Here is a 56,298-nt window from a genome sequence, read left to right as displayed (position 1 = left end):
TCCGGGGGACGGCACGGCGGCGCGGGCGGTCGAGTCCGTCCGGGTCGAGGGCGACGGCCGGCGGCTGGCCGTCACCTTCTGGGGCGGGGTGTGCAGCACCTACACCGTGAAGGCCGACGAGCAGCCGGACCGGGTGGTGGTGCGGATCATCGAGAAGTCCGACCCCGAGCGGGTCTGCATCATGATCGCCAAGGACTTCACGAAGACCGTGACGCTCAAGAGTCCGCTGGGCGACCGGCCCGTGGTCGACGCGGCGAGCGGGGAGGCGGTGCCGCGCCGCTGAGTCCGGCGGGGCATGCGTGAGGGCGGTGGCCCGGGATCACTCCCGGGCCACCGCCCTCATGCGTACGACCTGTGCGACCTACCTGTGCGACTTAGCTGAACGAGTCGCCGCAGGCGCAGGAACCCGTGGCGTTCGGGTTGTCGATGGTGAAGCCCTGCTTCTCGATGGTGTCGACGAAGTCGATCGAGGCGCCGCCCAGGTACGGGGCGCTCATGCGGTCGGTGACGACCTTGACGCCGTCGAAGTCCTTCACGACGTCGCCGTCGAGCGAACGCTCGTCGAAGAACAGCTGGTAACGCAGGCCGGAGCAGCCGCCGGGCTGAACGGCGACGCGCAGGGCCAGGTCCTCACGGCCTTCCTGGTCGAGGAGGGCCTTGACCTTGGCCGCGGCGGCGTCGGACAGGAGGATGCCGTCGCTGACAGTGGTCTTCTCGTCCGATACGGACATCTGCTTCTCTCCCGGTGTGTACGGAGACTGCTTGCCGACGGTTGCAACCGACGGTGCCCCGGATTCATTCCGGGCCGTGTGGGGTCTTTCTCTCTTCATGCTCGCACACCCTGTCCAGCGACGGGGACGACGAAGCCCAGGGGCGGGGACGGCGAAGTCCAGGGACGGCGACAGCGAATTCGTCACATCGACACTATGGACATCGTCAACGTGACGTGAAGCGGTTATGATAGATAGCGTCATTTCGACGAAAAGGTTCCCCGAAGAAAGGGTGCGTGACGTGACCACGGCCCAAGCCCGTCATGAACTCGACGTCCAGCCGTCGCCGCTCGCCCTGCTCCTGCTCGGTCGCGAGGCCGACCCGAAGAGCGAGCGCGGCGTGGAGTGCCCCGGCGATCTGCCGTCGCCCTCCGACCCCGACCTCGTGGAGCGCGCCCGCGCGGCCAAGGAGAAGCTCGGGGACAAGGTCTTCGTGCTCGGCCACCACTACCAGCGCGACGAGGTCATCCAGTTCGCCGACGTCACCGGTGACTCCTTCAAGCTCGCGCGCGACGCGGCGGCCAAGCCCTCGGCCGAGTACATCGTCTTCTGCGGTGTGCACTTCATGGCGGAGTCCGCCGACATCCTGACCGGTGACGAGCAGAAGGTCGTCCTGCCCGACCTCGCGGCCGGCTGCTCCATGGCCGACATGGCCACCGCCGAGCAGGTCGCCGAGTGCTGGGACGTGCTGACCGAGGCCGGCATCGCCGAGCAGGTCGTGCCCGTCTCGTACATGAACTCCTCGGCCGACATCAAGGCCTTCACCGGCAAGCACGGGGGCACGATCTGCACCTCGTCCAACGCCGAGCGGGCCCTGAACTGGGCCTTCGAGCAGGGGGAGAAGGTGCTGTTCCTGCCGGACCAGCACCTGGGCCGCAACACGGCCGTCCGCGACATGGGCATGTCCCTCGACGACTGCGTTCTGTACAACCCGCACAAGCCGAACGGCGGGTTGACCGTCGAGGAGCTGCGCGCCGCCAAGATGATCCTGTGGCGGGGTCACTGCTCGGTGCACGGCCGCTTCTCGCTGGACTCGGTGAACGACGTCCGCGAGCGCATCCCGGGGGTGAACGTGCTCGTCCACCCCGAGTGCCGGCACGAGGTCGTCGCCGCCGCGGACTACGTGGGCTCGACCGAGTACATCATCAACACCCTGGAGGCGGCCCCGGCCGGTTCCAAGTGGGCGATCGGCACGGAGCTGAACCTGGTCCGGCGGCTGGCGAACCGATTCGCCGACCAGGACAAGGAGATCGTCTTCCTCGACAAGACGGTCTGCTTCTGCTCGACCATGAACCGCATCGACCTGCCGCACCTGGTGTGGACCCTGGAGTCGCTGGCCGAGGGCAACCTCGTCAACCAGATCCAGGTCGACAAGGAGACGGAGAGCTTCGCGAAGCTCGCGCTGGAGCGGATGCTCGCTCTGCCGTAACGGTTCTGCCCGTACGGACGGTTCTCCGGTACGTACGCCGAAGGGGCGCCCCGCGTGATCGCGGGGCGCCCCTTCCTCGTGCCGTACGGATCAGACCGCGGCCGGCTCCTTGGCCTGCGGCGGGACCGGCGAGTCGCCGGCCGTCGCACCCTTCTTCGCCGCCTTCTTCTTCGCGCGACGCTCCTTGCGGAGCTCCACCATCGCGTAGAGCGTCGGGACGAGGAGCAGCGTCAGCAGCGTCGACGTGATCAGACCGCCGATCACGACCACGGCCAGCGGCTGGGCGATGAAGCCGCCCTCGCCCGTGATGCCGAGCGCCATCGGAAGCAGGGCGAAGATCGTCGCCAGGGCGGTCATCAGGATCGGGCGGAGCCGGTGCCGGCCACCCTCGATCACCGCTTCGACGACGCCCATGCCCTGGGCCCGGTACTGGTTGATCAGGTCGATCAGGACGATCGCGTTGGTGACGACGATGCCGATGAGCATCAGCATGCCGATCATCGCCGGGACGCCCATCGCGGTGTCGGTGATCACCAGGAGACCGATGGCGCCGGTCGCCGCGAACGGGATCGAGACCAGCAGGATCAGCGGCTGGATCAGCGACCGGAAGGTCGCGACGAGCAGCATGAAGACGATCGCGATGGCCGCGAGCATCGCCAGGAACAGGTTGGTGAAGGCCTCGCTCTGGTCCTCGGAGACGCCGCCGATGCTGGCGGTGGCGCCCTCGGGCAGGTCGAGCGCGTCGATCTTCTGCTGGAGGGTGGCGCTCACGGCGCCGGTGTTGTCGCCGACCGGCTTGGCCGTGATCGTCGCGGCACGGGCGCCGTCGATCCGGGTCATGGAGACCGGGCCGGGGACCAGCTCGACGGTGGCGATGTCGCCCAGCTTCACCGGGCCGAGGGGCAGCGCCCTGAGCCCGGCCAGGGTGGTGACCGGCTTCGCCGAGGTGATGAGGACGTCCCGCTCGCTGTCGTCGAGGACCGCCTTGGCGGCCGGGGTGCCCCGGACGGCCTGGCCGACGATCATGCCGAGCGAGGCGGAGTCGAATCCGGCGTCGGCCGCCGCGGGCTTCGCCTTGACCGAGATGCGCGGGACGGACTGCGAGAGGTCGCTCTGGACGTCGGTGACGTCCTTGATCCCGGCGATCGCGGCCCGGACCTGCTCGGAGGCCTTCTCCAGGACCTCGGCGTCGGCGGCCTTCACGACCACCCTCAGGTCCTGGCTGCCGAAGCCGTCACCGGCGGCGATCTTGGTGTCGCCGACGCCGTCGAGGGCGGCGAGGCCCTTCTCGATGGCGTCACGGGTCTTCTCGAAGGAAGCGGACTCCTCCAGGCTGACCTGGTAGGTGGCCTGGTTGCTGCCGGTGCCGCCGCCGAAGGCCGCCATGAAGCCGGACGAGCCGACGTTGACCTGGTAGTCCTTGACGCCCTCGGTGTCCGCGAGGAGCTTCTCGATCTTCTTCGCGGCCGCGTCGGAGGCGTCGAGGCCGGTGCCGGGCGCCAGCTCCTGCTGGATGCTGAGCACCTCCTGCTCGCCCTGGTCGAAGAAGTTCGTCTTCAGGAGCGGGGCCATGCCGAAGGTGACGATCAGGACGACGAGCGCGATGGCCAGGCTCATGAAGCGGCGCCGGGTCGCGAACCTCAGGACGGGCACGTACAGGCGCTGGAGGCGGCTCTTCTCCTCCTTCTCCTCGGCCAGCCTGCGGGCCTCCGCCAGGTCCTCCGAGGTGCCCTTGGGGGCGCGCAGGAACCAGTACGAGAGAACCGGGACCACGGTCAGGGAGACGAGCAGCGAGGCGAGCAGGGCCGCCGTGATCGTCAGCGAGAACGAGCCGAACAGCTCGCCGATCATGCCGCCGGTCAGACCGATCGGCAGGAAGACGGCGACGGTGGTGAGGGTGGAGGACGTCACGGCGCCCGCCACCTCGCGGACCGCGGTGAGGATCGCCGCCTGGCGCTCCTCGCCGTAGCCGAGGTGCCGCTTGATGTTCTCCAGGACCACGATCGAGTCGTCGACGACCCGGCCGATGGCGATGGTGAGCGCGCCGAGCGTCAGCATGTTGAGCGAGAGGTCACGGGTCCACAGCACGATGAGCGCGAGGACGACCGAGAGCGGGATGGAGACCGCGGTGACCAGGGTGGAGCGGATCGACGCGAGGAAGACCAGGATCACCAGGACGGCCATGACGAGGCCGAGCGCGCCCTCGGTGGTCAGTCCGGAGACGGCCTTGGCGACGGCCGGGCCCTGGTCGGAGACCACGGTCAGCTCGGCGCCCGCGCCGAGGTCGGCCCGCAGCTCGGGCAGCTTCTCCTTGACGGCGTCGGAGATCGCGACGGCGCTGCCGTCCTTGTCCATGGTGGCCATGACGGCGAGGCTGGGCTTGCCGTTCGTCCGGGTCAGGGAGACGCGCGGCGACTCCTGCTGGCGGACGGTGGCCACGTCACCGAGGCGGACCGCCTTGCCCTTGCCCGGGGTGGCCGAGGGGATGCGGAGGTCCTCGATCTGGCGCAGCGAGGTGTAGCCGCCGCCGACCTGGATGGTGCGGCTCTTGCCGGCCTCGGAGAAGGAGCCGGCCGGGAGCGTCCCGCCGCCGTTGCGGAGGGCCTCGCCGAGCTTCATGGCGTTGAGCCCCGCCGCGGCGAGCTTGCGGTCGTCCGGGGTGACGGAGACCTGGAGGTCCTGGACGCCGGTGACGGAGACCTGGCCGACGCCTTCGATGTCCTCCAGGGCGGGCACGACGGTCCGCTCCAGGAGGTCGGCGAGGGCCTGCGGGTCCTTGTCGGAGGCGGCGGCGAGGACGACGGTCGGGATGTCGTCCGTGGAGCCGGCCACGACCTGCGGGTCGACCGTGTCGGGCAGCTGGGCGCGGGCGCGGTTCACCGCCTGCTGGACGTCGGCGACGAGCTGCTTGGTGGATTCGTCGCCGTAGTCGAAGGAGGCCATGACGAGCGCCATGCCCTCGGAGGCCGTGGAGGTGACCGACTTCAGGCCGTCGACGGCCTTGAGGTTGTTCTCCAGGGGCTCGACGACCTGCTTCTCGACCACATCGGGAGAGGCACCCTGGTACGGGGCGAGGACCGAGACCATGGGCAGCTCGATCGAGGGGAACAACTGCTGCTTCAGCTGCGGAATCGCGATCGCCCCGAACACGATCGCGACAATGGACACGAGCCCGATCAGGGCCCGTTGCGCGAGGCTGAATCTCGACAGCCAGGACATGGGGTCTCTCTTCTGTGGCGTACTCGTCGGCAGGCGGGAGCAGCCCATACCCCGGCCCTGATCCGCTGGATCCGCCGGAAGCGCCCCCCGCCTATACGATCTGCCATCGGCCGCCGAAAGTCCTCGGCCCCCGGGTCCACATCCTTATCCCGCGCATACCGCGTCTGGAGTACGCCGGAGCCACCGGTCACTCCACCCGTGGACGTACCAGACCCGATTCGTAGGCCGTGACGACCAGCTGGGCACGGTCGCGGGCGCCGAGTTTGGCCATGGCCCGGTTGACGTGGGTCTTCACGGTGAGCGGGCTGACGTCGAGCCGCTCGGCGATCTCGTCGTTGGAGAGGCCGCCCGCGACGAGGACGAGGACCTCGCGCTCCCGGGCGGTGAGCGCGCCCAGCCGCTCGGTACGGCCCCGGCCGCCCTCCCCGACGGTCTCCGCGCCGGCGCCCTGGGCGAGGAACGTGGCGATCAGGCCCTTGGTGGCGGCCGGGGAGAGCAGGGCCTCGCCGGCGTGGGCGATCCGGATCGCGCCGAGCAGTTCCTCGGGCTCGGCTCCCTTGCCGAGGAAGCCGGAGGCCCCGGCTCGCAGCGACTGCACGACGTACTCGTCGACCTCGAAGGTGGTCAGCATGACGATCCGTACGGCGGAGAGCTCCGGGTCGGCGGTGATCATGCGGGTGGCGGCGAGGCCGTCCGTGCCCGGCATCCGGATGTCCATCAGGACGACGTCGGCCCGCTCCGAGCGGGCGAGGGCCACGGCCTGGGCGCCGTCGGCGGCCTCGCCGACGACCTCCATGTCCGGTTCGGAGTTCACCAGGACCTTGAAGGCGCTGCGGAGCAGGGCCTGGTCGTCGGCCAGCAGTACCCGGATCGTCATGTGTCCTCCCCCGTACGGGACGTCACGGGCAGTATCGCCTGCACCCGGAAGCCGCCGCCGTACCGGGGGGCCGCGGTGAGGGTGCCGCCGAACGCGCCGACCCGTTCGCGCATGCCGAGCAGGCCGTGGCCGCTGTTGGGCGCGGGGGCCGGTGCGCCGGGCGAGGTGCCGTTGTCGAGGACGGTGATCTCGACCGTACGGCCCACCCGGACGACGCTCACCTCGGCCTCGGCGTTCGGTCCCGCGTGCTTCTGCACATTGGTCAGCGCCTCCTGCACGATCCGGTACGCGGCCAGGTCGACGGTCGCGGGCAGCGGCCTGTCCCCGTCGGTACGGGCCAGGGCGACGGGAAGTCCCGCCTTGCGGAAGCTGTCGAGCAGCCCGTCGAGGACGGCGAGGCCCGGGGCGGGTTCGGTGGGGGCCTCCGGGTCGCCGGACTGGCGCAGCAGGCCGACGGTGGCCCGCAGCTCGTCGAGCGCGGAGCGGCTGGCCTCCCGCACATGGGCGAGGGCCTCCTTGGCCTGGTCGGGGCGCTTGTCCATGACGTGCGCCGCGACCCCGGCCTGGACGTTCACCAGGGCGATGTGGTGGGCGACGACGTCGTGGAGGTCGCGGGCGATCCGCAGCCGTTCCTCCGCGACCCGCCGGCCCGCCTCCTCCTCGCGGGTGCGTTCGGCCCGCTCGGCCCGCTCCCTGATGGCGTCGACGAAGGCCCGGCGGCTGCGGACGGCGTCACCCGCGGCCGCGGCCATGCCGGTCCAGGCGATGAGGCCGAGGTTCTCCTGCGCGTACCACTGGGTCGGGCCGAAGGCCATGGCCGCGGCCGTCATCAGCGCCATGGTGACGAGGCCGACCCGCCAGGTGGTGGGCCGGTCGGTGCGGGAGGCGACCGTGTAGAGCGCGACGACGGCGCTCATCGCGATGGTCGCGGGCCGGGTGTCGCTGACCAGCTCGAAGAGGCTGACCGCCACCGTGAAGCAGAGCACCCGGAAGGGGTAGCGCCGCCGCAGCACCAGGACGCTGGCCCCGGCCACCATGATCAGCACGCTCGCGACGGTGGGCACCCGGTCGCCGAAGGTCGGCCCGGTCCGGCTGCCGGGCGGGCCGGTGAGGGACCCGGCGATCATGCAGATGAGCACGCCGAACGCGAGCGTCGCGTCGAAGGCGAGCGGATGCGCGCGGAACCGGTCACGGAGACGGCCGAAGAGGGTGCCGGTTCCGGGGGCGGGGGCGGGTCCGGTGGGGGTCACGGGGAACAACGGTACGGGGCGGGGCGGCGGTGCCGGTACGGGACGGCGGCGGTGCGGCCGGAACGGGACGGCGGTGCGGCGGCACGGCCGGTCGTGCCCGCCCCCTGTCGGAGGCGGCCGGACGGGGAACGCACGACGGTCCCGCCACCTCGGGGGTGGCGGGACCGTTCGTACAGGGTCGTCAGCCGGGGATGAGGCCGTCGTCGGACAGCATCTCCCTGACCTCGTCCAGGCTCGCGTCCGAAGCGGGGAGGATCAGCTCCGAGGGTTCGAGCGCCTCGTCCGGCAGTGGCTCACCGAGCCGCCGGACCGCGTCCAGGAGGGCGTTCAGCGTGCGCCGAAAGCCTTCCTCGTCCCCCGATTCCATCTCTTCGAGCAGCTCGTCGTCGAGCCTGTTCAGCTCCACGGAGCGGCTGTCGGCCAGCTTCCACTGGCCCTCCCCCATGATCCGTACGATCATGACGCGTCCTGTCTGTTCGCGGGCTGTCGCCTACGTGTCGTCGCCTGCTTGCCGTCGCCTACTTCTCGAAGCGCGGGTGGGACTGCGGCTGCTGCGTGGAGTCCTGCGGCGCGGCCGCGCCGCCGCCCTCGATCGCCTGCTGCTGGGCCGACGGGCCGCCGGCCAGCTCCGCCTTCATCCGCTGGAGCTCCAGCTCGACGTCCGTACCGCCCGAGAGCCGGTCCAGCTCCGCCTGGATGTCGTCCTTCGCGAGCCCGGACTGGTCGTCCAGGGCGCCCGAGGCGAGCAGCTCGTCGATCGCGCCCGCGCGCGCCTGGAGCTGGGCGGTCTTGTCCTCGGCCCGCTGGATCGCGAGACCGACGTCGCTCATCTCCTCCGAGATTCCGGAGAAGGACTCGGCGATCCGGGTCTGCGCCTGGGCGGCCGTGTAGGTCGCCTTGATGGTCTCCTTCTTGGTGCGGAAGGCATCCACCTTGGCCTGGAGACGCTGGGCGGCGAGGGTGAGCTTCTCCTCCTCGCCCTGCAGCGTCTGGTGCTGCACCTCCAGGTCGCTGACCTGCTGCTGGAGCGCGGCACGGCGGGACAGCGCCTCGCGCGCCAGGTCCTCGCGGCCGAGCGCCAGCGCCTTGCGGCCCTGGTCCTCCAGCTTGGACGACTGGCCCTGCAGCTGGTTCAGCTGGAGTTCGAGCCGCTTGCGGGAGGTGGCGACGTCGGCGACGCCCCGTCGCACCTTCTGCAGCAGCTCCAGCTGCTTCTGGTAGGAGTAGTCGAGCGTCTCGCGCGGATCCTCGGCCCGGTCAAGGGCCTTGTTCGCCTTCGCGCGGAAGATCATCCCCATACGCTTCATGACACCGCTCATGGGCTTCGCGCGCCCCCTTCTGACGGACTTCGGCTCCAGCTCTTCGACAGGATCCACAGTACGGGCCCTGTCTCCATTACCGCACTGTTCGGAGCCTGATGCGCTCCTCCCCAAGGACGACTGCGCCCCGACTTCCCTCCCGCGCAGGGAGTAGATGGATCTAGGGGAAACCACGGCCGTCCTCCGTACGTACCGCCGTAGACGCAGTCCGTTAGCGGATCGTTCCCGCCCGGCATGGGGTTCATGCCCGCCACCCCGTACCCTTGGGTTTTGTGTTCCGTAGCCGTTCGAAGGACGAGAAGGCCCCCACCGACAAGGTGACGGCGGACCTCGCCAAGCAGCCCCGCGACCCCGAGGCCCCCAAGGGCCGCCCGACGCCGAAGCGGAGTGAGGCGCAGACCCAGCGCCGTCGCGCCGCGACGGTGCCGACCGACCGCAAGGAGGCATCCAAGCGCCAGCGCGAGGCACGCCGCTCGGACCTGGCCCGTCAGCGCGAAGCGCTGGCCAGTGGCGACGAGCGTTACCTGCCCGCCCGCGACAAGGGTCCGGTCCGCCGCTTCGTGCGCGACTTCGTCGACTCGCGGTTCGCGATCGCCGAGTTCTTCCTGCCGATGGCCGTGGTGATCCTCGTGCTGTCGCTGTTCGGCAACGCCAACCGGTCGCTGCAGAACATCTCCCTGCTGCTCTGGCTCGGTGTGATCATCCTGATCGTCATCGACTCGGTCGGCATCTGGATCCGGCTCCGGAAGCAGCTCAACGAGCGCTTCCCGAACGAGCCGAAGCGCGGCGCGATCGCCTACGGCCTGATGCGTACGCTCCAGATGCGCCGACTGCGACTGCCGAAGCCGCAGGTCAAGCGCGGAGAGCGGCCCTGAGCGCCGAAAGCTCGGAGCCCGTCGAGCGCGCCTTCGGTGCGGCGACGTCGGAGTCGGGCGGCCCCGTGCTGCCCGTCGTCGTGCACTGGCCCGCCGGTTCCGGCGGGCTGCGCGACACCATCCGGCAGGAGATCGTCGCCCGCCAGCTCGACGAGCAGATATCCGGCCGCTACCCGGTGGGACAGCGGCTCCGGATCCTCGACGCCGGCATGGGTCAGGGCACGCAGGCGCTGCGCCTCGCACGCGCGGGGCACACGGTGACCGGCCTCGAAGCCGATCCCGATCTTCTGAAGACGGCCCGTGAGTCGCTCGCGACCGAACCCGCCGGGATCCGCGAGCGGGTCCGGCTGATCGAGGGCGACGGGCGCGAGACCGGGGTGCACTTCCTCCCCGGCAGCTTCGACGTCGTCCTCTGCCACGGCGTCCTCATGTACGCGGACGAGCCCGACGCGCTGCTCGCGGGCCTGGCCCGGATGCTCGCCCCCGGCGGCCTCCTCTCCCTGGTCGTACGGAACGGCGAGGCGCTCGCCATGCGCCCCGGGCTCGCCGGTGACTGGTCCGGTGCGCTCACCGGCTTCGACTCGGACGTCTACACCGACGACAACGGCGTGAAGGTGCGCGCCGACCGCCTCGACGCGCTGACGGCGACGCTGGCGGGAATCGCGGCACCGCTGCACGCCTGGTACGGGGTGCGGGTCTTCACGGACGGCGTCCCCGCCGAGGCGGGCCTGCCGGCCGCCGAGGAACTGGATCGGCTGCTCGCCGCCGAGGACCGGGCGGGCCGGACGGAGCCGTACCGGCGGGTGGCGGCACTGCTGCACCTGTGCGGGGTACGGGGCTGACGAACCGTCGCCGTCCGCGCCCGGGGTCGCGCACCCCTGATCGGGTGCGCTCGCCGGGCCCCGGGACGGGGGCGAAACGGATACTCCGGACATGGACGTATCCCGTACCTATGTCCGTGCCCTCCGTCGGCTTCTCCCGCTGACCGCCGCGGCCTGTGCCGTCGCGCTCGTCGGCGGCTGCTCCTCCGGCGGGGCCACGCCCGCGCCGGAGCGGTCCACCCAGGCGGCGGCGCCGCTCGCCGCCAACGAGCTCCAGGACGACTACCAGGCCGTCATCAAGAACGTCCTGCCGTCGGTCGTCCAGATCGAGGCCTCCCAAAGCCTCGGCTCCGGGGTCGTCTACGACGACAAGGGCCACATCGTCACCAACGCGCACGTCGTCGGCCGGGATACGTCCTTCCAGGTCAGCGCCGCGACCGGCGGGCAGTCGGTGACCGCCCGGCTCGTCTCCGCCTACCCCGAGCAGGACCTCGCGGTGATCAAGCTGGCATCGCTGCCGCAAGGGCTGAAGCCGGCGAGGTTCGGCGATTCGGCGGCCGTCGACATGGGGCAGATCGTGCTGGCGATGGGCTCTCCGCTGGGCCTGTCCGGCAGCGTCACCCAGGGCATCGTCTCGGCGACCGGGCGCACGGTCAGCGAGGGGCAGAACGGCGGCGGCACGGGCGCGACCATCGCGAACATGGTGCAGACGTCGGCCGCGATCAACCCCGGCAACAGCGGGGGTGCGCTGGTGAACCTGGACAGCGAGGTCATCGGCATCCCGACGCTCGCGGCGATCGACCCGGAGATGGGCGGCGGCTCGGCGCCCGGCATCGGGTTCGCGATCCCCGCGTCGATGGTGCGGACGATCGCGGACCAGATCATCAAGGACGGCAAGGTGACGGACTCGGGCCGGGCGGCCCTGAACATCACCGGCCGCACGGTGCTCGACGACGACTACGAGCCGGCGGGCGTGGCGGTCGTCGAGGCGCCGGCGAACGGGGCGGCGGGCAAGGCGGGGCTCGAGCCGGGTGATGTGATCACGCGGCTCGGCGACACGGACATCACGACGATCACGTCGCTGTCGGAGGCGTTGGCCCCGCTTCAGCCGGGGGACGAGGTGACGGTGACGTATGTCCGGGGGACGGCGACAAAGAAGGCGCAGGTCACGCTGGGCGAGATATAGCCCCCGCCGCGCCCGGCTGTGCGGGCACCCTCGCCCACCGCCGTGTGGCCTCCGCCCCTTGAGCCTGGACCCGCACCACCAAGTGCGGCACACACGGGGTGCGGGTTCAGGCGCGGAAGCCCAGGCCCGGCAAGGGGCGCCGTCCGTCGTGCCCACCCGTTCCGCCCTTGGGGGTCCTGCCCACAACGTGGGTGGCGGGGGTGCCGGGTGTTCTGGGCCCGCACCCCCGCCCTTGGCCGCCGGGCGCTCTAGCCCTCCGCGTTCAGGGGCATCGGGCCGTAGATCTTCGTCCCGTCCTCCGAGAGCGTCACCTGGTCCGCACCGCCACCCAGGAGGTCACGCCAGTGTTCGCCGATCCAGCTCTCCGCGTCGCCCTGGGTGGTGAACTCCTCCGGAGTCACCACCGGCTCGACCTCCGTGCCGTCGGACTTCTCGAACCGCCACGTCCATGCCATGTCCGCCTCCTGGCGCTCACCGGATGATCGGTTTCCTGCCCGCAGAGTAGCCGGGCGCGCACGGCTCGCGGTGGCGCGGGAGGATCTGAGGGTGGAACTGACTCTGCTCGGCACCGGCGCCCCGCTCGGACTGCCCCGTCCCGACTGCCCCTGCGCCGTGTGCGCGCGCTCCCGTGGGCCACGGGTCCGCGCCGCGACGGCGCTGCTCGTCGACGGGGCCCTGCTGCTCGATCTGACCCCGGGCGCCGCCCTGGCGGCGGCCCGGTCCGGGCATTCGCTGGTGGGCGTCCGGCAGGTGCTGCTGACCCATCCGCACGACGGGCCCGCGGTGGACCTGCCCGCGGGACTGCCCACCGCCGGGCGGGTGCCGGACGGACGGGAGTTGACGCTGATCTCCGGGCACCGGGTGCGGGCGGTGCCGATGGACTCCCCCGGTACCGGGTACGAGGTGACCTCGGCGGACGGCGAGACGCTGCTCTATCTGCCGCCGGGCGGGTCCCCGGCGGGGCTTCCGGAGGACCACCGGGTGCCGTACGACCTGGTGGTCGCCGATGTGACGGGCCGGCCGGACGCGCTGGCCCGGCTGCGGGCGACCGGGGCCGTCGGGCCCTCGACCGACGTGGTCGCCGTCCACCTGGACCACGACGCGCCGACCGGGGCCGAGCTGGACCGGCGGCTCGCGGCGGCGGGCGCGCGGGCGGTGCCGGACGGGACGACGCTGTACGTGGGCGAGTACCACGAGGTGCCGGACGTGCCCCGGCGGACCCTGGTGACCGGCGGGGCCCGGTCGGGGAAGTCCGTGGAGGCCGAGCGGCGTCTCGAGACCTTCCCCGAGGTGCTGTACGTGGCGACGGGCGGGAGCCGGGAGGGTGACCCGGAGTGGGCGGAGCGGGTGGGCCTGCACCGGGAGCGGCGGCCGGGCTCCTGGCGTACCGCCGAGACCTGTGACCTCGTACCGCTGCTCGAAGAGGACGGGCCCGCGCTGCTCGTGGACTGTCTGTCGCTGTGGCTGACGGACGCCATGGACCGGGTGGGCGCATGGGACGACGCGACATGGGCGGCCGGCGGGCAGACGGCGCTGCGGGAGCGGACGGCGGAGCTGGTGGCGGCGGTGCGGGCGACCCGCCGTACGGTCGTCGCCGTGACGAACGAGGTCGGCTCGGGGGTGGTGCCGGCGACGGCGGCGGGGCGGCGCTTCCGGGACGAGCTGGGCCGGCTGAACGCGGCCTTCGCGGACGAGTGCGAGGAGGTCCTCCTCGTGGTCGCCGGACAGGCGCTCGTGCTGCGCGGGTAGGGTGCGAGCACCGATGGCCCTCGCTGATTCACAAGGCGGAAACCCGTGAACCTGGACGACTTCTCCGATCTGATCGAGCGCCCCGACGGGGGGATCCGGCGTGACGCCGAGGAGCGGCGTGAGCGGCTGACCGTGCCGCCGGGGGCGCTCGGCCGGCTCGACGAACTCGGCGAGTGGCTGTCGGCCGCGCAGGCCTCGGTCAAGGTGCGGGCCATCGAGCAGCCGAAGGTGGTGCTGTTCGCCGGTGACCACGGGGTGGCCTCGCTCGATGTGTCGGGGCGTCCGGCGGGCACCGCGCACGAGCTGGTGCGCGCGGTCCTGGACGGGGCGAGCCCGGTCGCGGTGCTCGCCCGGTCGACGGACGTGCCGGTACGGGTCGTGGACGCGGGTCTGGACTGCGACCCGGAGCTGCTGCCCGCCGAGGTGGTGCGCCACCGGGTGCGGCGCGGCAGCGGCCGGATCGACATCGAGAACGCGCTGACGGTCGAGGAGACCGAGGCGGCGGTCCGGCTCGGTATCGCGATCGCCGACGAGGAGGCGGACTCGGGCACCGATCTGGTGGTGCTCGGGGATCTGAGCGTCGGCGGGACGACGCCGGCCGCCACCCTGATCGCGGCCCTCTGCGGGACGGACGCGTCGGTGGTGACGGGCCGGGGCGGCGCCGGAATCGACGACCTGGCGTGGATGCGGAAGTGCGCGGCGATCCGGGACTCCCTGCGGCGGGCCCGGCCGGTCCTGGGTGATCAGCTGGAGCTGCTCGCGGCGGTCGGCGGGGCGGATCTGGCGGCGATGACCGGGTTCCTGCTGCAGGCGTCGGTGCGGCGGATGCCGGTGATCCTGGACGGTGTGGTGGGCGCGGCGTGCGCGCTGGTGGCGCAGCGGGCGGCGTTCCGTGCGCCGGACTGGTGGCTGGCGGGTCAGGTCAGCGGGGAGCCGGCGCAGGCGAAGGCGCTGGACCGGATGGCGCTCAACCCGTTGCTCGACCACGGCGTCCATGTGGGTGAGGGAACCGGGGCATTGCTCGCGCTTCCTCTCGTCCGGGCCGCGGCGGCGTTCGCCGCGGAGCTGCCCGAGCGTCCGGATCCGGCCACGCCGGACGACGAGGGCGTCGAGGGCGTCGACTCCGAGGTCTGACGGGCGGGAAGCGGGACGGACTCAGCGAGGCCGGAGGCGGCCGCACGCGCGGCGCACGACAGGTGCGGACGACGCGCGCGTGGCCGCCTCCGGCGTCGCCGCACGGCAAGCGGTGCCCCATATGATCGCTTTTCATGGGAGAGGTCCGTTTGTCCGCCGAAGGAGCGCCCCGGGGCACCACCCCGCGATCGCGGCGCAGCGCCGCGTTCGCCGTCTGGTACCTGCGCGTCGTCACGTTCATCAATTTCCTGAGTGCCGTCTGGGTCTCGTTCGGGCAGGACCTGCGCCGCCACAACGAGGACAACTACTTCACCCCGTACCTGCTCACCGCGGGTTTCGCCTCGGGGGTCTTCACCCTCTTCCTGGCGATCACCATGCGGCGCCGCAAGCGGGCCGCGTGGATCCTCAACCTGGTGCTCAGCGGTCTGTTCCTGCTGCTCTTCGCCCTGGTGATGTTCTTCCCGGAGATCCGCCAGCACGCCCAGAACTGGATCTCACTGGTCCTGACCGCCGCCTTCGTCGTCGCGCTCCTGCTGGGCCGCAAGGAGTTCTACGCGAAGGGCGACCGCTCCAACCCGTGGCTCGCCGCGATCGTGGCGGTCGGCGGACTGCTCGTCACCTCGCTGCTCGCGGCCGTCCTGGTCACCGTCACCAACACCTCCACCGCCCACTCCACCTTCCTGGAGCGCTGGCGGTACGGCGTGATGCGGCTGATCACCCTGGCCTCGGACGACTCGCGGTTCGCCGGGATCACCACCCCCGGCTGGGTCGACGTCACCATCAACGTCCTGTCCACACTGCTGCTCTTCGCGGTGCTGTTCGCCGCCTTCCGCTCCCGCCGGGCCACCGACCCGCTGACCGAGGAGGACGAGGAGAAGCTGCGCCTCCTGCTGGACAAGAACGGCGACCGGGACTCGCTCGGCTACTTCGCGCTGCGCCGCGAGAAGAGCGTCGTGTGGTCGCCCAGCGAGAAGGCCGCCGTCACCTACCGGGTGGTCGGCGGGGTCTCGCTCGCCTCCGGTGATCCGATCGGCGATCCCGAGGCCTGGCCCGGCGCCATCGAACCCTGGCTGGCCGAGGCGCGCGAGCACGGCTGGATCCCGGCCGTGATGGGCGCGAGCGAGGAGGCCGGTGTCATCTACGCCCGGCACGGTCTGGACGCCCTGGAGCTGGGCGACGAGGCGATCGTGGAGACCGATGAGTTCACCCTGGACGGGCGGGCCATGCGGACGGTCCGGCAGGCCTTCAACCGGGTCAAGCGCGCCGGGTACGAGGTCCGGATCCGGCGCCACGAGGACATCCCGGCCGAGGAGATGGCCGAGCTGCTGCGCAAGGCCGACGACTGGCGGGACGGGGCCACCGAGCGCGGCTTCTCGATGGCGCTCGGGCGGCTCGGCGATCCGCACGACGGGCGCTGCGTGATGCTGGAGTGCACCGATGGCGAGGGTGAGCTGCGGGCGGTGCTCTCCTTCGTCCCGTGGGGGCCGAAGGGGCTCTCCCTCGATCTGATGCGCCGCGACCGGGATTCCGAGAACGGCCTGATGGAGTTCATGGTCATCGAACTCCTGCAGCGCGCCAAGGAGATCGGGATCACTCAGGTCTCGCTCAACTTCGCGATGTTCCGATCCGTCTTCGAACGTGGCTCGAAGCTCGGGGCGGGACCCGTGCTGCGCATGTGGCGTTCACTGCTCAGCTTCTTCTCCCGCTGGTGGCAGATCGAGTCGTTGTATCGCGCCAACGCCAAGTACCGACCGATCTGGGAGCCCCGATTCATGCTCTTCGAGAAGAGTGCCGACCTCCTGCGCATCGGCCTCGCGGCCGGTCGCGCGGAGGGGTTCCTGGAGGCCCCCGGGCTGCCGAAGTGGATGCACCGCCGGCATCTGGAGAGCGGCCGTTGACCCGCGCCCTCCGGGAGTTCGCCCGCCGCGAGTGGGGCCCGCTGTTCTCCACCGTACGGACGGCGCTCCTCACGAAGAAGTGGCGCGCGGTCCCCATGACGCTCGCCGCCGTCTGTCTCACCGCTCTCTTCCAGTTGGTGCAGAACCAGGACTGGGGCTATCAGCCGGTCCAGAACATCGGCTCCGTACGGGCCGAGGACCCGTTCTGGCTGGCGCTGCTCCGGACCCCGCTCTCGCTGTTCGTGCCCGCGCTCGACCTGCCCGTGTGGGGCGCCCTCGCGCAGGTGCTGCTGGTCTTCGGGATCGCCGAGATCTGCCTGGGCCGGTGGCGCACCCTCGCCGTCGCCTATCTGGCGACCCTCTGCGGGACGCTGTACGCGCGGGTGGGCATCGCGCTCGGCCCGGACAACCCGTTCGGGCTGCCCGCCACCGACGCGCAGGTCCACGACACCGGGCCCTCGGCGGCCGTGGTCGGCCTCGCCGTCTACGTCTGCTGGCGGTACGGGGCCCGGTGGACGGGGACGCTCGTGGTCGTGGCGATGGTCGTCGAGGTGATCATCAAGCCGAACCTCGCGGGCAAGGAGCATCTGGCGGCCATCGCGGGCGTCCTCGCCCTGATCGGGGTCCAGGCCTGGCGCGAGCGCGGTCAGGAGGGCGTGGAGCCCCGCCCGGGAACCCGTTCCTGGAAGCCGCCGATCAGGTCCTGAGCGCGGCGCCGGATCTTGTTCCAGCGCCTGTCGTGGCGGTACGTGCGGATCCGGGAGCGGGCCCGTGCCTTGTATCGGCGCCGGTAGAAGCGCCGGGACCACCAGGAGCCGGGGCGGGCGAGCCGGACGGCGCCGATGATCGCCACGAACGGGACCAGGGTCCCGATCACGGCCATCCGGAACTTCCCCTTCACCAGGGCGATCAGGATGAAGAGGAAGTTGATCGCCAGGGTCAGGATGAAGGTGGCCCGGTCCTGGCGTTCGTCGGCGGTCATGTCGTCGACGCCGAGCGGCGAGAAGCCGCTCAGGGTCAGCCCGACGAGGGCCGCGGTCAGGACGACCACCTCGACGCTCTTGCGGCCCTCGTCGGTCCAGTACACGTCGTCGAGATGGAGGATCAGCGCGAACTCGTCCAGGACGAGCCCCGCGCCGATCCCGAAGACGACGGCGAAGACGGCCGCGCCGATCCCGTGCCGGTCACTGCCGACCGCACCGAAACCGCCGATGACGGTGAGGACCACGCCCGGGACGACGTGGTGGATGTGGAGCCCGCCCGAGGAGACGTTCCCGAAGGGCCCCTTCCCCGCCCGGATGAGACGGACGATGGTCCTCGTGACCAGGAACGTCACGATGAACGAGGTCAGCGCGAGGAGCATCGGGAGCTTGCCCGGCTCGACGATGTTGCGGGAGAACCAGTGACCCATGCCACCCCGTTCCGATTTGCGCGGTATGCGCAATCTACCGTCCGGAGGCGGCGATTACCCTGCCCGGATGGACGGCCTGCGTTTCGCCTTCGGCACCCTCACCGTGTTCCCCGCCCGCATCACCCGCTGGGACCGGGACGCGGCGCGCGCCGGCATGCTCGGCGCCCCGCTGGCCGGCCTGGTCGTGGGCCTCTTCGCCGCCGGGCTCGGCGCCGCGTTCCTGGCGCTCGGCTCGGGTCCGCTGCTCGCGGCCGTCGTCACCACCGCCGTGCCCGCCGTCCTCACCCGGGGACTCCATCTCGACGGCCTCGCCGACACCGCCGACGGCCTCGGCAGCGCCAAGCCCGCCGAGGACGCGCTGCGCATCATGAAGCAGTCGGACGTCGGCCCGTTCGGCGTCATCGTGCTGCTCCTCGTCCTGCTCGCCCAGGTCGCCGCGCTCTTCGAGCTGTACGGGGAGAGCTGGGCGCACGGCGCGGTCGGCGCCGCCCTCGCCGCGACCGTCGCCCGCCTCGCCCTCACCCACGCCTCCCGCCACGGCGTCCCGGCGGCCCGCCCCGAGGGCCTCGGAGCGATCGTCGCCGCGACGGTCCCGGTCCGGTCCGCGACCCTCGCGACGGCGGCGGTCCTGGTCCTCTGCGCCGCTTCCGGCCTGCTGTTCTCCCCGTACGACGCGGTCCACAACGTCCTGGCGGCGGGCGCGGCCCTGGGGGCGGCGGCGCTGCTCCTCCGCCGGTGCGTACGGCGGTTCGGCGGGGTGACGGGGGACGTGTTCGGGGCGGTGGAGGAGACGGCGGCGACGACGGCGCTCGTGGCACTCGCCCTGGGCTGACCTGTCCGCGCGGGCTCAGGACACCCTTCAGCAGGCCCGGCGCCACACCCCCAGTTCGTAGCGCTTCTGCATCGAGGAGAGGCCGAGCGCCCGGGCCTGCGGGCAGAATTCGCTCGCCTGGAGTTCGTACTCGACGTGGAAGACCGCCTTGCCCGCCGCCACGAACGGGGCGAGGCGGCCGCACTCGTCGTACTCCGCGCACTGTTCGTTGACCGCGAAGTCGAAGTCCGGGAGCAGGTGCGGGATCTGGTCCAGGTCGTTCTTGAGGCCCACCGCGAGGCCCCGTTCGTGGGCCAGACGGGCGATCAGCCGGTTGTAGCGGAGCTGGTCGGCGGCGGTGAGGGGGAAGCCCGTGCGGTTGCGGTAGCCGTCCATGTTGTCGGGTTCGACCGCGTCGAAGCCCTTGGTACGGCACATGTCGAGGCGCTCGGCCATCAGCGGGGCGAGGACCTCGGTGCGGCGGATGTCGAGCCAGCGCTCGCCCTTCCAGCCGTTGCCCTTGCCCAGGACGGACTTCGGGAACGCGGCCGCGTCCGGGCGGAAGTCCTCCCACGCGCCCGTGGACAGGTAGCAGATGACCTTGCGGCCCCGGCGGTGCAGGTCCGCGACCGTGGACGCCGGGTGGTCGAAGCCGTCGATGTCGTACACGGGGACGTCGACCGCCGGGTCGAGCCGGCCGCTGAGCTGCCACTGCCAGGCCAGTCCCGGCTTCGGCTGCCACCGCTCCCCCGTCGGCTTCGGGTCAGGGGCGGGCCGGTCCGGAGCCGACGTACACGCCGTGGCGAGCAGGAGCAGGCCCGCGAGCAGGGGCAGCATTCGTCTCATCGGGCGGGCTCCAGGAGGTGCGGAAGGGTGCCCCAGGGGTGAGCGCCCGTGCCGGGGACGGCGCAGTGCACCGGGGCCACCGGGAGGACGCCGGGCGGGGCGGCGTAGACGAGGTGGCAGTAGTGGGCGGCGACCGGCAGGTCGAGCTTCCGGTAGGTGTCCCAGGGGCCCTCGAAGGTGACGAGGAGGTCGGCGAACTCCTCGTAGCCCGGGTCCGGGTGGGCGCCGTGGTTGAGCACCAGGGTCTCGGCCCCGGCGGACCGGGCCGCGACCGCGACCCGGCGGTAGTGGGCGAGGGCGTCGGGCGCTGTGGAGACCTGGTCGAGGAAGGCGCCGTCGGTGCCGTACCAGTCGCGGTGGCGGAGGAGGTCGGTGACGACCTCGGCGTGCGGGCGGCGCCCGTAGGCGGTGTCCACATAACCGAGGAGGCGTACGTCGGCCTCCCGCAGCCGGTCGGCCGCCTCCGCGAACGCGGGGTCGGGGGCCTCGCCCGCGCCGCTCGCCGGGTTGACGACGACGCCGTACAGGCACGGCGCCGCGTCGACGAGGGCCGACCAGGCCTCGGGCCGGTCGGCCGGGTGCTCGTAGAACGGCACCAGGAGGAAACGATTCACGGGCCGAATCCCCTAGACGCGGTGAGCGGTCGGTCGTACCAGCAGAACACAGGCGAGGACGGCGAGCACCGCGGCCGCTCCTCCGGCCGCCACCGGCCCGGCCGCGGGTGCCGCGACCTCCGCCGCCGCCGCGAGCAGACAGACGGCGGCCGCGCTGAGCACCGCGCCGAAGGCCTGGAGCAGCAGCCCCAGCCAGAGCACCGTCCCGATCAGGAGCAGGGTGACAAGGCGTGGCAGAGCCGGCCAGGGCGCCCCGGGCCAGGCCACGTTCACGGCGAGGGTGAGCGCGACGAGGACGGTGAGGTAGCCGCCGAGACAGAGCACGAGGGTGCCGGTGACCGCGCGGCGGAACTCGCGCGCGGTGGCGAGGGTCCGCAGCCGGGCCAGGCTCTCGCCCCGGAAGCGGTGCAGCAGCCACTCGGCGGGCCCCATGGAGAGCGTGAGCGCTATGACGGCGCCCGCGCCGCCCACCAGGGTGTCGCCCACGCCCGCGTGGAGCACGAGCAGACCGCTGCCGAGACCGAAGAGGCCGTACGGGAGGGAGGCCGCGCGCGGGGGGCCGCCGCGTCCCGCCGCGCCACGCCGGGCGCCCGGCCGCAGGACGAGCCCGGCGAACGTGACGCTCGCGGTGAGGGCGGCGAGGAGGAGCGCGGCGCGCAGGACGTCGGGCAGGTCCCAGCGGAAGGCGGGGACGGCCCCGGCGAGCGGCACCAGGGCGCAGAGCAGGGCCCGTTCGCGGCCGAGGACCAGGAGCACGGTCGCGGCGGCGAGGTAGACCGACTGCCCGGCGGCGAACAGGGCCGCCGGGATCTCGCCGGGCGCGGCCGCCGCGAGGGCGACGGCCGTACCGGCGAGAGCGCCCGCCGGGGCGCCGATGAGCAGGGTGCGGGCGGCGGCGGCCCGGTCGCCGAGACCGAGCCAGGTGTACGCGCGGTGGGACAGGGCCTGGTTCCACACCCAGCCGGTGACGGCGCCCGCGAGCAGCGGAACCGTTCCGCCCGGGAGCCCGAACCGGCCCTGCTCCCCGGCCAGGAGGGGCGCGGCGAGGACGTACGCGAGGCCGGGCAGCGCGAAGACGAGCCCGCGCAGGAGACAGCCCGCGAGCCCGGTGTGCCAGGCGTCGGCGGGTGGCGCCTCGGGGGCGGGGTGGCGCCGCTCCACGCGCGCGTAGAGGTCCTCGGCGAGCTCGAAGGAGTCGGCGCGGCCATAGGTGAGCCGGATGTGGTCGTCGGTCATGCCGTCGGATTCGAGGATCGCGGCGATCTCGTCCGGGTGCACGGCGACGGCGACGAACGCCCCGATCCGCTCGGCGAGTTCGTCGAGGGGGTCGTCGGCGAGGGGCGTGTCGGCGAGGACGCCCGCGGCGGGGGGCGCGGCGTCCGGGCCCGGTCCACGGGACGCCGTCCCCGCGGCCCCGGTCGGGGCCGTCTCACGCCGCGGCCTGGGGATCTTCGGCAGCGGGGTCTCCGTCGCCGGTCGTTTCAGCCAGAGGGAGCCGCTCATGCCGGGGTTCCTCCCGCTACCAGGGTCGGGGTGATGCGGCGCGGGGCCGGGAGGCGGAGCGGCCAGGGCTTGGGGTGGGTGAGGGGCCGCGTGGGCCGGACCCGGTCGCCCGCCAGTTCGCGGTAGATCTGCCGGAAGCCGTCCACCGAGCGGTGCAGGGTGAACCGGTCGATGACCCGCTGCCGGGCGCGGCGGCCGAGTTCGGCGCGGCGGGCGCCGTCGCGGAGGAGTGCGGTGACGGCGGCGGCCATGACGGCCGGCTCGCGGGGCGGGACGACGATCCCGGTGTCGCCGACGGCCTCCCGTACCCCGCCGACGTCCGTGGAGACGGTGGCGCGGCCGCAGGACATGGCCTCGATGAGGGAGAAGGGGAAGCCCTCGCTGATGGAGGAGAGCATCACCACGCTGCCGGCGGCGTAGGCGCGCGGCACCTCGGAGACCCGGCCCTCGAAGGTGATCCCGTCGGTGACGCCGAGTTCGGCGGCGAGCTTCTCCAGGCGGGTCAGGTAGTCCTCGTTCCCGGCCGGGACCGGGCCGAACAAGCGCAGCCGCAGCGCCGGGAGTTCGGCGCGGCAGATCGCGTACGCCCTGATCAGGGTTTCGAGGTCCTTGATGGGGTCGACGCGTCCGCACCAGCTGAGGGTGGGGATCTCGGGTTCGGGTCCGGCCTCGGGGAAGAGGGCCGGGTCGACGCCGTTGTAGACCGTGCGGATGCGGTCGGCGGGGGCGCCGCCGCGCTCCTCCCAGCGCCGGTTGTACTGGTTGCACGGGGTGATGAGGTCGGCCTTGCGATAGCCGAGGGTGTTGAGCTCACGGTAGAAGCCGAGCATGAGGGCCTTGACGGGCCAGCGCTGCGCCTCGGTGCGGTAGCCGAGATAGCGCTCGCGGAGGTAGATGCCGTGTTCGGTGAGCAGGAAGGGCACCCCTTCGAAGTGCTGGGCGGCGAGCGCCGGCAGCGTGGCGAGACCGCTGGAGACGGCGTGCGCGACGCCGCCGTCGGCTATCCGGGCGGCGAGCGGCCGCAGGGCGTGTTCGAGGAGGTCGGTGGCGGTGAGCGCGTCGTGGACGGTGGGGCGGGCCGCGAGCGTCGGCAGATGCGGCATGGTCCAGATCCACATCAGGGAGCGCAGGGCGGCCTCGGAGCGCAGGGCGGTGGTCAGCCGTCCCTGCCGGGCGAGTTCGGCGAGTTCGTACAGGCTGGTGCCGAAGTCGCAGCCCGCCTCCGGGTCGAGGAGGGCGAGCAGCAGGCGCTCGTAGGCGTCGAGGAAGCGGCGGCGCGCACGCCCCCGCAGGGGCCGGCGCGCGCGGACGGGCGCGGCCGGCCCCTGCGGGAGTCCCCAGAGGGGGTACGCGGTGTGCCGGGTGACGTTGGACGGCAGCTCCCAGGTGACGGGTTCGCGGCCGCTGCCCGTGAGGGCGAGGATCTCGAAGTCGACCTCGGGCATGCCGCGGACGAGCTGGTCGCACCAGGTGCTGACGCCTCCGTGGACATGCGGGTAGGTGCCTTCGGTGAGCATGGTGACGTGACGGCCACTGCTCGGCATGTGCGTTCCCCCCAGAACGTGCTGGTCAGGCGGTCGGGAGCGTGAGTGTGACGCTGCTCTGGAGCAGTTCGGGCGCGGTCCAGGCGGAGCGGGTCCCGGCGTACGGCGTGCCGAAGGCCGTGGTGCCGAGGAGGGTCCGCTTGCGGGTGCCCTCGGGGGCGGTGACGGGCGCGACGAGGCCGGCGGGGGCCTTGACGGTGACCGCGGTGCCGATGCGGTAGGCGGTGACCTTTCCGGCGGCGAGGGCCTGGTCCCAGGCGGCGCGGCGGGTCAGTTCGGTGCCGACGTCCCGCTGGGCCGGGTTCACCAGCGGGGCGCTCGGGGCGAACAGGCCCCGGTAGTCGGCGAGTACCCGGTCGAGGACGGGGTAGAGGATCCGCTCCTCGGCGAGGTTCGACTGGTGCACGTAGTGCGGCCGGGGGTCGTTGCCCAGGACGTGGGAGAGGGCGGTGCGGGCTTCCTGCGGCACGATGTGGTCGGCGTAGCCGGTGGCCGTGGGGAGCGGGGCGGGCAGGCAGGTGGAGGCCGGGTTGGACTCGCAGATGCCGCTGCCGCCGTCGGCGCGGGAGGTGTAGATCCAGTTGTACTCGTCGGCCATCTCGGCCGCGGTGCCCACGTTGTAGTACACGTTCATGGGGTGGCGGGGCACGGTCTTCGCGGCGCCGGACGCGGTTCCGATCGAACGCTGCTGCGGCTCGCGGGAGTTGTCGCTGCCGGCCCACTTGACGCCGTTGTCGGCGAGGGCGCCGGCGAGGTTCGGGTTGTCGACGGGCTGCTGGGGCAGGGTCCTGAGGCCGGAGTGCTCGCCGGTGACGAGTTCGGAGCGGTCGACGGAGATGCCCTTGCCGACGGCCCAGTTGTGGTTGTTCCGGATCTGGCCGGAGAGCTCGGAGCGGCTGACCCAGAGGGTGGTGCCGGTGGTGTCCTTGGCGCACTGCCAGGGGACGACGCTGTTGTCCTGGACGCAGCCGAGGAAGGGGTGGGTGTACGTGTGGTTGATCCACCGGTACTGGGCACGGTCCGCGACGAGTTGGGTGGTCAGGGGGTCGGTGCCGCCGTGCTCGGTCTTCCACTGCTCGCCCTGGCCGCCGTTGTAGACCATGTCGAGGGTGAACCCGGAGGACTTCTGCCAGGCGGCCGCGTACTGGGCGTCGGCGACCGTCATCCGGATGGGGTCGGCACCTTCTCCGTCGTCGCCGACGCAGTCGAAGTCGCCGGGCGTGCAGTTGAGGGTGGTGTCCCAGCGGGCGTCCGGGGCGAAGACGTCGTCGACGTGGACGGAGAGGTAGTTGCGGCTCTGGCCCAGGTGGACGCCGTCGGTCAGCCATTCGACGATGCCGCGGGCGAGGGCGCGGAACTGGCGCTGGTACTGGTTGTAGGCGAAGGTGACGACCAGTTCGCGGCGCCCGTCGGCGGTGTACTCGCCGACGAGGCTGGCCCGGCCGCCGCCGGCCCCGCTCACGGGAACGTCGACGTAGCTGGTGTAGCCGGCGCGGGGGCGGCCCGCGTAGCCGTAGCTCTCGGCGATCGTGGGGTCGTTGTCCTCGAAGGTGAGTGCCCCGGCCAGATACCGGAAGGGGCCGGCCTTGCCGGCGGCGGTGACGCCCGCCGTGGTCCCGTCGAGGACGCCGGACCAGCCGCCCTCGTTGGTGTACTCGAGGCCGACGCCGGGGTGCGACCAGGTGTAGGCGTCGACCTGCGGGATCCCGAAGGTCCGTTCGTACGACTGGAGGGCGGTGTGCTCGGCCGAGTCGGGGCCGAAGGCGCTCTCGTGGGGCAGCACGACGCCCTGGTACTTGGCACGGGGACGGCCGTCGAGCGTGTCGCTGAGGAAGGCCGTGTCGAGGACCGGCCGGTTCGGGTCGTTCAGGTCGATCCGGCGGTACGGGACGCCGGAGCCCTTCAGCTCGGCGGTGATCGCCCCGACCGCGCTGCCGCCGTCGTCGACGACGAGGACGGTGAGGTCGATCCGGGGCGCGGGGGCCGCGAGGGCCTGCGCGGACGGCACGACGGTGGCGAGCAGCGCGGCGGCGGCGAGGGCCGCGACACGGGCACCGCGGGGTGCGACGCGGGCGGCGCGGCTCGTGCGGGGCGCGGTTCTGGGCGTACGGATTCGGCCGGAGTCCATCAGGTGGTGTCCCCCCTCGGCAGGTCCCCGCGCACCGGGGGCCGGGGCGGCGAACCTGTGGAGATGATGCAGATGATGCGAAGACGAGCGGGTCGTCCTTGCGTGACTGAGGCGAGTGTGAAGGAGCGCTCCGAGCCTGAACGGTAAACATGAAAGAGACACCACGGATGAGTGAATCAACGCCGCCGTGAGCGAACAGGGTGAGCGAGCGTAGGCTCGTTCTCGGCGCTCTCCGGGCCGAAATACGATGCGGCGGGCACGGTCGGCCCATCCCTCGACCGCCACAGAACTCAATGGAAGCGAGATTTCACCACCGTGACTGCTCTCACTCTCAGCACCGCCGGCGCGGCGACGCTCCGCGCCGACGCCCTCGTCGTCGGCGTCGCCAAGTCCGGGAAGACGCTCGTCGTCGCCCCGGGCGCCGAGGCCGTCGACAAGGCCTTCGACGGCCGGCTCGCCGCCGTCCTGGAGACGCTGGGTGCCTCCGGTGCCGAGGGTGAGGCGACCAAGCTGCCCGCCCCCGCCGGTCTCAAGGCCCCCGTCGTCCTGGCCGTCGGCCTGGGCTCCGCCCCCGAGGACGGTGAGTCCTACGGCGCGGAGACCCTGCGCCGGGCCGCCGGCGTCGCCGCCCGCACCCTGACCGGCGCGAAGAAGGCCGCGTTCGCGCTGCCGATCGCCGCCGCCGAGGACGCCGCCGCCATCGCGGAGGGCGCCCTGCTCGGCGCGTACGCCTTCACGGCGTACCAGGAGAACGGCAAGGACGCGAAGAAGCCGCTGGGCGAGGTCGCCCTGCTCGGCGCCAAGCCGCGCGACAAGGCCTTCAAGGTGGCCGCCGAGCGCGCCCAGGCCGTCGCCGAGGAGATCAACCGCGCCCGCGACCTGATCAACATGCCGCCGAACGACCTGACCCCGGCCGCCTTCGCCGCCGCGGCCCAGGCCGCCGGCAAGGAGCACGGCCTCAAGGTCCAGGTCCTCGACGAGAAGGCGCTCGCCAAGGGCGGCTTCGGCGGCATCCTCGGTGTCGGCGTCGGCTCGGAGAACCCGCCGCGCCTGGTCCGGATCGGCTACACCCACCCGAAGGCGGAGAAGACCCTCGCCCTGGTCGGCAAGGGCATCACCTACGACTCGGGCGGCATCTCCCTGAAGCCGGCCGGCCACAACGAGACGATGAAGTGCGACATGAGCGGCGCCGCCGCCGTGTTCTCCACCGTCGTCGCCGCGGCCCGCCTCGGCCTCGAGGTCAACGTCACGGGCTGGCTCGCCCTCGCCGAGAACATGCCGTCCGGCTCCGCCACCCGCCCGGGTGACGTGCTGCGCATGTACAGCGGCAAGACCGTCGAGGTCCTGAACACCGACGCCGAGGGCCGTCTCGTCCTCGCCGACGCGCTGACCAAGGCCTCCGAGGAGCACCCGGACGCGATCGTCGACGTGGCGACCCTGACCGGCGCGATGGTCCTGGCGCTGGGCAACCGCACCTTCGGCATCATGGCCAACGACGACGACTACCGCTCCGCGATCCACGAGATCGCGGAGGAGGTCGGCGAGGCGTCCTGGCCGATGCCGCTCCCCGCGGACCTGCGCAAGGGCATGGACTCCCCCACCGCCGACATCGCCAACATGGGTGAGCGGATGGGCGGCGGCCTGGTCGCCGGTCTCTTCCTCCAGGAGTTCGTGGGCGAGGGCATCACCTGGGCCCACCTGGACATCGCGGGCCCGGCCTTCCACGAGGGCGCCCCGTACGGCTACACCCCCAAGGGCGGCACCGGCTCCTCGGTCCGCACCCTGGTGAAGCTGGCCGAGAACACCGCGGCCGGTCTGCTCTGACCGGTCGGTGACGGCCCCGGGTCCGTACGGGACCCGGGGCCGTCGCTGTTCGCTCGCGACGAAATCCGTAGCTTCGTACGCTCTGGTCGGCCCCCCGTACGGACGATCGGCCGTCTCAGAGCCCGGCCCCGCGTCCCGCCATCCGTCAACAAGTGCGAAGATGGGTTCTCGGCAGGACAGGGCCCCCACCACAGGGCCGAAAATAAGCGGCCGAACACCAGCCGCCGCCCGGTCACTGAGGACCGGCGACGAGCGCACATGCATGGAGGACGTGACGTGGCGAACGACGCCAGCACCGTTTTCGACCTAGTGATCCTCGGCGGCGGTAGCGGCGGTTACGCCGCGGCGCTGCGCGGAGCGCAGCTGGGCCTGGACGTCGCACTGATCGAGAAGAACAAGCTCGGCGGCACCTGCCTGCACAACGGCTGCATCCCGACGAAGGCCCTGCTCCACGCCGGCGAGGTCGCCGACCAGACCCGCGAGGCGGAGCAGTTCGGTGTCAAGGCCTCTTTCGAGGGCATCGACATCAAGGCCGTGCACAAGTACAAGGACGACGTGATCTCGGGCCTGTACAAGGGTCTGCAGGGTCTCGTCGCCTCCCGCAAGGTGACCTACATCGAGGGCACCGGCCACCTGTCCTCCCCGACCTCCGTCGACGTCGACGGTCGTCGCGTCGAGGGCCGTCACGTCCTCCTGGCCACCGGTTCCGTGCCGAAGTCCCTCCCCGGCCTGGAGATCGACGGCAACCGGATCATCTCCTCGGACCACGCGCTGACCCTGGACCGCGTCCCGGAGTCCGCGATCATCCTGGGCGGCGGCGTCATCGGCGTCGAGTTCGCCTCGGCGTGGAAGTCCTTCGGCACCGACGTCACGGTGATCGAGGGCCTGAAGCACCTGGTCCCGGTCGAGGACGAGAACAGCTCGAAGCTTCTTGAGCGCGCGTTCCGCAAGCGCGGCATCAAGTTCAACCTCGGCACCTTCTTCCAGTCCGCCGAGTACACCGACAACGGCGTCAAGGTCACCCTGGCCGACGGCAAGACCTTCGAGGCCGAGGTGCTTCTGGTCGCCATCGGCCGCGGTCCGGTCTCCGCCGGTCTCGGTTACGAGGAGCAGGGCGTCGCGATGGACCGCGGCTACGTCCTGGTCGACGAGTACATGCGCACCAACGTGCCGACGATCTCGGCCGTGGGCGACCTCGTCCCGACGCTCCAGCTCGCGCACGTCGGCTTCGCCGAGGGCATCCTCGTCGCGGAGCGCCTGGCCGGTCTGAAGGCCGTCCCGATCGACTACGACGGCGTGCCCCGGGTGACGTACTGCCACCCCGAGGTCGCCTCCGTCGGCATCACCGAGGCCAAGGCCAAGGAGATCTACGGCGCGGACAAGGTCGTCGCCCTGAAGTACAACCTCGCGGGCAACGGCAAGAGCAAGATCCTCAAGACCGCGGGCGAGATCAAGCTCGTCCAGGTCAAGGACGGTGCCGTGGTCGGCGTCCACATGGTCGGTGACCGCATGGGCGAGCAGGTCGGCGAAGCGCAGCTGATCTACAACTGGGAGGCGCTGCCGGCCGAGGTCGCGCAGCTCATCCACGCTCACCCGACGCAGAACGAGGCGCTCGGCGAGGCCCACCTGGCCCTGGCCGGCAAGCCCCTGCACTCCCACGACTGACGCTCACGTCATCACAGGGCGCGACGACCACTTCCCGCAATTCGTTAGGAGCAACTGAAACCATGTCGGTTTCCGTAACCCTGCCGGCGCTCGGCGAGAGCGTCACCGAGGGCACCGTCACCCGCTGGCTCAAGGCCGAGGGTGAGCGTGTCGAGGCCGACGAGCCGTTGCTCGAGGTCTCGACCGACAAGGTCGACACCGAGATCCCCGCCCCCGCCTCGGGCATCCTGGCCTCCATCAAGGTCGCCGAGGACGAGACGGTCGAGGTCGGCGCCGAGCTGGCCATCATCGACGACGGCACGGGCGCCCCGGCCGCCGCTCCGGCTCCGGCCGCCGAGCCCGTCGCGGCCCCGGCCGCCCCGGCGCCGGTCGCCGAGGCCCCGGCCGCTCCGGCCCCCGTGGCCGAGGCCCCGGCCGCCCCGGCCGGCGGTGCCACCGGCACCGACGTCGTGCTGCCCGCGCTCGGCGAGTCCGTCACCGAGGGCACCGTGACCCGCTGGCTGAAGTCGGTCGGCGAGACCGTCGAGGCCGACGAGCCGCTGCTCGAGGTCTCCACGGACAAGGTCGACACCGAGATCCCGGCCCCGGTCTCGGGTGTCCTCCTGGAGATCGTCGTCGCCGAGGACGAGTCCGCCGAGGTCGGCGCCAAGCTCGCCGTCATCGGTGCCGCGGGTGCGGCTCCGGCCGCCGCCCCGGCCCCGGCTCCGGCCGCGCCGGTCGCCGCTCCGGCCCCGGTCGCCGCCCCGGCTCCGGCCGCTCCGGCCCCCGCGCCGGTCGCCCCGGCTGCCCCGGTCGCCGCTCCGGCTCCGGTCGCCCAGGCCCCGTCGATCGCTCCGGCCGTCGTCACCCCGGTTCCGGCGACCCCCGCGGCCGCTCCCGCCGAGGACGGCGCGTACGTGACCCCGCTGGTCCGCAAGCTCGCCACCGAGAACGGTGTCGACCTGGCGGCCGTCAAGGGCTCGGGCGTCGGTGGCCGCATCCGCAAGCAGGACGTCCTCGCGGCCGCCGAGGCCAAGAAGGCCGCCGCCGCTGCCCCCGCCGCGGCTGCCGGTGGCCATGCCGCCGCCAAGGCTCCGGCCCTGGAGGTCTCCCCGCTGCGCGGTCAGACCGTCAAGATGACCCGCATGCGCAAGGTCATCGGCGACAACATGATGAAGGCGCTGCACGGCCAGGCCCAGCTGACCTCGGTCGTCGAGGTCGACATCACCAAGCTGATGAAGCTGCGCGGCCGCGCGAAGGACGCCTTCGCCGCCCGTGAGGGCGTCAAGCTGTCCCCGATGCCGTTCTTCGTGAAGGCGGCGGCCCAGGCGCTGAAGGCCCACCCGGTCATCAACGCCCGGATCAACGAGGACGAGGGCACGATCACCTACTTCGACACCGAGAACATCGGTATCGCGGTGGACTCCGAGAAGGGTCTGATGACCCCGGTCATCAAGGGTGCGGGCGACCTCAACATCGCCGGTATCTCGAAGAAGACCGCGGAGCTGGCCGGCGCCGTGCGCGCCAGCAAGATCACCCCGGACGACCTGGCCGGTGCGACCTTCACCATCTCCAACACCGGTTCGCGCGGCGCGCTGTTCGACACGATCATCGTGCCCCCGAACCAGGTCGCCATCCTGGGCATCGGCGCCACCGTGCGCCGTCCGGTCGTCATCAACCACCCGGACCTGGGTGAGACGATCGCGATCCGCGACATGACGTACGTCGCGCTGTCCTACGACCACCGTCTGGTGGACGGCGCCGACGCCGCCCGCTACCTGACCTCGGTCAAGGCGATCCTCGAGGCCGGCGAGTTCGAGAACGACCTCGGCCTGTAGGGCTCCCGCCGAAAGGCAACGTAACGAGCCTCACCTGCGGCGCCCCCGTCCGGAAGTGTTTCCGGACGGGGGCGCCGCCGTATTGTCTTTAGAGTCAACACTCCCCGAGGAGCCGCTTCATGACCGTCCCCGTCGTCCACTCGCTGCGCGAGCAGATCCGCGAGCACATCGTGGAGGGGATCGTCAGCGGCCGCTGGAAGCCGGGCGAGCGGATCGTGGAGCGCCGGATCGCGACCGAGCTGGAGGTCAGCCAGACCCCGGTGCGCGAGGCGCTGCGCGAGCTGGAGTCGCTGCGGCTGATCGAGTCGGCGCCGAACAAGGGCGTCCGGGTCCGCAATCTGACCGCCGCCGACCTGGAGGAGAGCTACCCCGTCCGGGCCGGTCTGGAGCAGATCGCGGCCGAGCTGGCGGCCGGCCGGCTCGCGACGGACTGCTCGGCCCTGGAGCCGCACGTGGCGGCCCTGTACGAGGCGGACGCGACCTCCGACGGGACCGCGCAGGTGCGGCACACGGTGGCCTTCCACCGGGAGCTGGTGAAGGCCGCGGGGAACGCCGTCCTGCTGCACACCTGGGAGACACTCGGCATCGAGGTCTTCACGGCCCTGTCGATCCGCTGGCTGGGCACGGTCCAGAAGTCGTACGCGGAGGAGCACCAGGAGCTGGTGGAGGCCTTCCGCCGGGGCGACCCGAACATCGGCGCGCTGGTGAAGGCGCACGTGCTGGGCTGCGCGCCGCGCGCCTGAAGCCTCACTCCTCGCTCTCGCGTCTCACTCATTCCTCACTTCGCGATAACGGAACGTAGCGGGTCCACCCCTCTGGGTGGGCCCGCTCATTCGTGCGAGCACCCCCTCAGAAAGCGGCTCCCACCTGCGAAAACAAGGCACCGGGTGCCCTGTTTCGCGGCACCCTGTGCCGACTTTCTCGATACGGAGAGGTTTTCCCCTTCAACCCTTTGATCGATCATCGATCGTCGGTTTACAGTCTTCGGCGGGCCGCTACCCGGCCCTTCGCCCTGTCCTGCCAGACAAGGCACCCCTTCTCCACCCCCATCTGTCCGGAAGGCGGCGATCATGACCGATCCCGTAGGCAAGATTCCGAGTGAGCTCGACCAGCTCCCGGACCGTGACACCGAGGAGACCGCCGAGTGGGCGGCCTCCCTGGACGCCGTCACCAAGGCCGCCGGGCCCCACCGGGCCGCCTACCTGATGCGCCGCACGCTCCAGCACGCCGAGGGCGCGGGCCTGGCCCTGCCCAAGCTGCTGGAGACGGACTACGTCAACACCATCCCGACCTCCGCCGAGCCGACGGGCGCCGCCTTCGACGGCGACGAGGCCATGGAGCGCCGGATCACCGCCTGGAACCGCTGGAACGCGGCCGCGATGGTCACCCGCGGCTCGAAGTACGGCGTCGGCGGTCACATCGCCACGTTCGCGTCGGCCGCCTGGCTGTACGAGACCGGCTTCAACCACTTCTTCAAGGGCAAGGAAGCCGACGGTTCCGGCGACCAGCTCTACATCCAGGGTCACGCCGCCCCCGGCATCTACGCCCGCGCGTTCCTGGACGGCCGCCTGAACGAGGCGCAGCTCGACAACTTCCGGCAGGAGTCCGGTGGCAACGGTCTGCCCTCCTACCCGCACCCGCGCCGCCTCCCCTGGCTGTGGGAGTTCCCGACCGTCTCCATGGGTCTGGGCCCGCTCTCCGCGATCTACCAGGCGCGCTTCAACCGCTACCTGACCAACCGCGCCATCAAGGACGTCTCCGCCTCGCACGTGTGGGCGTTCCTCGGTGACGGCGAGATGGACGAGCCCGAGTCGACCGCGGCCCTCGCCCTGGCCGCCCGCGAGGGTCTGGACAACCTGACCTTCGTCATCAACTGCAACCTGCAGCGCCTCGACGGCCCGGTCCGCGCCAACTTCAAGATCGTGCAGGAGCTGGAGGCGCAGTTCCGCGGCGCCGGCTGGAACGTCGTGAAGTCGCTGTGGGGCAACGCCTGGGACGAGCTGTTCGCGCTCGACACCACCGGCGCCCTCGTCCGCCGCCTCCGCGAGGTGCCGGACGCGCAGGTCCAGACGTACCAGACCCGCGACGCCGCCTACATCCGCCAGGACTTCTTCGGCAAGGACCCGGCGCTCGTCGCGATGGCGCAGCTGCTGAGCGACGACAAGATCCTGGAGTGCTTCCACCTCTCCCGCGGTGGCCACGAGCCGCGCAAGGTGTACGCCGCGTACAAGGCCGCCGTGGAGTTCAAGGGCGCGCCGACGGTCATCCTCGCGCAGACCGTCAAGGGCTTCACCCTCGGTGAGGGCTTCGCGTCGAAGAACGCGAACCACCAGATGAAGAAGCTCTCGAACGACGAGTTCAAGAACATGCGTGACCTTCTTGAGCTGCCCATCTCGGACGCGCAGTTCGCCGACGGCCAGGTGCCTTACGGCCACCCCGGCGCCGACTCCCCCGAGGTCCGCTACCTCCAGGAGCGCCGCGCGGCCCTCGGCGGCCCGGCCCCGGCCCGCCGTACCCACGCGATCGCCCCGCTGCCGGCCCCGGCCGAGAAGGCCTTCACCGCCTTCGACAAGGGCTCCGGCACGCAGTCGATGGCGACCACGATGGCGTTCGTCCGTCTGATCAAGGACCTGATCCGCGACAAGGAGACCGGCAAGCGCTGGGTCCCGATCGTCCCGGACGAGGCCCGTACCTTCGGTATGGAGTCGCTGTTCCCGTCGCTCGGCATCTACTCGCCGAAGGGCCAGACGTACGAGCCGGTCGACCGCGACCAGCTGATGTACTACAAGGAGGCCGTCAACGGCCAGATCCTCAACGAGGGGATCACCGAGGCCGGTTCGATGGCCGACTTCATCGCCGCGTCCACCGCGTACTCCACGCACGGCGAAGCGATGATCCCGTTCTACATCTTCTACTCGATGTTCGGCTGGCAGCGCACCGCCGACCAGATGTGGCAGCTCGGCGACCAGCTCGGCCGCGGCTTCCTCGTCGGCGCCACCGCGGGCCGTACGACCCTGACCGGTGAGGGCCTCCAGCACGCCGACGGCCACTCGCCGGTGATCGCGGCCACCAACCCGGCCGCCCTGACGTACGACCCGGCGTTCGCCTACGAGGTCGCGACCATCGTCAAGGAGGGTCTGCGCCGGATGTACGGCGAGGCCGCCGAGGGCGAGGACCAGAACGTCTTCTACTACCTCACCGTCTACAACGAGCCGATGCCGCAGCCGGCCAAGCTGGCCGGCATCGACGAGGGCATCGTCAAGGGCCTCTACCGCTTCAACACGGCGGAGTCGGCCGGTCTCGACCTCCCCGCGAACGCCTCGCGCATCCAGCTCCTCTCCTCCGGTACGGCCATCCACTGGGCCCTGGAGGCGCAGAAGCTGCTCGCCGCCGAGTGGGGTGTGGGCGCCGACGTGTGGTCCGCGACCTCCTGGACGGAGCTGCGGCGCGACGCCCTGGAGGCCGACGCGGCGCTGCTGCGCGGCGAGGAGCAGGTGCCGTACATCCGCAAGGCGCTCGAAGGCGTCGAGTCCCCGGTCCTCGCGGTCTCCGACTACATGCGCCAGGTCCCGGACCAGATCGCGCAGTGGGTCGAGCAGGACTGGTCCTCGCTGGGCGCCGACGGCTTCGGCCTCTCGGACACCCGTGACGCGGCCCGCCGCCACTTCGGCGTCGACGCCCAGTCGATCGTCGTCGCGGCCCTCGCGCAGCTCGCCCGCCGCGGCGAGGTCCCGGCCTCGGCCGTGAAGGAGGCGCGCGAGCGCTACGGCCTGTAGTCCGGCCGCCTGATCGGTTCCGAGGGGCCGCGTCCGTACTCCGGTACGGGCGCGGCCCCTCGGGCGTTCCGGCGTCAGGCCCGGGTCAGGGGCCGTCGTGGGGGCATCCCGGGTTCAGATGTCCGGCCACTCCTCGGGAAGCGCCTGCCGGGCGTCGGCGCGCTCCTGCGCCGGTACGGCCCGGCCGGTCAGCTTGGCCAGCATCCCGCGGACCTGGATCAGCTGCGCGTTGATCGAGTCCCGGCGGGTCGTCAGAGCGGCCAGCTCGCGCTCCGAATCGGAGCGGATACGGTCGGCCTCGGCGTTCGCTTCGGCCACGATGCCCTCGCCCTGGCGCTGTGCCGTCTCCACGGTCAGCCTGGCCCGACGCTCCGCGTCCACCCGCAGCTTCTCCGCCTCCAGGCGCAGTTCCTCGGCACGCTGCTCGATCTCCCCGAGCCGCTTCGACGCCCTGGCCTGGCGCTCCTCCAGGTCACGCTCCGACTGCAGGCGCCGCTGGGCCAGGTTCTTCTCGAAGTCCGCCGCGGCCTGGGCGGCCTTGCTGCGGGTCTCCTCGAAGAGGGCGTCCGCCGCCGCGCGCTTGGCCCGCGCCTCGCGATCGGCCTCGGCGAGGACACGGGCCCGCTCGTCGTCCACGTCCCCCGCGGCGGCGAACACCACCGGCGGGGCGGGAGCGGGTGCGGTCAGCTCTCCGAGCCGGGCGAGGACCGTCGCCGCCGAGTCCGGCCGGCGGGCCGGTTCGCGGGCGAGCAGTTCCATGACGAGCGCGCTCAGCCCGGCCGGGATGCCGGGTTCGTGGTGGTGCGGCGGGACCTCCGTGCCGTGCAGCTTCTGGTTGATCAGGCCAAGCATGTTGTCGGAGGCGAAGGGCGCGCGGCCGGTGAGGGCGAAGTAGAGCACACAGCCCAGGGAGTAGAGATCGGTGCGGTGGTCGACGGACCGTTCGCCGAGCGCCTGCTCCGGCGACATGTAGAGCAGCGTGCCGATGGCGACACCGGTGCCGGTGAGCCCGCCGACCCTGAGGGTGTCCCCGAGGAACTTGGCGATGCCGAAGTCGAGGATCCTGAGGTCGCCGTCCTCCGCGAACATCACGTTGTCCGGCTTGATGTCCCGGTGGACGATCCGGCGTGAGTGGGCCGCGTCGAGGGCGGTGGCCAGCTGTCGGGCCCAGTCGACGGCGACCTGCCAGTGCGGCCGTTCCTCGTGGACGGCCCGGGTGAGGGTGCGGCCGGTCAGCCGCTCCATGACCAGGTACAGGGCCCGCTCGCCGTCGATCTCGGTCGCGCCGCAGTCGTGCGCGGTGACCGTGTGACGGCCGGGCAGGCTCGCCGCCGAGCGGATCTCGCGGCGGAACCGCAGAAAGGTCTCCTCCTCGCCCATCTCCGGCAGCGCGGTGACGAGTTTGACCGCCACGTCCCGCTGCATCCGCCGGTCGAGGGCGCTCCATACCTGGCCCATCCCGCCTCGGCCGAGCCGGGTTTCCAGCTCGTACCGCCCGTCCAGCACCGTCCCCCGCATCGTGCCCCTCCCCGGTGGTCCCCGCAGGCTCCACGCCCCCAGGGCCACAGTATGGATGGCAGGGTGGGGGCATGCGCGCCGCCCGGCTGATCAAGATGGTCCTTCTCCTCCAGTCCCGTCCTTCGATGACGGCGGCCGAACTCGCCGCCGAGCTGGAGGTGTCGGAGCGCACCATCACCCGCGATGCCCTCGCCCTCTCGGAGGCGGGGGTTCCGGTGTACGCGGACCGGGGCAGGGCCGGCGGGTACCGGCTCGTCGGCGGCTACCGCACGCGTCTTACGGGCCTGGCGCGCGGCGAGGCCGAGGCGCTGTTCCTGTCCGGACTGCCCGGCGCGCTGCGGGACATGGGTCTGGAGGACACTGCGTCGGCGGCCCGGCTGAAGGTGTCCGCGGCGCTGCTGCCGTCGCTGCGGGACGCCCCGGACTCGGTGGCGCAGCGCTTTCTGCTCGACGCGCCCGGCTGGTACCAGGAGCCGGAGACTCCGGAGCTGCTGCCGCCGATCGCGGAGGCGGTCTGGGACGACCGGATGGTCTCGGCCCGCTACCGGCGCGGTGACCGCGAGGTGGAGCGCGAGCTCGCCCCGTACGGCCTCGTCCTGAAGGCGGGCGTCTGGTACCTGTGCGCGCGGTCCGGTACGGCGTTCCGTACCTACCGGGTGGACCGCTTCACCTCCGTCGCCCTCACCGTGGAGCGCTTCGACCGGGACGAGACCTTCGGCCTGTCCGCCTTCTGGGCCGAGCGCGCGGCCGAGTTCGCCCGGTCGATCCTGCGCGCCGAGGTCGTCGTACGGCTCACGGAGGCGGGGGCCCACCGGCTGCCGTACGTCACGGACCGCGCGGCCGCCGAGGAGGCGCTGGCGGCGGCGGTCGCCGAGGACGGCGGGCTCCGGGTGGTGCTCCCGGTGGAGAGCGAGGAGGTCGCGTTCTCCCAGCTGCTCACGCTCGGCCCTGAGGCCGAGGTGCTTGCCCCGGCCTCCTTGCGCGAGCGCTTCGGTGCGGCCGCCCGCGCGATGGCCTCGCGGTACGCGTGAGGGTCACCGGTAGTCGTTCACGTCCGGGCTGCCCTGCTCGTCGGCGAGCATGAAGCCCCAGGCGTCCGGCCGTGAGCCGTCCGCGTCGGTGAAGCCGTACTCCCCCGCGAGCTGACCGCTCGACAGCGACCGGCCGTTCCAGCGGTGCCGGTCGGGATCGGCGGCGAGCGCGGCGATCGCCCTCCCCACGTACACCGGGGACTCGGCGATCGCGAAGCCGGGGATCTTCTCGACGGCGTCGCGCCAGTTCTCCTCGGTGACGCCGAACGCGGTGAGCATCTGCTCGGACCTGAGCCAGCCGGGGGTGACGGAGACCGCCGTGCCGCCGTACTCCTCCAGTTCCTTGCCGAGGCCGAAGGCCATCCGGATCGGGGCGTTCTTGGCGAGGTCGTAGAAGAGGTTCTCGCGGAAGCGGGTGCCGTTGTACTCGGACGTGCCGTCGGTGACCTCGACGACGAGCCCGCCCCGGTTCCGGATGAGCAGCGGGATGGCCGTGTGTGAGGTGATGGCGTGCGTCCGCACCCCGAGTTCGAGCATCCGGAGGCCGCCGGTGAGGTCGTTCTCCCAGGTTCTCCTGCCGAAGACGAGGAGGTGCTCGCCGCCCCACACGTCGTTGACGAGGACGTCGAGCCGCCCCTGCTCCCGGTCGATCCGGTCGACCAGCGCGCGGACCTGCTCGACGTCCAGATGGTCGGTGGGGACGGCGATGCCCTCGCCGCCGGCCGCCGTCACCAGTTCGGCGGTCTCCTCGATGGTCTCGGTGGCCCGGCCGACCTCGCTGAGCTTCTCGCGCGTGGTCCGCCCGGTGACGTACACCGTGGCTCCGGCCGCGCCGAGCTGGACGGCGATGCCCCGTCCGGCGCCCCGGGTGGCTCCGGCGACCAGGCAGATCCGTCCGCGCAGGCTCTTCGTCTGGTTCGTCTCGTTCGTCTCCGTCGTCATGCGCACCAGACTCGCAGGAAAGTACGACACCTTCTGTCCGGATTCATTTCGGGCTTTCCGGGTGCGTCGCACCCCCCGAACCACGATGCTGGTCCCGTGATGGACGAGACCGAGTTCTGGGAGATCATCGACGCCAGCCGCGAGGACGCCGAGGGCGACCCCGAGGAACAGGCCGACCTGCTCGTGGAACGGCTGACCCGGCTGGACCCCGACTCCGTGCTCGACTACGCACGCCATTTCGAGGCCCGCTACAACCGCGCGTTCCTCTGGGATCTGTGGGGCGCGGCGGCGGTGCTCTTCGACGGGGCCGGCGACGAGACCTTCGATTCGTTCCGCTGCTGGCTCATCGGCCAGGGCCGGGAGGTGTACGAGGGTGCGGTGCACGATCCCGACGCGCTCGCGGAGCTGCTCGGCGAGTTCGACGTGGAGATCGACGGGGACGGCGAGGAGATCGGTTTCGCGGCGGACGAGGCCTACGAGCAGCTGACCGGCGCGGAGACCCCGGACCTGGGCATTCCGATGCCGGGCGGGGAGCCGCTGGGAGCCCCGTTCGACCTGGAGGACGACAAGGTCCTCGCGGTCCGCTTCCCCCGGCTGTGGGAGCGCTTCGGGACGGTCTAGCGCGGGTCCCGGATCCCGCGGGGCAGGCCCACGGGATCCGATCCCGATCGGCGGCCCGCCGCCGATCGGGGGCACCTTCGCCGCTCGGAGTGCGGCGCCCGGAGTTCGGCTCTCAGAAGTGCGTGCCGCCGTCGACGCGGACCTCGGTGCCGGTGATGAACTTTCCGTCCTCACTGGCCAGCATCGCGACGACGCCGGCGACGGTCTCGGGGCCGGCGAAGCCCTGGCCGAGGGCCGGGGCGAGCTTCGCGAAGAGGGACCAGTCGGCGTCCTCGGGGATGCCGGGGCCGACGCTCTGGCGGCTGGCGCCGGTGCCGTCGGTCATGCCGGAGGAGATGGAGCCGGGCTGGACGGCGGTGAAGCGGATGCCCTGCTTGGCGTACTCGGAGGCGAGCGCGTGGGTCATGGACTGGATGCCGCCCTTGCTGGCCGCGTAGGCCGCCATGTAGGGGTGGGCGAACATCGCCGAGGTGGAGGAGAAGTTCACGACGGCGGAGCCGTCGCCCTCCAGGAGGGCGGGGATCGCCTCGCGGATCATCAGGAACGTGCCGGTGAGGTTGATCCGTATGACCTGCTCGAACGAGTCGAGGCTCGTCTCGTGGGTGTGCGAGGAGCGCAGGATGCCGGCCGCGTTGACCAGGACGTCCAGGCCGCCGAGCGCCGCTACGGCGGCGGCGACTCCGGCGCGTACGGAGGCCTCGTCGGCGACGTCCAGGACGACCGTGGTGAGGCGGTCGGCGGCGTCGCCGGCCTTGGCGACGGTGTCCTTGAGGCCGTCCTCGCTGATGTCGGCGGCGACGACCCGGCCGCCCTCGGCGAGCACGCGCAGGACGGTGGCCTGGCCGATGCCGGAGCCGCCGCCGGTGATGAGGGCGCGGCGTCCTTCGTAACGGGTCAGCTGGTTCATGGCGGCAACCTCTCGATGTCGGTCTTCCGACCGGGATCTTCCGGGGGAGGCTGCCACCGTACGCCCAAGTGGCACGTTTTGCCATAGTTGCACTCCGTGCACATCGTGCACGTCTGACAGGCCCCGGGCGTACGCTTCGTACGGTGAGCACCAAGCCCGAGGGCGCCACGCCCCCCACCCGGACGCTGACGGAGCGCCGCAAGGCCGCCACCCAGCTGGACATCGCGCGCGCCGCCGCCGAGCTCTTCACGGAGCACGGCCCCGACGGCACCACGGCCGAGGACATCGCCCTGCGGGCCGGGGTCGCCCTGCGCACCTTCTACCGGTACTTCCGCTCCAAGCAGGACGCCGTGGCCCCGCTCCTCGCGGGCGGCGGCGACCGCTGGCGCGAACTCCTCGCCGCGACGGCCACGACGGCGACGACGGCGACGACGGAACCGGGCGCGGGACTTCCCGAGGCCCTCGAGCGCTCGATCGCCGCGTCGCTGACCCCCGGGGACGCGGCCGCGGAGGAGGGGCTGCGCTGGACGCGCGGGCTGCTGCGCGCGGCTGCCGAGGACCCGGCGCTGCGGGCCGTCTGGTACCGGGTCAACCAGGAGTCGGAGGAGCGGCTGCGGGAGGTCGTCGCCGGGCTCGCGGGACCGGGCGCGGACCCGCTGGAGGTACGGCTCGCGGCGGCGGCGGCCACGGACGCCATCCGGATCGCCCTGGAGTCCTGGGCGGAGACGGATGCACCGGTACGCGGCGAGGGCGCCCCGGCGGAGCTCGCGGTCCGGTGCCTGCGGGAACTGATGGGCGGGATGCGGCTGTTGAACCCGGGTTCAGCGGGTGGCGAGTGACCGGCCCATGAGGACGTCGTCCACGTACGCCCCGGCCAGGAAGAGCTCCCCCGGCAGGACGCCCTCGACCGCGAAGCCCTCGGAGGCGTAGAGCGCGCGGGCCGGGGCGTTGTGACCGAGCACCCGGAGCGTCATCCGCACGGCGCCGTCCGCCCGCGCCTTGTCCATCGCGGCCCGCAGCAGCGTTCGGGCCACACCGAGCCCCCGCGCGGACTCGGCGACCACGAGGCCCTGGATCTGCCGGACGTGGGCGGTGGCGGCGAGCGGGGTCGGCGGCACCACCCGGATGTAGCCGACGATCACGCCCTCGCGCACGGCGAGGAGGTAGTCCCCGGGCAGATGGCGGTCGTCGAAGAAGGGCCCGTACGGCGGGACCGGGGCGGGCAGCACCGCGTGCAGGGTCGACCAGGCGGCCCGGTCGAGCTCGGCGAGGGCGGCGTCGTCCGCGGGTCCGGCGGGGCGTATCAGCGTCTCCGGCACGATCATGGCGGCCACTGTGCCACGTGCCGGCCGGGGAGGGCAGGATGGTGCCCATGCAGCGTTCCGCCACTCGCAAGCGTGTCGCCGTCACCGGCGCCTCCGGGCTCATCGGCACCGCCCTCGTCCGCTCCCTGCGCGCCGACGGCCATGACGTCGTCCGGCTCGTGCGCCGGCCCGCCAGGACCGCCGACGAGGTCGAGTGGGACCCGAAGCGGCTGTACGTCGACGCCGCCGGGCTGGTCGGCGTGGACTCGGTCGTACACCTGGCGGGCGCCGGGGTCGGCGAGCGCCGCTGGAACGAGGCGTACAAGCAGGAGATCCGGGACAGCCGGGTGCTCGGCACGACGGCGATCGCCCAGGCCCTCGCCTCGCTCGCGGAGCCGCCGGAGAGCCTGGTCTGCGGCACGGCGCTCGGCTGGTACGGGGACACCGGCAGCCGCGCGGTGGACGAGAGCGCCCCGGCGGGCACGGGCTTCCTGCCCTCGGTCTGCGTGGAGTGGGAGGCCGCCGCGGCCCCCGCCGAGGAGGCCGGCATCCGCGTCACCTACGCCCGTACGGGCCTGGTCGTGGCGCGCGAGGGCGGGGCCTGGGGGCGGCTGTTCCCGCTGTTCCGCGCCGGGCTCGGCGGGCGGATGGGCGACGGCCGTCAGTACTGGTCGTACATCTCCCTCCACGACGAGGTGGCCGCCCTGCGCCATCTCGTCGACACCCCGTCGCTCTCGGGCCCGGTGAACCTGACCGCCCCCGAGCCGGTCACCAACCGCGAGGTGACCGCGGCGATGGGCCGCGTCCTGCGCCGGCCGACCCTCTTCACGGTGCCCGCGCCCGCCCTGAAGGTGGTGCTCGGGGACTTCGCGCAGGACGTGCTGGGCAGTCAGCGGGTGCTGCCGGGACGGCTGTTGGAGACCGGTTTCGAGTTCGCGTTCCCGACGATCGACGACTCGATCAGGGCGGCGGCGCGCTGAACGGCGCACGACTCCCGCCCTTCCCGCCCCCTCCTCCGCCCCCTCCTCCCGCCCCCTCTGCGCTCCCCCGTGCCGCACGCACCCCGGTGCGCGCGGCTGGCACCCGTGGGAGCGCTGCCTAGGCTCGACATGAACGGCGAACTCGGGCATTCCGGAGGCTTGTTGGGGGCATAGGCCTCCCACCGGCCGCGCCGACCTGGGGAGGGGCACGTGCTCAACAGCGCAGACAGCGCAAGGACCGCACAGCGTACGGACGTCGACGTCGCGCAGACCGTCGACGTCGTGATCGTGGGAGCCGGGGTCGCGGGACTCGCCGCCGCCCGCCGGCTGACCGACGCCGGGCTCTCCGTCGCCGTCCTGGAGGCGGAACCCCGGCTCGGGGGCCGGATGGCGACCGAGGCCGTCGACGGCTTCCTGCTCGACCGGGTCGGGCCGCTGCTCACCGTGTCGTACGAGGAGCTGCGGGCGGTCCCGGGGCTCGACGGCCTGGTCCTGCGGCCGTTCGCCCCGGGGGTGCTCGTGCACAGCGACGGCCGGTACGCGCGGTGGGGCGCCCCGCACCCGCGCCGGGCGGCCGTGGGGCACCGGAGTGCGGGGCACCGGAGCGTGGGGGGAGCGTTCAGCGTGGCGCGCGCCCTCGCGAGCGCCCCCCGGCATCCGGCCGCCTCGCTCGACCAGGCGCGGCTCGGCGCCTCCCTCGTCCGGCTCGCGGCGACCCCGACGCAGCGGATCCTGGCCCGCCCCGAACGGACCGCGCGCGAGGCACTGACCGCCCGGCTGCCCGCCAGGACCGTGCAGGGCGTGCTGCGGCCGCTGCTCGCGGCGCTCCTCGGCGACCCGGACCTGGGCACGTCGAGCCGCCGCGCGGACCTCGCGCTGCGCGCCTTCGCCCGGGGCAGGCTGGCCACCCCCGAAGGCGGGTCGGCGGCGCTCCCGGAGCGGCTCGCGGCGGCACTTCCGCCGGGCACGGTCCATACCGGAGTCCGGGTCACGGAGGCGTCGATCTCGCGGGTCACGACGGCGGAGCACGGGGTGTTCCGCTGCCGGTCGGTCGTCCTCGCGACGGGGGCGCGGACGGCGGCCGAGCTGCTGCCCGGTCTGCGTCGGCCTGCCTTCCACTCCGTGACGGTGCTCCACCACACGGCGCCGGTGGCGCCGACGGCGGACCCGACGCTGCTCCTGGAGTCCGACCCGGGCGGGCCGGTGGCCCACACCGCGGTGATGAGCGCGGTCGACCCGGGGCGGGCGCCTGAGGGCCGGACCCTGATCACCTCGACGGTGCACGGAACACCACCGGACGACACGGAACGGCGGGTCCGCAAGCACCTCGCCACGCTGTACGGCACGTCGACCGACGAGTGGGAGCTGCTCGGAATGCGCCACACGCCGGACGCGGTCCCGGCGATGGCCCCACCGCACGACGCACACCGCTCGGTCCGGCTGCTGTCGGGCCTGTACGTCTGCGGGGACCACCGGGCCACGAGCACCCTCCAGGGCGCCCTGGCCTCGGGCCACCGCGCGGCCCACGAACTCCTGACGGACCTGGGCATCCGCCTCCCGTCGCAACCTCTGGCGGAGGAGGCGGCGTAACCCGTCGCGGGCCCGCGTCCCACCGGGGGCGTGCCCGCACGGCGGGAGCGGGGTGGGGCGCGGCCCTGCACGGGACCGGGGCCGGGGGGTCACCCGATGGCGGCCACCCGGTCCCGGTACGTGCGGGCCGCCGCCGCGTCGCGGTACGGCTCCAGGCGGCGTTCGAAGTCGCGTACGTACTCCACCGCGCGCGCCGAGCGCATCTCCGATGCCTGCTGCGCGGCCTCCGCGCCGAGCGCGCACGCCTGGTCCAGTTCACCGAGCGCCAGGCGCGACGTCGCCAGGACCACCCGGCAGAAGAGGCGGCTGCGGGCGAAGCCGGGGGCGCGGAGCTGGAGGGCGCGTTCGGCGTGCTGGGCGGCGGGGCGGTACTGCTGGAGGTCGCGGTGGCAGTGTCCGAGCTCGTCGGCGAGCTGGGCCTCGTCGAACATCCGGGCCCAGTACGGCACCTCGTCGCCGGGCCGGGCCGCTTCGAGGGCCCGCTCGGCCCGTACGAGCGAGGCACTGCACGCACGTGCCTCACTGAGGACCGCGTGCCCGCGCGCCTCGACCGCGTGCAGCATCGCCTGGACGACGGGCGGGGCGGCCGGCCCGACGCCCTGCTGGGCGACCCGGGCGAGCTGCACGGCCTCCCGTCCGTGGCCGAGGTAGACGGCCTGGCAGCTCATGGTGAGGAGCACGTACGAGCCGTAGGCCCGGTCCCCGGCGGCCTGGGCGAGGCGCAGCGCCTGGACGAAGTAGCGCTGGGCGAGGCCGTGGGCGGCGATGTCGTACGAGGTCCAGCCGGCCAGCCGGGTCAGGTCGGCGGCCGCGGCGAAGAGGCGGCGGCCGACGGACTCCCCGTACGTCCCGCGCAGCATCGGCTCGGCCTCGTGCTCCAGGTAGCGGACGAGCGCCTGGCGGGCGTGGCCGCCGCCGTAGGCGTGGTCGAGGGTGCGGAACAGTTCGCCGACGGAGCGCAGGGCGGCGATGTCGCCGCTGGAGACCCGCTGGCCGGGCCCCCGGTCCGTACCGCGCTGCCGGGGCACGGAGAAGCGCCCCTGGGGCGGCACCCGGGGGTCGTGGGTGAGGCGTGGGTCGTGGGCGATGCGCGGGTCGTGCGGGAGCCGGGGCTCGGCGGTGACACCGGAGGAGGCGGACGAGGCGGCGGAGGGGGGCGCGGAAGGGGAGCGGAGGCCGGGCGGCTGGTCCCCGCGCGCCACCCGGTCGTCGGCGCGGCCGATCAGCCAGTCGCGGCTGGGGACGACCAGCCCCGCCGGGGTGAAGGCGATCTTGCGGAGTTCGGCGTGGCTGCCGGAGTCCTTGCGCCAGAGCCCGCTGACGATGTCGACGGCCTCTTCGGGGGTCGCGGCGAACTCCAGGCCCGCGTAGACGGGGGCGCAGGCGTCGAGGCCGAGGTCCTGGGCGGAGAGCCGGCGCCCGAGGCGACGGGTGAAGACCTCGGCGATGAGCGCGGGGGTGGTGCCGCGCGGCTGCTGGCCGCGGAGCCAGCGGGTCACCGAGGTCTTGTCGTACCGCAGGTCGAGACCGTGTTCCAGACCGAGCTGGTCCACCCGTCTCGCCAGGCCCGCATGGGAGAACCCCGCTTCGGCGATGAGCGCGGCGAGCTGGCGGTTCGGGATGCGCTGCGGTGGTCGTTCCGTCATCAGCTGTGCGGTCTCCTGCCTTCCGGGTCCGGACGGCAGCCCCGTCGGACCCTCATGGAACGGCGTGAATTTAGCGGTCCTCACGGCCCGTACCGCCACCTTCGCCCCACATTCATCCGATCGTGTGAGGATTGACGGCATCGCTGACGTAGGTGTCCCCAGCCACCTGCCGGAGGACGGACCGCCCACCTGCCGGACGCGGCCCCCGTCCACCTGCCGGAGGGCCGTCCCCGGCACCGCCGTACAGTGGCATGGGCGCGAATGACGCATGGTGCCGCACCGGCCCGGGATGATCCCCGGAGTCCGGACCCCGGCACCCAGGAGGAGGCATGGCCGTGAGTGAGCTGCGATTCGTCCGCCTTGGTTTCGGCGCGGAAGCCGTCGACTACCAGGTGGCCTGGGACAAGCAGCGCGAAGTGCACGCCGCGCGGTTCGCCGACGAGATCGACGACACCTGTCTGCTCCTCGAGCACCCGCCGGTCTACACGGCCGGACGGCGCACGGCGGAGAACGAGCGCCCGCTCGACGGAACGCCCGTGGTGGACGTCGACCGCGGCGGCAAGATCACCTGGCACGGACCCGGCCAGCTGGTCGGCTACCCGATCATGAAGCTGCCCCGCCCGGTGGACGTCGTCGCGCACGTCCGCCGCCTGGAGGAGGCGCTGATCCTCACCGCCGCCGAGTTCGGCCTGGAGACGACCCGCGTCGAGGGCCGCAGCGGGGTCTGGGTGCTCGGCGACCCGGTGGAGAAGCGGCCGGCGCTCGGCGGACTCTCCCTCGACTTCGACCCGCGGCTGACGGACGAGGAGTTCGACCCCCGTCTGAACGGCCCGGAGTACGCCCCGTCCAACGCAGGCCAGCGCCGCGAGGACCGGAAGCTGGCGGCGATCGGCATCCGGGTCGCCAAGGGCGTCACGATGCACGGCTTCTCGCTCAACGTGAACCCGGACAACGCGTGGTTCGACCGGATCATCCCGTGCGGCATCCGCGACGCGGGCGTCACCTCGTTCGCCAACGAGCTGGGTCGGGACGTCCCGGTCGAGGAGGTGCTCCCGGTCGTGGAGAAGCACCTGCGGGCGGTCCTGGAGCAGGCGGAGCTGAAGCCGCGCGAGATCGAGCGTCCGGTGGAAACGACCTCGGTCTGAGGAGTGCCCGCAGGAATGCGGGGCGCTGGCCAGAGGTTGGCCAGACGTAGTAAGGCATGGGAAGCAACGGCGTACCCTGGTGTGCGCCGAAGAATCGAAGCTACAGGAGCCGATGTGTCCGCAGTCGCACCCGACGGACGCAAGATGCTGCGCCTGGAGGTCCGGAACGCCCAGACCCCCATCGAGCGCAAGCCCGAGTGGATCAAGACGCGGGCGAAGATGGGGCCCGAGTACACGAAGATGCAGAGCCTCGTGAAGAGCGAGGGCCTGCACACGGTCTGCCAGGAGGCGGGCTGTCCCAACATCTTCGAGTGCTGGGAGGACCGCGAGGCGACCTTCCTCATCGGCGGTGACCAGTGCACCCGGCGCTGCGATTTCTGCCAGATCGACACGGGCAAGCCCGAGGCGCTGGACCGTGACGAGCCGCGCCGCGTGGGTGAGTCCGTCGTCACGATGGACCTGAACTACGCCACCATCACCGGCGTCGCGCGCGACGACCTGGAGGACGGCGGCGCCTGGCTGTACGCGGAGACCGTGCGCCAGATCCACCAGCAGACGGCGGAGCGCGCCGAGGGCCGCACCAAGGTCGAGCTGCTCGCGCCCGACTTCAACGCGGTGCCGGAGCTCCTGGCGGAGGTCTTCGCCTCCCGCCCCGAGGTCTTCGCGCACAACGTGGAGACGGTGCCGCGGATCTTCAAGCGGATCCGTCCGGGCTTCCGTTACGAGCGCTCGCTGGACGTCATCACGAAGGCGCGAGACTACGGTCTGGTCACGAAGTCGAACCTGATCCTCGGCATGGGCGAGACCCGTGAAGAGGTCAGCGAGGCGCTTCGGCAGCTGCACGACGCCGGTTGCGAGCTGATCACGATCACGCAGTACCTGCGCCCCTCCGTCCGGCACCACCCCGTGGAGCGCTGGGTGAAGCCGCAGGAGTTCGTGGAGCTGAAGGAGGAGGCCGACGAGATCGGTTTCTCCGGCGTGATGTCGGGCCCGCTGGTCCGCTCCTCGTACCGCGCGGGGCGTCTGTTCCAGCAGGCGATGGACAAGCGGAGCGGAGCCGGAGCGCAGGCGGTCGACAACGCCACTCAGGCTGTGTGAATCGGAGCACAAGTGATTACCGGCCGGTAATGGCCGGATCGGACGCGGCTCGTACGCCCCCGCAGCTCAGCGGGGATGTACGGGCCGCGTCTGCGTTCCCGCACTCCTCCGCATGGCCGCATCAACGTTTCATCAGTGTTTGACCACCGGGTCACGCGCTGGTAACACCAGTCTGTGAGCCTGGTTTCACTCACCGCCACCACCGCTCGCTTCCCCCCACCTCGTCTCACCCGCAATCGAGGGAGGACCCGACATGCCGGCCGCATCGACGCACGTCCGCGTCACCGCGATCCCGTCCGTCACCGACGCCCTGAAGGCCGTGGAGTCACTGCTCCTCGGCGCCGGGCAGCGCACCGCCCGGCGCAACGCCTGGAACTCCGTACTGGAGGACCGCCGCCGCGCCAAGGACCGGGTCGAGGCCCAGCACGTGATGGAGGTCGCGTCGGGCCGGACTTCCCGGGCCACGTAAACTTCAGGACATGGCGAGGAAGGCAAACACGGGCAGCGCTGACGCTGCGAACCAGGGGCGGCTCAAGCAGATCGCCCTCACGTACAAGATGACCCGAAAGGCTGACCCCAAGGTCGGACTTGTCGTCGCAGGCGTGGGCATCGTCGTACTCGGTGTCCTCCTCGCGATCGGCTTCCTGATCGGTCACCCGGTCTACCTGGGCATCCTGGGCTTCGTCCTGGGGCTCCTGGCGGCGGCCATCGTGTTCGGGCGGCGCGCCGAGCGCGCGGCCTTCGGGCAGATGGAAGGCCAGCCGGGCGCTGCCGCGGCGGTCCTGCAGAACGTCGGGCGCGGCTGGACGACGACCCCCGCGGTCGCGATGAACCGCAGCCAGGACGTCGTGCACCGGGCGGTCGGCCGGGCCGGCATCGTGCTGGTGGCGGAGGGCAACCCGAACCGGGTGAAGCCTCTGCTCGCGGCCGAGAAGAAGCGGATGAACCGCGTCGTGGTGGACGTGCCGGTGACCGACATCATCGTCGGCGACGGCGAGGGCCAGGTGCCGCTCAAGAAGGTCCGCACGACCATGCTCAAGCTGCCTCGGGTGCTCACCGGCCCGCAGGTGACGGCGGCCAACGACCGACTGCGGGCGATGGGCGACCTGATGAGCAACATGCCGCTGCCGAAGGGTCCGATGCCCAAGGGCATGCGGATGCCGCGGGGCGGAAAGATGCGCTGACGCGCCCGACCTGAACACCGAGCGACACGAGAGGGGCCCCGGACCGTGAGAACGGTCCGGGGCCCTCTCTCGCTTGCCGACGGGTCAGATGCGGACCTGGACGGCGCCGGAGAGGCGGTCGTGGAGGCCGCGGCCGTCGCGGTCCCAGATGAGGGCCGGGATGGCCAGGCAGACGAGCAGGGAGCGGAGCGCCACGCGCGGGAGGCCGAGGCGGCCGCCGTTCACGGAGACGACCCCGAGCCCGAAGAGGCGCTTGCCGGGCGTCGAGCCGACGGTGCCGACGGTCAGCACGCTCAGGACGAGCAGGATGACGAGGGCCCAGTTGCCGGTCGCCTGGTTGTAGCCGTCGGTGATCAGGCCGTATGCGATCAGCGTGCAGAGGGCCCAGTCGACGGCGAGGGCGCCGAGGCGCCGCCCGGGGCGGGCGATCGAACCGGGGCCCTCCTCGGGCAGCCCCAGCTGCTGACCGCGGTAACCGAAGTCGACGCCTGCGTCCTCGGCCGCCGCGCGGGGGCCGGAGAGCCAAGATCCGAGTGCTTGCCTGTTGTCCACGCGACCACGGTACTGCGCCCGTTTTTGATCACTTCCGCCCGGGTCGGCGAAGGGTGTCGGCAGGCGGAGTGACACCCACCCCGGTTAACTTCGACGAAACAATTGGGTCATGCTTGAGAAATCCCGTCTGCCTATGGTCGGGTCCAGCGTGTGCCACCGCACTGGCTGCACGAACCAGCTGCAAACCCCGCCCCTCCCCGGGCCGGGAGTAGGAGGAGTGGGATGTCCGAGACGCACGGGTTCCAGAACGCCGACGAGGTCAAGAAGTACATCAAGGACAACGACGTCAAGATGGTCGACGTCCGTTTCTGCGACCTTCCGGGCGTGATGCAGCACTTCACGATCCCGGCGACGGCGTTCGACCCGTCGGAGGAGCTCGCCTTCGACGGCTCGTCGATCCGCGGCTTCCAGGCGATCCACGAGTCCGACATGGCGCTCCGCGCCGACCTGTCGACGGCCCGCGTGGACCCCTTCCGCCGCGACAAGACGCTGAACATCAACTTCTTCATCCACGACCCGATCACGGGCGAGCAGTACAGCCGTGACCCGCGGAACATCGCGAAGAAGGCCGAGGCGTACCTCGCCTCCACCGGCATCGCCGACACCGCGTACTTCGGCCCCGAGGCCGAGTTCTACGTCTTCGACTCGGTGCGCTTCGAGACCTCGGCGAACCAGGGCTTCTACCACATCGACTCCGAGGCCGGCGCCTGGAACACCGGTGCGGAGGAGAACAACCGCGGCTACAAGGTCCGCTACAAGGGTGGCTACTTCCCGGCCCCGCCGGTCGACCACTTCGCCGACCTGCGCTCGGAGATCTCCCTGGAGCTGGAGAACGTCGGCCTGCAGGTCGAGCGCCAGCACCACGAGGTCGGCACCGCCGGCCAGGCCGAGATCAACTACAAGTTCAACACGCTGCTCGCCGCGGCCGACGACCTGATGCTCTTCAAGTACATCGTGAAGAACGTCGCCTGGCGCAACGGCAAGACCGCGACCTTCATGCCGAAGCCGATCTTCGGCGACAACGGCTCGGGCATGCACGTCCACCAGTCGCTGTGGGCGAACGGCGACCCGCTGTTCTACGACGAGACGGGCTACGCGGGCCTCTCGGACATGGCCCGCTACTACATCGGCGGCATCCTCAAGCACGCCCCGTCGCTGCTCGCCTTCACCAACCCGACGGTGAACTCGTACCACCGTCTGGTGCCGGGCTTCGAGGCCCCGGTGAACATGGTGTACTCGCAGCGCAACCGGTCCGCCGCCATGCGCATCCCGATCACGGGCTCGAACCCGAAGGCCAAGCGCGTCGAGTTCCGCGCGCCGGACCCGTCCTCGAACCCGTACCTCGCCTTCTCGGCGCTGCTCCTCGCGGGCCTCGACGGCATCAAGAACAAGATCGAGCCGGCGGAGCCGATCGACAAGGACCTCTACGAGCTCGCTCCCGAGGAGCACGCGAACGTCCAGCAGGTCCCGACCAACCTGGAGGCCGTCCTCCACGCCCTCGAGGACGACAACGAGTACCTCCAGGCCGGCGGCGTCTTCACGTCCGACCTGATCGAGACCTGGATCGACTACAAGCGCACCAACGAGATCGCCCCGATCCAGCTGCGCCCGCACCCGCACGAGTTCGAGCTCTACTTCGACCTCTAGGCCGTACCGCGCGAGCGATGTTCTCCCGAGGCCCGTCGTCCCCTTCGAGGGGGCGGCGGGTCTCGCCGTTTCCGGCCAAGATCACAGAAGTGCGAACAGGTGACGAACTCTCGTACGTACCTACGAGTAGGGGGTTCACGCTCCGCGACTGATCGATAGCGTGTGGTCGTCGCCGCCGCCACACCCGGAGCACAGGGCTCCGCTGGGACTAGCTGGCGCGACTGAGGACTGCCGACGTGACTCAGGCGGCTTTCGCCCCTGCAGAGACGCTCCGACTCCAGCCGTACACCGATCACTGCCGCGTCATCGCCGACGAGGGCGCGCACGTGGTCATCGGCGTCTCCCCGGGAAACAGTTATTTCACCGCCCAGCGGCTGCGCGAGCTGACGCGCTGGGGCTTGGACCACTTCGAACAGGTCGATCTCGTCTACACCGACCTCCATGTCTCCGACATGTACGAGGCGCTGGGGTACGGGGCCGACGAGGCGCGACGGAAGGCCGTCAAGAACCTGCGGGGGGTGCGGGCGAAGGTCGGGACGGCCGTGGCCGAGGCCGATCCCACGGGGGTACGGGTACGTGCCCGCGGGATGTCGGAGTTCGCCGACGTCCCGGCCTACCGCGAGCTGCACGGCACGGTGCTCGACGCGGTGGCGGCGGACCCGGTGGTGCGCGAGACCTGTGACGCGCTGACCGGGATCTTCCTGGCCGGGAAACTGGCGCCGGGGCAGCGGACCGACGAGCGGCAGCGGGAGGTGTGCCGGGCGTACATCTGCGCCGAGGTGCCGCTGTTCCTGGACACCCCCGCGATCCTCGGGGTCCCGTCCTCGCTCAACTGCTACCACCAGGCACTGCCGCTGGCCGATCTGCTGTACGGCCGCGGGTCCGGGCTCCGGGCCTCGCGCAATCAGGGCCACGGCATCCTCACACCCACCGGAACCACTGTCCAAGGAGCCGCGCGATGAGCGTCGCCGTCGAGACCCTGCCGGCCTTCCCCTTCGACTGGGACGGGACCCGGCTGCCCGCCGAGATCGAAGCGCTGCGCGCCGCGCCGGTCCGGAAGGTCCGCACGATCGCCGGGGCCGAGGCCTGGCTGGTCTCCTCGTACGAGCTGTGCCGACACGTCCTGGAGGACGAGAGGTTCAGCCTCAAGGACACCTCCGCGCCGGGAGCGCCGCGGCAGTACGCGCTGACGATCCCGCCGCACGTGGTGAACAACATGGGCAACATCACCGGGGCCGGGCTGCGCAAGGCCGTCATGAAGGCGATCAACCCGAAGGCGCCCGGCCTGGAGGATTGGCTGCGGGCGCGGGCCGGGGCCCTGGTGGACGCGCTGATCGCCGAGGGGGCGCCCGGGGAACTGCGGGGCGCCTACGCCGATCCGTACTCGACGGGGCTGCACTGCCGGATGCTGGGCATCCCGGAGGAGGACGGGCCGCGGCTGCTGCGCAGTCTGGACGTGGCCTTCATGAACGCCCCGCACGAGATCGAGGCGGCCCGGCTCCACTGGGACCGGGACATCGCCTACATGACCGAGCGCCTCGACGATCCGGCGACGGGTGGGCTGATCGCGGAGCTCGCGGCGCTGCGCGAGGATCCCGACTACGCGCATCTGACGGACGAGATGCTGGCGACGGTGGGCGTGACGCTGTTCGGCGCCGGGGTGATCTCCACCGCCGGGTTCCTGACGATGGCGCTCGTGTCGGTGCTGACCCGGCCGGACGTGCGGGAGGCGCTGACCGCCCACGGCGCCGCCGGGGCGATGGACGAACTGCTGCGGGTGAATCTGTCGATCGGCGACGGACTGCCGCGGCTGGCCATGGAGGACGTGCGGCTCGGCGAGGTCGACGTGCGGGCCGGTGAACTGGTCCTGGTGCTGGTGGAGGCCGCGAACCACGATCCGCATCACTTCCCGGACCCGCTCGCCTTCCGGCCGGACCGGGAGAACGCCGCCGATCACCTCTCCTTCGGCGGCGGGCGGCACTACTGCCCGGCGACGGCGCTCGGCAAGCGGCACGCCGAGATCGCCCTGGAGACCCTCCTCGACCGGCTGCCGGAGGTGCGGCTCGCCGTACCGGTCGAACAGCTGGTGTGGCGCACCAACTTCATGAAGCGGCTCCCCGAGCGGCTGCCGGTGGCCTGGTAGCGGGCGGGATCCGACGACGGCGCTGCCCGGCCACGGCCGGGCAGCGCCCCTCCGCCGTCAGCGGCCGTAGCGGATGAAGGTGCGGACCATGCGGCAGGTGGTGTCCGAGGGCGGGTGGATGCCGATGTGGGCGGCTGTGGTGCGTATCGTCGCGTTCGTCGCCTTCGACGGGACGTAGACGCCGGCGTCGAGAAGGGCGATCGCGAGGCGCATGGCCTTCAGTCGGCGGTTGTGCGTCACGTACCACTCGCGGGGGCGGCCCGCGGGGAGCGGCTTCCTCTGGAGCGGCTTCCAGGGTTCGAGGGACGGTGTCCGGATCACGGCCAGAGCCATGGGCTACCTCCTGGCGAACGGCGGGGGTGCGGGCCCTCCCCGGGACCCTCACCTTCACCCCCTATTTTAGTGGCCCCCACTGACAATCGCCCCTGGCCAGAGGGGGTTTAGGGGGTGGTGGAGAGAGGTCTGGGGGGTACCGTGGGGGCATGGAGATCTGGATCAATCCCGCCTGTTCCAAGTGCCGCAGCGCCCTCACCCTTCTCGACGCCGAGGGCGCCGACTACACCGTGCGCCGCTACCTGGAGGACGTGCCCTCCCCCGACGAGATCCGGCAGGTGCTCGACCGGCTCGGTCTTGAGCCGTGGGACATCACGCGGACCCAGGAGGCCGTCGCCAAGGAGCTCGGGGTGAAGGAGTGGGCCCGCGACGCCGAGAACCGGGAGCGGTGGATCGAGGCCCTGTCCTCGCATCCCAAGCTCATCCAGCGGCCGATCATCACCGCCGAGGACGGCACGGCCGTCGTCGGCCGGTCCGAGGACGCCGTTCGGGACGCGCTCTCCCGTTGAGGCCTTACGGCGCCGCGGCGTCGAGGTCACGTCGGCTTCAGGAAGCTCAGGATGTCGGTCAGCGCCTTCGTCGGCAGCGTCGCCGGGAGTGTGTGGTGGGTCGCGCCGGTCAGGAACTCCGTCCGTAGGCCCAGGGCCGTCGCGCTCGCCGCCACCCTGTGGACGTCTTGGGCTCGGCCGCCCTCCGGCAGGAGCAGCAGTGCCCGCGGCCCCAGCGCCGCGAGTCGGGTGGGGGTCGGGCGCGGGCCCGTGACCGGGCGGTGGCGGGGAAGGTCCGCCGCCAGGGCGTCCAGGCGCCGTACCTCCCGGTCGTGTTCCGCGCCGGCCGTCTCCCACGTCAGGAACGCCGCCGTCCTCGCCCGTGTCGGGCGCAGCAGCATCGGCAGGGCCCGCAGCAGGTAGCCCGGACGGAAGCCGGCGAAGCAGCCGGTCGGGTCGAGGAGGACCAGGCGGTCCGTCCGGTCCGGGGCCGCAAGGGCGTACCGGAGCGCGATCCACCCTCCGTAGGAGTGGCCGCAGAAGGCCGCCGATGTCACTCCCAGGCCGTCGAGTACGGCGTCCAGCCAGACGGTGAGGTCCGTGACCGTACGGATCGGGCGGCCGTCGGCCCTGCTGCGGCCCGGTCCGCCGACGAGGTCCACGGCGTGCACCCGGTGCGTCCTGCCGAGCGCGGCGGCCGTCGTGCGCCAGGAGCAGGCGGTCGCGCCGCCGCCGGGCAGGAGGAGGACCGGCGGGCCGTCCTCCACACCGTGACTCAGGAGATGCGTGGTGCCGTAGGGGGTGGGGAGTTCCGAGACCGTCGTGGGGTGCGGCCAGGTCGCGAGGAGCGCGTCGTAGGCGGCCTCGAAGATGACGGACATGGCGCGGTCCTCTCGATCGGCGATACTCTCGCTCAGCGAGATAATAGGAGGCCGCGGTGGACGAGTCACCCGAGATGCTCATCTTCCATCTGCTGCGCGAGGTCACCGTCGAATACGGCCTCCGCCAGGGCGAGTTCGCCGCCCTCAACGGCATGCACCCCACCGACGTCCGCGCCCTGATCTGCCTCCTCGACGCCGAACGCGCCGGCACCGACGCGACCGCCGGACGGCTCGGCGAGCGGCTCGGACTCAACTCGGCCGGTACGACGGCCGTCGTCGACCGGCTCGAACGCCTCGGCTACGTCGCCCGCGTCCGGGACACCCGCGACCGGCGGCGCGTGCTCCTCACCGTGGAGGACCGGGCGAAGGACCTCGGGCGGGCGCACTTCGGGCCCCTGGTCGAAGGGGCCGTGACACTCCTCGGCGGGTTCGAGGAGCGGGAGAAGGAGGCCGTTCGACGGTTCCTGAGCGGTGTTCGGGATCTCGTGGGCCGCGGGGACGAGGCGGGGCGGTGACCGGCACCGACGCCGGCGGGCTCGGGGTCGATCTGCATCTGGAGTTGAGCGCCGCCGGTGGGCGGCGGGCCGTACTCATCGCGGCCCTGCGCGAGGCGGTACGCGGCGGGCGGCTGGCTCCCGGGACCCGGCTGCCGCCCTACCGCTCGCTCGCCGCCGACCTCGGCATCGCCCGGAACACCGTCGCCGACGCCTACGCCGAACTCGTCGCCGAAGGCTGGCTCACCTCCCGCCAGGGCTCCGGGACCCACGTCGCCGACCGGGTCGCCGCGCCCGCCCCCGGGCCCGTACGGCCCGCCGCGCCGCCGCCGCTCCCGTACGACCTCGTCCAGGGCAAGCCCGACCCCGGCGCCTTCCCCCGCGCCGCCTGGCTCGCGGCGGCCCGGCGGGCCCTGACGGCCGCGCCGCACGAGGCCTTCGGGGTCGGCGACCCGCAGGGCCGCATCGAACTGCGCCTGGCGCTCACCGAGTACCTCGCGCGCGTGCGGGGCGTTCGCACCACCCCCGACCGGATCGTGATCTGCTCGGGCGCCGCGCACGCCCTGCGGCTCCTCGCGCGCGTGCTCGGTCCGGCGGGGCCCTGGGCGGTCGAGGCGTACGGACTGCCCTTCCACCGCGGGCTCCTCGCCGAGGCCGGGCTGACCACGGTGCCGGTGGCCGTCGACGAGCACGGGGCGCGGGTCGCCGAAATCCCCCGCCACGCGGGCGCGGTACTGCTCACCCCCGCCCATCAGTTCCCCACCGGCGGGCCGCTGCACCCCGAGCGCCGGGCCGGTGTCCTGGAGTGGGCGCGGGCCTCCGGCGGGCTGGTGATCGAGGACGACTACGACGGGGAGTTCCGCTACGACCGGCGACCGGTGGGCGCCGTCCAGGGCCTCGACCCCGAACGGACCGTCCTGATCGGCTCCGTCAGCAAGAGCCTCTCCCCCGCCCTGCGGATCGGCTGGATGTGTCTGCCGGCCGCCCTGGTGGACGAGGCCGTCGCGGCGAAGGGCCGACGCGAGCCGTACGCCCCGGCCACCGAACAGCTCACCCTCGCGGACTTCCTCGCCTCCGGCGCGTACGACCGGCACGTCCGGCGGATGCGCCAGCGGCACCGCGGGCGGCGCGACCGCCTGGTGGCACTGCTCGCCGAACGGGTGCCGGGGGTACGGGTGACGGGCATCGCCGCCGGGCTGCACGCCGTGCTCGAACTGCCGCGGGGCACGGAGCGGGCCGCCCTCGCCGCGGCGGCCCGGCACGGGGTCGCGGTCGAGGGCCTGGCTCCCTACCGTCACCCCGACGCCAGGGGCCCCGCCCATCCGGAC

Annotated in this window: 51 protein-coding genes (2 of these 51 only partly in view); 30 read left to right on the top strand and 21 right to left on the bottom strand. The window is 72.2% G+C overall.

The window, feature by feature from the left end:
• Positions 1-283: the final stretch of a hypothetical protein gene (locus OG259_RS29815; RefSeq protein ID WP_328945060.1), read on the top strand. 1,247 nt of this gene lie to the left of the window's left edge; 283 of the gene's 1,530 nt are visible here — the last part of the coding sequence; its start codon lies beyond the left edge, outside the window; its stop codon occupies positions 281-283.
• A gap of 91 nt (positions 284-374) precedes the next feature.
• Here OG259_RS29815 and OG259_RS29810 read toward each other — a convergent pair whose 3' ends face one another.
• The gene (locus OG259_RS29810; protein WP_015033024.1) at positions 375-731 is read right to left on the bottom strand and encodes a HesB/IscA family protein; all 357 of its coding nucleotides are present in this window, start codon (positions 729-731) and stop codon (positions 375-377) included.
• A 271-nt stretch (positions 732-1,002) separates the two neighbouring features.
• Here OG259_RS29810 and nadA point away from each other — a divergent pair, with 271 nt between their 5' ends.
• Entirely contained in the window at positions 1,003-2,199 is a 1,197-nt protein-coding gene (gene nadA, locus OG259_RS29805) for a quinolinate synthase NadA (RefSeq protein WP_266891012.1), read from the top strand.
• Between the two features lie 90 nt (positions 2,200-2,289).
• Here the strand turns inward: nadA and OG259_RS29800 are convergent, their stop codons facing one another.
• The 5 genes from OG259_RS29800 to OG259_RS29780 form a co-directional block, all read right to left on the bottom strand.
• Entirely contained in the window at positions 2,290-5,418 is a 3,129-nt protein-coding gene (locus OG259_RS29800; protein WP_328945059.1) for an efflux RND transporter permease subunit, read from the bottom strand.
• Between the two features lie 187 nt (positions 5,419-5,605).
• Positions 5,606-6,295, bottom strand: a complete 690-nt coding sequence (locus OG259_RS29795; RefSeq protein ID WP_328945058.1) for a response regulator transcription factor — start codon at positions 6,293-6,295, stop codon at positions 5,606-5,608.
• Positions 6,292-7,545, bottom strand: a complete 1,254-nt coding sequence (locus OG259_RS29790; protein WP_328945057.1) for a sensor histidine kinase — start codon at positions 7,543-7,545, stop codon at positions 6,292-6,294. The genes OG259_RS29795 and OG259_RS29790 overlap by 4 nt, the downstream gene beginning before the upstream one ends.
• A 181-nt stretch (positions 7,546-7,726) precedes the next feature.
• The gene (gene pspAA / locus OG259_RS29785) at positions 7,727-8,005 is read right to left on the bottom strand and encodes a PspA-associated protein PspAA (protein ID WP_328945056.1); all 279 of its coding nucleotides are present in this window, start codon (positions 8,003-8,005) and stop codon (positions 7,727-7,729) included.
• Between the two features lie 58 nt (positions 8,006-8,063).
• On the bottom strand, positions 8,064-8,864 hold the full coding sequence (locus OG259_RS29780) for a PspA/IM30 family protein (RefSeq protein WP_328945055.1): 801 nt from the start codon (positions 8,862-8,864) through the stop codon (positions 8,064-8,066).
• Positions 8,865-9,136: 272 nt separating this feature from the next.
• Here OG259_RS29780 and OG259_RS29775 point away from each other — a divergent pair, with 272 nt between their 5' ends.
• From OG259_RS29775 to OG259_RS29765, 3 genes are all read left to right on the top strand, one after another.
• Positions 9,137-9,739 carry a DUF3043 domain-containing protein gene (locus OG259_RS29775; protein ID WP_328945054.1) on the top strand — a complete coding sequence of 201 codons (603 nt, stop codon included), beginning with the start codon at positions 9,137-9,139 and terminating at the stop codon, positions 9,737-9,739.
• A gap of 65 nt (positions 9,740-9,804) precedes the next feature.
• Positions 9,805-10,581 carry a class I SAM-dependent methyltransferase gene (locus OG259_RS29770; RefSeq protein WP_328945053.1) on the top strand — a complete coding sequence of 259 codons (777 nt, stop codon included), beginning with the start codon at positions 9,805-9,807 and terminating at the stop codon, positions 10,579-10,581.
• 91 nt (positions 10,582-10,672) lie between these two features.
• A complete protein-coding gene (locus OG259_RS29765; protein WP_328945052.1) occupies positions 10,673-11,746 on the top strand; it encodes a S1C family serine protease in 1,074 nt (357 codons plus the stop codon).
• A 248-nt stretch (positions 11,747-11,994) separates the two neighbouring features.
• On the opposite strand, the gene OG259_RS29760 is transcribed toward OG259_RS29765, so the two are convergent.
• On the bottom strand, positions 11,995-12,201 hold the full coding sequence (locus OG259_RS29760; protein ID WP_030205728.1) for a hypothetical protein: 207 nt from the start codon (positions 12,199-12,201) through the stop codon (positions 11,995-11,997).
• Positions 12,202-12,292: 91 nt separating this feature from the next.
• On the opposite strand from OG259_RS29760, the gene OG259_RS29755 reads away from it, so the two are divergent.
• From OG259_RS29755 to OG259_RS29740, 4 genes are all read left to right on the top strand, one after another.
• Complete coding sequence (locus OG259_RS29755; RefSeq protein ID WP_328945051.1) at positions 12,293-13,495, top strand: bifunctional adenosylcobinamide kinase/adenosylcobinamide-phosphate guanylyltransferase; 1,203 nt, start codon at positions 12,293-12,295, stop codon at positions 13,493-13,495.
• Positions 13,496-13,540: 45 nt separating this feature from the next.
• Positions 13,541-14,629 (top strand): nicotinate-nucleotide--dimethylbenzimidazole phosphoribosyltransferase, encoded by a 1,089-nt coding sequence (gene cobT, locus OG259_RS29750; protein ID WP_328945050.1) that lies wholly within the window; start codon positions 13,541-13,543, stop codon positions 14,627-14,629.
• Between the two features lie 134 nt (positions 14,630-14,763).
• Positions 14,764-16,527, top strand: coding sequence for a phosphatidylglycerol lysyltransferase domain-containing protein (locus tag OG259_RS29745; protein ID WP_328945049.1), 1,764 nt, complete (start codon positions 14,764-14,766; stop codon positions 16,525-16,527).
• Positions 16,524-17,234 carry a hypothetical protein gene (locus OG259_RS29740; RefSeq protein ID WP_328945048.1) on the top strand — a complete coding sequence of 237 codons (711 nt, stop codon included), beginning with the start codon at positions 16,524-16,526 and terminating at the stop codon, positions 17,232-17,234. The genes OG259_RS29745 and OG259_RS29740 overlap by 4 nt, the downstream gene beginning before the upstream one ends.
• On the opposite strand, the gene OG259_RS29735 is transcribed toward OG259_RS29740, so the two are convergent.
• Positions 17,174-17,938, bottom strand: a complete 765-nt coding sequence (locus OG259_RS29735; RefSeq protein WP_328945047.1) for a hypothetical protein — start codon at positions 17,936-17,938, stop codon at positions 17,174-17,176. The two genes, OG259_RS29740 and OG259_RS29735, sit on opposite strands and share 61 nt — an antisense overlap.
• A 67-nt stretch (positions 17,939-18,005) precedes the next feature.
• Here OG259_RS29735 and OG259_RS29730 point away from each other — a divergent pair, with 67 nt between their 5' ends.
• A complete protein-coding gene (locus OG259_RS29730; RefSeq protein ID WP_328945046.1) occupies positions 18,006-18,770 on the top strand; it encodes an adenosylcobinamide-GDP ribazoletransferase in 765 nt (254 codons plus the stop codon).
• A gap of 27 nt (positions 18,771-18,797) precedes the next feature.
• Here OG259_RS29730 and OG259_RS29725 read toward each other — a convergent pair whose 3' ends face one another.
• The 5 genes from OG259_RS29725 to OG259_RS29705 are packed head-to-tail and all read right to left on the bottom strand — an operon-like array spanning position 18,798 to position 25,384.
• Positions 18,798-19,595, bottom strand: coding sequence for an endo alpha-1,4 polygalactosaminidase (locus tag OG259_RS29725; RefSeq protein ID WP_328945045.1), 798 nt, complete (start codon positions 19,593-19,595; stop codon positions 18,798-18,800).
• A complete protein-coding gene (locus OG259_RS29720) occupies positions 19,592-20,209 on the bottom strand; it encodes a spherulation-specific family 4 protein (protein ID WP_328945044.1) in 618 nt (205 codons plus the stop codon). Before OG259_RS29720 ends, OG259_RS29725 begins: the two co-directional genes overlap by 4 nt.
• Positions 20,210-20,221: 12 nt before the next feature.
• Positions 20,222-21,712 carry a hypothetical protein gene (locus tag OG259_RS29715; protein ID WP_328945043.1) on the bottom strand — a complete coding sequence of 497 codons (1,491 nt, stop codon included), beginning with the start codon at positions 21,710-21,712 and terminating at the stop codon, positions 20,222-20,224.
• Complete coding sequence (gene pelF / locus OG259_RS29710) at positions 21,709-23,256, bottom strand: GT4 family glycosyltransferase PelF (RefSeq protein ID WP_328945042.1); 1,548 nt, start codon at positions 23,254-23,256, stop codon at positions 21,709-21,711. The genes OG259_RS29715 and pelF overlap by 4 nt, the downstream gene beginning before the upstream one ends.
• A 25-nt stretch (positions 23,257-23,281) precedes the next feature.
• Positions 23,282-25,384 carry a hypothetical protein gene (locus OG259_RS29705; RefSeq protein WP_328945041.1) on the bottom strand — a complete coding sequence of 701 codons (2,103 nt, stop codon included), beginning with the start codon at positions 25,382-25,384 and terminating at the stop codon, positions 23,282-23,284.
• Between the two features lie 315 nt (positions 25,385-25,699).
• Here OG259_RS29705 and OG259_RS29700 point away from each other — a divergent pair, with 315 nt between their 5' ends.
• The 5 genes from OG259_RS29700 (at position 25,700) to aceE (ending at position 34,466) form a co-directional block, all read left to right on the top strand.
• Positions 25,700-27,208, top strand: coding sequence for a leucyl aminopeptidase (locus tag OG259_RS29700; RefSeq protein WP_328945040.1), 1,509 nt, complete (start codon positions 25,700-25,702; stop codon positions 27,206-27,208).
• 276 nt (positions 27,209-27,484) lie between these two features.
• Positions 27,485-28,873: a dihydrolipoyl dehydrogenase gene (lpdA, locus tag OG259_RS29695; protein ID WP_073919526.1), complete on the top strand. Its 1,389-nt coding sequence runs from the start codon at positions 27,485-27,487 to the stop codon at positions 28,871-28,873.
• A gap of 62 nt (positions 28,874-28,935) precedes the next feature.
• Positions 28,936-30,690: a 2-oxoglutarate dehydrogenase, E2 component, dihydrolipoamide succinyltransferase gene (gene sucB / locus OG259_RS29690; protein WP_328945039.1), complete on the top strand. Its 1,755-nt coding sequence runs from the start codon at positions 28,936-28,938 to the stop codon at positions 30,688-30,690.
• A 119-nt stretch (positions 30,691-30,809) separates the two neighbouring features.
• Complete coding sequence (locus OG259_RS29685; RefSeq protein WP_266891056.1) at positions 30,810-31,433, top strand: GntR family transcriptional regulator; 624 nt, start codon at positions 30,810-30,812, stop codon at positions 31,431-31,433.
• Positions 31,434-31,760: 327 nt separating this feature from the next.
• Positions 31,761-34,466 (top strand): pyruvate dehydrogenase (acetyl-transferring), homodimeric type, encoded by a 2,706-nt coding sequence (gene aceE, locus OG259_RS29680; protein WP_328945038.1) that lies wholly within the window; start codon positions 31,761-31,763, stop codon positions 34,464-34,466.
• 114 nt (positions 34,467-34,580) lie between these two features.
• Here the strand turns inward: aceE and OG259_RS41805 are convergent, their stop codons facing one another.
• On the bottom strand, positions 34,581-35,984 hold the full coding sequence (locus OG259_RS41805) for a protein kinase domain-containing protein (protein WP_443052042.1): 1,404 nt from the start codon (positions 35,982-35,984) through the stop codon (positions 34,581-34,583).
• A gap of 71 nt (positions 35,985-36,055) precedes the next feature.
• On the opposite strand from OG259_RS41805, the gene OG259_RS29665 reads away from it, so the two are divergent.
• Positions 36,056-37,015, top strand: a complete 960-nt coding sequence (locus tag OG259_RS29665; protein WP_328945037.1) for a helix-turn-helix transcriptional regulator — start codon at positions 36,056-36,058, stop codon at positions 37,013-37,015.
• A 3-nt stretch (positions 37,016-37,018) separates the two neighbouring features.
• Here the strand turns inward: OG259_RS29665 and OG259_RS29660 are convergent, their stop codons facing one another.
• Positions 37,019-37,957, bottom strand: a complete 939-nt coding sequence (locus tag OG259_RS29660; protein WP_328945036.1) for an SDR family oxidoreductase — start codon at positions 37,955-37,957, stop codon at positions 37,019-37,021.
• 99 nt (positions 37,958-38,056) lie between these two features.
• On the opposite strand from OG259_RS29660, the gene OG259_RS29655 reads away from it, so the two are divergent.
• Complete coding sequence (locus tag OG259_RS29655) at positions 38,057-38,578, top strand: DUF4240 domain-containing protein (RefSeq protein WP_328947217.1); 522 nt, start codon at positions 38,057-38,059, stop codon at positions 38,576-38,578.
• Positions 38,579-38,690: 112 nt separating this feature from the next.
• Here the strand turns inward: OG259_RS29655 and OG259_RS29650 are convergent, their stop codons facing one another.
• Positions 38,691-39,485: an SDR family NAD(P)-dependent oxidoreductase gene (locus tag OG259_RS29650; RefSeq protein ID WP_328945035.1), complete on the bottom strand. Its 795-nt coding sequence runs from the start codon at positions 39,483-39,485 to the stop codon at positions 38,691-38,693.
• Positions 39,486-39,628: 143 nt separating this feature from the next.
• Here OG259_RS29650 and OG259_RS29645 point away from each other — a divergent pair, with 143 nt between their 5' ends.
• Positions 39,629-40,324 carry a TetR/AcrR family transcriptional regulator gene (locus tag OG259_RS29645; RefSeq protein ID WP_328945034.1) on the top strand — a complete coding sequence of 232 codons (696 nt, stop codon included), beginning with the start codon at positions 39,629-39,631 and terminating at the stop codon, positions 40,322-40,324.
• Here OG259_RS29645 and OG259_RS29640 read toward each other — a convergent pair.
• Entirely contained in the window at positions 40,307-40,810 is a 504-nt protein-coding gene (locus OG259_RS29640) for a GNAT family N-acetyltransferase (protein WP_328945033.1), read from the bottom strand. The genes OG259_RS29645 and OG259_RS29640 overlap by 18 nt on opposite strands.
• Positions 40,811-40,848: 38 nt before the next feature.
• Between OG259_RS29640 and OG259_RS29635 the strand changes: the two genes are divergently transcribed.
• Both OG259_RS29635 and OG259_RS29630 read left to right on the top strand, forming a co-directional pair.
• Entirely contained in the window at positions 40,849-41,769 is a 921-nt protein-coding gene (locus tag OG259_RS29635) for a TIGR01777 family oxidoreductase (RefSeq protein ID WP_328945032.1), read from the top strand.
• Positions 41,770-41,979: 210 nt separating this feature from the next.
• On the top strand, positions 41,980-43,359 hold the full coding sequence (locus OG259_RS29630) for an NAD(P)/FAD-dependent oxidoreductase (protein ID WP_328945031.1): 1,380 nt from the start codon (positions 41,980-41,982) through the stop codon (positions 43,357-43,359).
• 89 nt (positions 43,360-43,448) lie between these two features.
• Here the strand turns inward: OG259_RS29630 and OG259_RS29625 are convergent, their stop codons facing one another.
• On the bottom strand, positions 43,449-45,005 hold the full coding sequence (locus OG259_RS29625; protein ID WP_328945030.1) for a regulator: 1,557 nt from the start codon (positions 45,003-45,005) through the stop codon (positions 43,449-43,451).
• Positions 45,006-45,340: 335 nt separating this feature from the next.
• Here OG259_RS29625 and lipB point away from each other — a divergent pair, with 335 nt between their 5' ends.
• The 4 genes from lipB (at position 45,341) to OG259_RS29605 (ending at position 48,432) form a co-directional block, all read left to right on the top strand.
• On the top strand, positions 45,341-46,150 hold the full coding sequence (lipB, locus tag OG259_RS29620) for a lipoyl(octanoyl) transferase LipB (RefSeq protein WP_328945029.1): 810 nt from the start codon (positions 45,341-45,343) through the stop codon (positions 46,148-46,150).
• A 114-nt stretch (positions 46,151-46,264) separates the two neighbouring features.
• On the top strand, positions 46,265-47,248 hold the full coding sequence (gene lipA, locus OG259_RS29615) for a lipoyl synthase (protein WP_328945028.1): 984 nt from the start codon (positions 46,265-46,267) through the stop codon (positions 47,246-47,248).
• A gap of 253 nt (positions 47,249-47,501) precedes the next feature.
• A complete protein-coding gene (locus OG259_RS29610) occupies positions 47,502-47,717 on the top strand; it encodes an SCO2195 family GlnR-regulated protein (RefSeq protein WP_148004411.1) in 216 nt (71 codons plus the stop codon).
• 10 nt (positions 47,718-47,727) lie between these two features.
• Entirely contained in the window at positions 47,728-48,432 is a 705-nt protein-coding gene (locus OG259_RS29605) for a DUF4191 domain-containing protein (RefSeq protein ID WP_328945027.1), read from the top strand.
• Positions 48,433-48,516: 84 nt separating this feature from the next.
• Here the strand turns inward: OG259_RS29605 and OG259_RS29600 are convergent, their stop codons facing one another.
• On the bottom strand, positions 48,517-48,984 hold the full coding sequence (locus OG259_RS29600) for an RDD family protein (RefSeq protein WP_319308852.1): 468 nt from the start codon (positions 48,982-48,984) through the stop codon (positions 48,517-48,519).
• A gap of 222 nt (positions 48,985-49,206) precedes the next feature.
• On the opposite strand from OG259_RS29600, the gene glnA reads away from it, so the two are divergent.
• From glnA to OG259_RS29585, 3 genes are all read left to right on the top strand, one after another.
• Complete coding sequence (gene glnA, locus OG259_RS29595; RefSeq protein WP_328945026.1) at positions 49,207-50,631, top strand: type I glutamate--ammonia ligase; 1,425 nt, start codon at positions 49,207-49,209, stop codon at positions 50,629-50,631.
• Between the two features lie 236 nt (positions 50,632-50,867).
• Positions 50,868-51,593, top strand: a complete 726-nt coding sequence (locus OG259_RS29590) for a tRNA-dependent cyclodipeptide synthase (protein ID WP_328945025.1) — start codon at positions 50,868-50,870, stop codon at positions 51,591-51,593.
• Complete coding sequence (locus OG259_RS29585; protein WP_328945024.1) at positions 51,590-52,774, top strand: cytochrome P450; 1,185 nt, start codon at positions 51,590-51,592, stop codon at positions 52,772-52,774. Before OG259_RS29590 ends, OG259_RS29585 begins: the two co-directional genes overlap by 4 nt.
• Before the next feature lie 57 nt (positions 52,775-52,831).
• Here the strand turns inward: OG259_RS29585 and OG259_RS29580 are convergent, their stop codons facing one another.
• Positions 52,832-53,107 carry a hypothetical protein gene (locus OG259_RS29580; RefSeq protein ID WP_328945023.1) on the bottom strand — a complete coding sequence of 92 codons (276 nt, stop codon included), beginning with the start codon at positions 53,105-53,107 and terminating at the stop codon, positions 52,832-52,834.
• A 149-nt stretch (positions 53,108-53,256) separates the two neighbouring features.
• Between OG259_RS29580 and OG259_RS29575 the strand changes: the two genes are divergently transcribed.
• Positions 53,257-53,616: an ArsC/Spx/MgsR family protein gene (locus OG259_RS29575; protein ID WP_328945022.1), complete on the top strand. Its 360-nt coding sequence runs from the start codon at positions 53,257-53,259 to the stop codon at positions 53,614-53,616.
• Positions 53,617-53,642: 26 nt separating this feature from the next.
• Here OG259_RS29575 and OG259_RS29570 read toward each other — a convergent pair whose 3' ends face one another.
• Positions 53,643-54,476 (bottom strand): alpha/beta fold hydrolase, encoded by an 834-nt coding sequence (locus OG259_RS29570; protein ID WP_328945021.1) that lies wholly within the window; start codon positions 54,474-54,476, stop codon positions 53,643-53,645.
• A 74-nt stretch (positions 54,477-54,550) separates the two neighbouring features.
• Between OG259_RS29570 and OG259_RS29565 the strand changes: the two genes are divergently transcribed.
• Together OG259_RS29565 and pdxR are read left to right on the top strand one after the other, a co-directional pair.
• Complete coding sequence (locus OG259_RS29565) at positions 54,551-54,991, top strand: helix-turn-helix domain-containing protein (protein ID WP_328947216.1); 441 nt, start codon at positions 54,551-54,553, stop codon at positions 54,989-54,991.
• Positions 54,988-56,298, top strand: partial view of a MocR-like pyridoxine biosynthesis transcription factor PdxR gene (gene pdxR, locus OG259_RS29560; RefSeq protein ID WP_328945020.1) — the 5' portion only. The gene runs 96 nt beyond the window's last position; the window shows 1,311 of its 1,407 coding nt (coding positions 1-1,311); it begins with the start codon at positions 54,988-54,990; the stop codon falls past the right edge of the window. Before OG259_RS29565 ends, pdxR begins: the two co-directional genes overlap by 4 nt.

It is taken from the genome of Streptomyces sp. NBC_00250 (assembly GCF_036192275.1).
GTDB lineage: Bacteria > Actinomycetota > Actinomycetes > Streptomycetales > Streptomycetaceae > Streptomyces.
Note: the sequence above shows the minus strand (reverse complement) of the source record. Positions and strands in the feature narration are given on the sequence as shown.

What these genes read in the sequence shown, in the direction of transcription:
- OG259_RS29810 (WP_015033024.1), bottom strand. Translation starts at nt 731, where the DNA reads ATGTCCGTATCGGACGAGAAGACCACTGTCAGCGACGGCATCCTCCTG.
- OG259_RS29800 (WP_328945059.1), bottom strand. Translation starts at nt 5,418, where the DNA reads ATGTCCTGGCTGTCGAGATTCAGCCTCGCGCAACGGGCCCTGATCGGG.
- OG259_RS29795 (WP_328945058.1), bottom strand. Translation starts at nt 6,295, where the DNA reads ATGACGATCCGGGTACTGCTGGCCGACGACCAGGCCCTGCTCCGCAGC.
- pspAA (WP_328945056.1), bottom strand. Translation starts at nt 8,005, where the DNA reads ATGATCGTACGGATCATGGGGGAGGGCCAGTGGAAGCTGGCCGACAGC.
- OG259_RS29780 (WP_328945055.1), bottom strand. Translation starts at nt 8,864, where the DNA reads ATGAGCGGTGTCATGAAGCGTATGGGGATGATCTTCCGCGCGAAGGCG.
- OG259_RS29765 (WP_328945052.1), top strand. Translation starts at nt 10,673, where the DNA reads ATGGACGTATCCCGTACCTATGTCCGTGCCCTCCGTCGGCTTCTCCCG.
- OG259_RS29760 (WP_030205728.1), bottom strand. Translation starts at nt 12,201, where the DNA reads ATGGCATGGACGTGGCGGTTCGAGAAGTCCGACGGCACGGAGGTCGAG.
- OG259_RS29745 (WP_328945049.1), top strand. Translation starts at nt 14,764, where the DNA reads ATGGGAGAGGTCCGTTTGTCCGCCGAAGGAGCGCCCCGGGGCACCACC.
- OG259_RS29735 (WP_328945047.1), bottom strand. Translation starts at nt 17,938, where the DNA reads ATGGGTCACTGGTTCTCCCGCAACATCGTCGAGCCGGGCAAGCTCCCG.
- OG259_RS29730 (WP_328945046.1), top strand. Translation starts at nt 18,006, where the DNA reads ATGGACGGCCTGCGTTTCGCCTTCGGCACCCTCACCGTGTTCCCCGCC.
- OG259_RS29725 (WP_328945045.1), bottom strand. Translation starts at nt 19,595, where the DNA reads ATGAGACGAATGCTGCCCCTGCTCGCGGGCCTGCTCCTGCTCGCCACG.
- OG259_RS29715 (WP_328945043.1), bottom strand. Translation starts at nt 21,712, where the DNA reads ATGAGCGGCTCCCTCTGGCTGAAACGACCGGCGACGGAGACCCCGCTG.
- pelF (WP_328945042.1), bottom strand. Translation starts at nt 23,256, where the DNA reads ATGCCGAGCAGTGGCCGTCACGTCACCATGCTCACCGAAGGCACCTAC.
- OG259_RS29705 (WP_328945041.1), bottom strand. Translation starts at nt 25,384, where the DNA reads ATGGACTCCGGCCGAATCCGTACGCCCAGAACCGCGCCCCGCACGAGC.
- sucB (WP_328945039.1), top strand. Translation starts at nt 28,936, where the DNA reads ATGTCGGTTTCCGTAACCCTGCCGGCGCTCGGCGAGAGCGTCACCGAG.
- OG259_RS29685 (WP_266891056.1), top strand. Translation starts at nt 30,810, where the DNA reads ATGACCGTCCCCGTCGTCCACTCGCTGCGCGAGCAGATCCGCGAGCAC.
- aceE (WP_328945038.1), top strand. Translation starts at nt 31,761, where the DNA reads ATGACCGATCCCGTAGGCAAGATTCCGAGTGAGCTCGACCAGCTCCCG.
- OG259_RS41805 (WP_443052042.1), bottom strand. Translation starts at nt 35,984, where the DNA reads ATGCGGGGGACGGTGCTGGACGGGCGGTACGAGCTGGAAACCCGGCTC.
- OG259_RS29665 (WP_328945037.1), top strand. Translation starts at nt 36,056, where the DNA reads ATGCGCGCCGCCCGGCTGATCAAGATGGTCCTTCTCCTCCAGTCCCGT.
- OG259_RS29660 (WP_328945036.1), bottom strand. Translation starts at nt 37,957, where the DNA reads ATGACGACGGAGACGAACGAGACGAACCAGACGAAGAGCCTGCGCGGA.
- OG259_RS29655 (WP_328947217.1), top strand. Translation starts at nt 38,057, where the DNA reads ATGGACGAGACCGAGTTCTGGGAGATCATCGACGCCAGCCGCGAGGAC.
- OG259_RS29650 (WP_328945035.1), bottom strand. Translation starts at nt 39,485, where the DNA reads ATGAACCAGCTGACCCGTTACGAAGGACGCCGCGCCCTCATCACCGGC.
- OG259_RS29640 (WP_328945033.1), bottom strand. Translation starts at nt 40,810, where the DNA reads ATGATCGTGCCGGAGACGCTGATACGCCCCGCCGGACCCGCGGACGAC.
- OG259_RS29635 (WP_328945032.1), top strand. Translation starts at nt 40,849, where the DNA reads ATGGTGCCCATGCAGCGTTCCGCCACTCGCAAGCGTGTCGCCGTCACC.
- OG259_RS29625 (WP_328945030.1), bottom strand. Translation starts at nt 45,005, where the DNA reads ATGACGGAACGACCACCGCAGCGCATCCCGAACCGCCAGCTCGCCGCG.
- OG259_RS29610 (WP_148004411.1), top strand. Translation starts at nt 47,502, where the DNA reads ATGCCGGCCGCATCGACGCACGTCCGCGTCACCGCGATCCCGTCCGTC.
- OG259_RS29605 (WP_328945027.1), top strand. Translation starts at nt 47,728, where the DNA reads ATGGCGAGGAAGGCAAACACGGGCAGCGCTGACGCTGCGAACCAGGGG.
- glnA (WP_328945026.1), top strand. Translation starts at nt 49,207, where the DNA reads ATGTCCGAGACGCACGGGTTCCAGAACGCCGACGAGGTCAAGAAGTAC.
- OG259_RS29585 (WP_328945024.1), top strand. Translation starts at nt 51,590, where the DNA reads ATGAGCGTCGCCGTCGAGACCCTGCCGGCCTTCCCCTTCGACTGGGAC.
- OG259_RS29580 (WP_328945023.1), bottom strand. Translation starts at nt 53,107, where the DNA reads ATGGCTCTGGCCGTGATCCGGACACCGTCCCTCGAACCCTGGAAGCCG.
- OG259_RS29575 (WP_328945022.1), top strand. Translation starts at nt 53,257, where the DNA reads ATGGAGATCTGGATCAATCCCGCCTGTTCCAAGTGCCGCAGCGCCCTC.
- OG259_RS29570 (WP_328945021.1), bottom strand. Translation starts at nt 54,476, where the DNA reads ATGTCCGTCATCTTCGAGGCCGCCTACGACGCGCTCCTCGCGACCTGG.
- OG259_RS29565 (WP_328947216.1), top strand. Translation starts at nt 54,551, where the DNA reads ATGCTCATCTTCCATCTGCTGCGCGAGGTCACCGTCGAATACGGCCTC.